The sequence below is a fragment of the Paenibacillus sp. DMB5 genome (assembly GCF_001517085.1).
Taxonomy (GTDB): domain Bacteria; phylum Bacillota; class Bacilli; order Paenibacillales; family Paenibacillaceae; genus Paenibacillus_AQ.
Map to the genome: position 1 here is coordinate 1 of NZ_LRAC01000140.1, position 57671 is coordinate 57671.

The following is a 57671-nucleotide window of genomic DNA, read 5'->3' on the forward strand; positions in this document are numbered from 1 at the left end:
GTCATCCTCCGTCCGGGCGGGATTACTGCCGAGCAGCTGCGGCAGTGGCTGGTGCCGTTGCTGCCCCGCCTTCCGGGGAACCCGGGGGGCAGCGCAGGCCGGCGGAGCTGACGCCGGCGGAGACAGCAGCCCGGCGCCGCGCTCGCCGGGCATGAAATACACGCATTATGCGCCGCAGGGCTCGCTCTCCATTGTGAGCGGCACATCGCCTCAGCGGGCTGCGGACACTGCAGCTGCGCTCCTGCTGGAAGCACGCGGACGCGGCGAGAAGACCGGGCTGCTGCTGTTCGAGGAGCACCGAGTCTTGTATTCTGACGATGCCGCAGACTATATTGTTTCACTCGGCACGTTAGCCGCACTGGAAGAAGGAGCTCGGAGTCTCTACAGCGCCTTGCGTTACTTTGATGAAGTCTCCGCAGACTACATCATTGCCGAAGCTTGTCCCGACTTAGGTCTCGGCTCCGCCATCATGAACCGGCTGCGCAAAGCCGCCGGCGGATCGGTTATCCGCACGGATTAAAGAATCATTTAACCCGGAAATAAAGAGATATTCCATACGCTTGAGAGGGCGTTTTGGGGTATCTTTTTTTTGTTTTCGGATTCACGACAGGCCGACTTACAACCACCTAATCCGCTTAGCGACTGCATAAATATAACACTGTTTGTTAGTTTTATAGAATTTATTAATTGGCCATCAAAAAAGAATTGATTGGTAATTTCATGTCAGGTTTTAGTAAAATTCTTTTAAATTCTTAATAATATCGTGCCGTCCGCAGCAAGCTAACTTTACAAAATACATAAACAGGGAGTGTTGGTTCAAGTGTCTACGATTTCATCAACAGCATCAGCAACAGCTTCAGCTGAAGAATATGTGCAACGCGTATACAGTGAGGTTACCCGCCGTGACCCGCTGGAGCAGGAATTTCATCAGGCGGTCAAAGAGATTCTGGAATGTCTGGTCCCTGTGCTGGCCCGCCATCCGCAATATCAGGCGAATGCCGTTCTGGAGCGGCTTGTCGAGCCGGAACGCACCATCTCCTTCCGGGTGCCCTGGACAGATGATGCCGGAGCGGTCAGGGTCAACCGCGGCTACAGGGTGCAGTTTAACAGTGCTATCGGCCCCTATAAAGGCGGCCTCCGCTTCCACCCTTCCGTCTACTCGGGAATCATCAAATTTCTCGGCTTTGAGCAAATATTCAAAAATGCCCTGACCGGACTGCCAATCGGCGGCGGCAAAGGCGGTTCAGATTTTGACCCCAAGGGTAAATCCGATCGCGAAGTTATGGCGTTTACACAGAGCTTTATGACCGAGCTCTACCGCCATATCGGCCAGGATACCGATATTCCGGCAGGTGATATCGGTGTAGGCGCACGGGAGATCGGCTACATGTTCGGACAGTACAAGCGCATCCATGGCGGCCATGAGGCCGGAGTGCTGACCGGTAAAGGCCTGCTGTACGGCGGAAGCCTGGCACGCAAGGAAGCAACCGGCTACGGCCTCGTCTATTTCGTCCAGGAAATGCTTGCAGCACAGGGACAGGATTTTGAAGGCCAGACCGTCGTTGTTTCCGGCTCGGGAAATGTGTCTATCTATGCCATCGAGAAGCTCCAGCAGCTCGGGGCGCTGGTTGTGGCCTGCAGTGATTCCGGCGGTTATATCTATGATCCGCAGGGCATCAATCTGGATACAGTGAAACGGCTGAAGGAACAGGAGCGCGCACGGATCAGCGAATATGTTACGACACATCCGCATGCTGAATATACGGAAGGCAGCACGGGAATCTGGACAATCCCCTGCCAAATCGCCCTCCCCTGCGCTACGCAGAATGAGCTCGATGAGGATGCAGCGCGTGCCCTTGTGTCCGGCGGTGTAATCGCGGTCGGAGAAGGCGCCAATATGCCTTCCACCCTGCCGGCCATCAATTATTTCCTGCAGCAGGGAATCCTCTTTGCACCGGCTAAGGCTGCCAATGCCGGCGGTGTCGCGGTCTCGGGGCTGGAAATGAGCCAGAACGGGATGCGGCTCTCCTGGTCGTTTGAAGAGGTGGATGAGCGTCTGCGGATGATTATGAAGAACATTTACCGAAGCAGCGTCCGGGCTGCCGAGGAGTACGATATGCCCGGCAATCTTGTTGCAGGCTCGAACATCGCCGGCTTCCTTAAGGTTGCAGATGCCATGCTGGCCCAGGGTGTAGTCTAAAGCCTGACGCCTCATGCTTGTTGAGATCTATGATTTCTGCACGACCGAGAATTGCTGCTGTTCAAGCTAAATGGAAAAACGCCATCTATTTCGATGATCAGCCGCCCGTTTGAGCATGCTAGTTGGAAAAACTCCACTTAATTCCTCTGTTTTTTCCACCAATGGGGTTAACCGGCTAATATAAGTGTTGTTTTTCCATCTAATAATTAGAACTATTGAAATTTCATTAAATTAGATGTGCAAAATCCAACTAAATGTCTTGGACAGCCTGGACTGCTCCTAAACGGAACTTCAACATTAAAAACGCGAAAAACGCGCCGCAGAGTTACTCACGGCGCGTTTTTTTGCTGCTTTTTAATCAGCTATTTATTTATTCCTACAGTATTATTCCCTGTAGTATTTACCCCCTACAGCAGGTCACGGCGCAGCTCTTCCGGCGATTTCGGCGAGAGAAGCCCAAGCGGAATATCAAATACGGTTTTGGCACCGGCAGCTCCTTCCGCGCTGAGCCGGGCAGCTGCTCTGGTGTAGGCGATCAGTACGCTGGCGGTGAATTCCGGATTGCTGTCCAGCTTCAGCCCGAATTCGGCGATCTGTCTGTTGCCGCCTCCGGTCACCCCGCTGCGTATAACGAATCCGCCATGCGGCATTCCGGAATGCTCACTGGCCAGCTCCTCCTCCGTAATAAACGTCACAGTCGTATCATAATCAGCAAAATAATCCGGCATGTTAACAATGGTTTCGCGGATCGCATCCTGATCAGCACCTGCTTCAGCCACGACATAACAGTTGCGGCGGTGCTTTTCACGGGTTGCCAGCTCCGGCGTTTCTCCGGAACGGATGCGCTCAATGACTTCTTCAACCGGAACAGTGTACTGCACTCCCGCTTTCACTCCCGGTACCCGGCGGATTGCATCGGAATGCCCCTGGCTGACTCCCTTACCCCAGAAGGTGTAATCATGCCCCTCCGCGAGCACGGACTGCATCAGCAGGCGGTTCATGGAGAACAGGCCCGGGTCCCACCCTGTAGAAATAACGCTAACCTTGCCGCCTTCCAGCGCAGCTGCATTCACTTTTTCATAAAACTCCGGAATCTTGGCATGTGTATCAAAGCTGTCTACGGTATTGAACAGCTTGGCCAGCTGCGGAGTCTGCTCAGGCAGATCAGTAGCTGAGCCGCCGCACAGAATCATAACATCAATTCTATCTATGTATTCCTTGGCATCAGCCAGACGCTCCACCTTAAGGCCTGTCTCCTTGGCAAGACCTTCCGGATCTCTGCGCGTAAATACAGCAACCAGCTCCATATCCGGATTCTGCCTGATCGCCTGCTCTACACCTTTGCCGAGATTTCCATAGCCTGCAATACCTACTCTAATACGTCTGTTCATGTTGTTCCTCCCTCGCCGGAAGCTTCGGTTATTTTTTATTGTCTTAAATTACAAGTATATATACATTACATGAAATGTAAACATTTTATTTGCCATTTCCTGATTTTTCCTCACCTCTTCAGCATCAGCCAAGGATTATATGAATCAAATAAGGCTATAGCCAAATATACTCATACAGTGAGGTGATTGAGCTGAACAGATACAGGTTCGTCAAGCTGCTGGCCGTGATAGCCGGCGTTGTCATTATTAACATTGCTGTTTTGTCTCTGGGACTTATGGCTGTAGAAATCGGCGGGGCTGACGCCGTAGAAACCGCTGCAGCCGTTACCCTGCTGGTCATCAGTCTGCTCGTTGTGGTGTACTCCAGCTATACGCTACTGCTCAAACCTCCGGCCGTCAAAGAGATACTCCCTTCAGCCATGCCTGACGATTACACAGAACAGCTCGAACAGTATAAAAAGGTAAAAGCGCTGAAAAGTGACGCCGCCCTTGCCATCGACCAGCTGGACCGGATGGATAAGAAAAAAAACGCGCTGACCCGCCTGCTTGCTCAAAGATTTGATCCCGAAGAGCTTAGCTACCGGAAATTCCATACCGTCATAAACGAAGTTGAAAAGCTCCTCTACCTCAATATCAGGGGAATTCTCGGCAAGCTCCGTTTGTTTGAGCCCTCCGAGTTCTCCCTGTTCGCCGGCTCCCGCACCCCCGCCCAGTTCACCGACAAGCTTATCCAAAGGAAAACCGCACTGTATAACGATTTTTTCACCTCTATCAAAGCCTTCCTTGGTGCAAATGAAGAAATTCTGCTCAAGCTGGATCAGCTGCTGCTAGAAATCTCTGAGCTGGACGGCACCATTGACCAGCACGTTGAAGAAATCCCCTGCATGCAGGAGCTGAGCGCACTAATTAATCAGACGAAACTCTATCAATAGAGGAGGATGATTTATGTCCGGTAAAGGCAAAACGTTCATGATCCTGGCGCTGATTGCAGCGGCTGTATTTGCTTTAGTCTATTTCGGAATCACACTTACCTCAAATCTGGGCAAATCTACCGGGGAAATTACGGCGGAGGACGCAGATAAGAAGCTGGGTAAGCTCTACAAGGAGATTAAGGTAAACCTTGCAGACCCGGTTAAAGGCCAGATCGATCTTGATCCGGCGGATGTGGGGGACTCGCTGCCTGACATCTCCAAATTTGCGGTTTCCGTAGAGAATACCACAGATCATTATGTTGAAATCTTCTCCTCTACAGAAAAATCCGGCGCCGGCAATGACGGCTGGCTGAATGAGGTGGCATCGGCTTTTAATGAAGCCAATATAATGGTGGACGGCACAGCTGCATCGGTAAAAATCCGCAATATCGCCTCCGGCACTGCGGCTGATTACATCAGATCGGGCAAGTATATTCCAGATGCTTATACCCCGTCCAATGAGCTGTGGGGTGAAATGGTAAAAGCAGGCGGAATCAGAGCTGAGCTCGTAACCAGACGTCTTGCCGGAAATGTCGCAGGTGTGGTTACCTCCCAAAAGAAATATGACGAGCTGATTGCGAAATATGGCGCTTTGAACGTCAAAACGATCACGGATGCCATCTCGGCGAATGAGCTCGCTATGGGTTACACCGATCCTTTTGCCAGTTCGACCGGGCTTAACTTTCTGGTTACGGCTCTTGGGACTTTTGACAGCTCAGATCTGCTTGGAAACCAGGCGGTACAGGGCTTTGAAAAATTCCAGGCCAACGTGCCTTTTACAGCCTCAACCACGCTGCAGATGCGGGATGCGGCCAAGACCGGCATGCTGGATGCTTTTGTGCTGGAATACCAGACCTTTGTTAATGCTGCCGACCTCAAAAACGGTTACGTCTTCACCCCGTTCGGCGTCAGACATGACAGTCCGCTTTATGCACTCGGCGATCTGCCCGGGCAGAAGCAGGACATACTCCGGGAATTCGCAGCATTCGCCGCACAGGATAAATTTCAGCAATTGGCATTGGCAAAGGGCTTTAACGGCTTAAATGATTATATCTCCGAGCAGCCTCCGGTGGACGGCTCCCTGCTATCTTCTGCCCAGAAGCTGTGGAAGGAAAAGAAAAACGGCAGCACCCCGCTTGCAGCAGTGTTTGTTGCCGACGTCTCGGGCAGCATGGCCGGAGAGCCGCTGAACCGGCTGAAGGAATCGCTTTTGAAGGGCCAGAAGAATCTCGGAAAGGACAACAGCATCGGCTTTGTCTCCTACTCCAGTGACGTTACGATCCATTTGCCCATCGGCAAATACGACACCAATCAGCAGTCCATGTTTGTCGGGGCGGTTAACAGCCTGCAGGCTGCCGGAGGTACGGCTACTTTTGACGGGATGGTGGTCGCGATGAAAATGCTCCAGGATGAGCTGGCCGCAAACCCCGGGGTAAAGCCTATCATTTTCCTGCTCAGCGACGGGGAGACCAACGAAGGCCATTCCCTGGATGAGATCCGCAGCCTAATTGAAACCTACAAAATCCCGGTCTACACCATCGGCTATAACGCCAACATCAAAGCGCTGGACAGTATTTCTGCCATCAACGAGGCTGCTAGCATCAATGCAGATACAGACGATGTGGTCTACAAAATCGGCAATCTGCTGAATGTTCAGATGTAAGACAACTATACTAGGAGGTCTGTCATGTCCTTTACTATGGAAATCCCGAGCACAGAGCAGCTGAAGGCTGTCATTGCCGAGGAAGCCAAACCTGAGCCTGAAGAGCTTAGCCGGCTTAAGGAGCTGGCCAAAAGCAATGTTACCAGCATTTTAGAGCTTGATCTGGAGTCCCTGGAGAAACGCCAAGCGATACTGCAATCCATTGACAGCTTCGGTATGGGCACCATGCGCTCCTCTTCGGATAAAAACGCCCTTCTGCAGGTATCCGTGGGTAATTTGTCCAAAACCGGGGATGAAGGCGGCCAGGTCGCCAAAGGTTTGACGGAGCTGCATCTGCAGCTGAAGGACCTCGACCCGAGTGCTGTTGATTTTGCCAAAAGCGGACTGCTGGGCAGGTTCTTCAATCCGCTGCGCCACTATTTTGCCAAATACCAGAAAGCCGATGCGGTCATCTCCGACATTATCGTGTCGCTGGATAAAGGCAAGACCATTCTGAAAAACGATAATACGACACTGCAAATCGAGCAGCAGGCACTGCGTGAGCTGACCCGGAAGCTGAAGAAGGAAATTGAGCTCGGACTGCTTATGGACCAGGAGATTGAGACGCAGGTTGAAGCGGCCAAGGTGCGCGGGGAAGCCGAGGAGAAAATCCGTTTTATTACAGAGGAGGTGATGTTCCCGCTACGTCAGCGGGTGATGGATTTGCAGCAAATGCTGGTTGTGAACCAGCAGGGAATTATGGCGATCGAGGTGGTCATCCGCAACAACAAGGAGCTGATCCGCGGCGTGGACAGAGCCAGAAACGTTACCGTCTCGGCCCTCAAAATATCGGTTACAGTCGCAAGCGCCCTATACAACCAGAAGATTGTCCTTAAAAAAATTGAGCTGTTGAACCAGACGACCGACAACCTGATCAGCGGCACTTCAAGAATGCTTAAGGAGCAGGGTGCTGCAATTCACAAGCAGGCGCTGGAAACCAGCATCTCCGCTGATACGTTGAAACAGGCGTTCACCGACGTTTTATCTGCCCTTGACTCCATCAGCACTTACAAGCAAGAGGCTCTGCCCAAGATGCGTGAGACGATCAGCCAGTTCCGCGAATTGGCCGACAATGGAGAGAAACAGATTCTCCGGCTGGAAAAAGGCTCGACTCTCGGCTTGTAATGCATTAACTCAGCGATTCCTCCCTGCCCCCCTGAGGTAATAAGCCTTAGGGAGGTGTACATATGCACAAATCAACCCGTAGACGTATCCTGCTAGTTGTCATGTGTCTTTTTTTGCCGCCTGTTCTGGTGCTGGTCTCCTTAACCCCAGAGGCTGCAGCTGCCGGGTTTGCGGCTTCATGGCCGTATAAGGCTGACCGCCTGGAGTCCAGTCAGATGGTTGTCGTAACGGCCTCTTCATCACGCTCCACTACAGGAGTGCTTACTTTACGTGAGAATCGGGGCGGAAGCTGGAAGACGGTGCTATCAGGCATACCTGTAACCCTGGGTGCAGGCGGCATCGGCAAAACAAAAGAAGGCGACAAGCGCACGCCCTCAGGGGTCTTCAGGCTCGGGGAGGCTTTCGGTTCCGCGGCTGGTCCGGAAGGCCTCAAACTCCCGTACAGCATAGTCGGCAGCCGGGACTACTGGATTGATGCCCCCGGCTCTGCCGAATATAATCAGCGGGTAACCTTTACCGGAGATCCCGGGAGCCGCTGGGCATCCTACGAACGTCTCCTGCACCCGCTGTATAAGTATGCGGTCGTAGTAAGATATAATGATGAACCGGTGGTGCCCGGCAAGGGCAGTGCAATCTTTTTGCATATCTGGAGAGGAGCCGGCCAGCCTACAGCCGGCTGCATCGCCATGTCGGAGAGCAATCTGCTGAAGCTGATGAAGCAGCTGGATCCCGAGCTGTCACCCGCGATTGCGATCGGAACGGCAGACTGATCATTCGTGCGGCCGGGAGCACACAAATAAAGCCTGCGCAGTCTGCGCAGGCTTCTTAATGGTTCTGCTATAGTAATTATCCGGGTTAGAGTCTCCACAGTGTAGCACAGCTTGTAATCCCTGCACCGACCGACCACATGAAGAACAAATCACCGGGTATGAGTGTCCCGTCCTTGATGGCATGATGCAGGGTAACGAACGGGCTGCTGGTCCCTGTATACCCGTAAATATCACCTATATAAGGAAATTTGGCCTCATCCTCATTCAGCTTGCCGGCAATCTCTTTGATCACTGAAAGGTTCAGCTGACTGAGAATGTAGTGTTTAACCTCTCTTTTGGCATATCCGTGTTTATGGAGCAGGTTTTCAATATTGGTCACTGCTGTAGGGAATGCTACATTTACATTATACTCAGGATGCAGGTAAATCTTTTTCTCCTCAAGCGTAAGATGCTCGCCGAACATCTGGGTCATACCGGCAGACGGAAACAGCATGTCTTCCGCCTTTTGCGTATTGGTGTAATAAGCGGAATCAATCAGACCGGATTCCCCTTCCTCTACCCGTTCCAGCAGAACTGCACAGGCTGCATCCCCGCAGAGTCCTTTTGAAGCCAGATCCCCTTCTTTATAAAAGCGGGCGATCTGCTCAGAGCCGACAACAAGCGCATACCTTACTCCGGGATTGGTCATCATCGAGCGGGCTGCCTGGTCTGCGGCAACTACCATTCCCACACAGTTCGCATTGCTGTCATATACGATACAGGACTGCTTTCCCCCGATTGCCTGGTGCAGCAGGGCAGCGTCTGTCGGAGCACTATATTCATGCGTGCCCGAGGAGACAACGATCATATCGAGATCCTCTCCGCCAAGCCCGCTGCTCTCAAGCAGCGCTTTAGAGGCTTGAATAGCCATATTCAGCGTGCTTTCTTCATAGGTGGTTGCATAATAACGATCCTTACGGCCAAAATACTCCCAAATACCAATAAGCTTGTCTGCAGCTTCGCCAGCCTGTTCAGCCAATTGTTCATTGCTAACTTTGAATGGCGGATGGTACACTTCAGTACCTGCAATCCTTACGTTAACCATATGGGCCCACCTTTGTTAGTGTTTTTGATGCTTTAAGCTACCCTTTTACAATAGCCCACGCTTCGTCCACAGTATCTACAAAATGGCCGTTAAAGCTGGCTTTTGGCGCTACACGCTGCAACTGTGACTTGGCCACTACCTTAACCGGATTGACAAGAACGGCATGCTTGAAGCTGTTATACATCACGTAGCAGCGTTCCAGCACCGGCAGAATTTCCGGTTTGAAAGGGGCCATGTCCGTGCAGTCAATGATCAGCGACATCTCTTTCAGCGGCAGATTCGGCATCTGGGCTTCAAAAATATCCACCTCTTTAATGGTCTCCTCGAGGTCGGCAAACCCGTGCAGGCTGATAAAAATGGTATTCGTTTCAGGGTGCATTGTTGTTTCTGCTATCATCTAATGACATCTCCAGTTCTGTTTGTTTGATAAGTGGAAGCAAAGATATGAATCTTTCAGAATGTGTTCAACAGTTTTCAATTGTGATCAAAACAGGTCAAAGCGCTCCTGCCGGGCAGGCTGTTTCTGTATTACAGCATGATTGCAACTCTCCCTTGTTGTATTTAGACAACAAAAAAACCAAACTATATGAGCGTCCCCGCTGTCATGCCGCTATTTCTGCGGTTTAGACCGGTGGCTTTGCGTCTTCCGCCTTTCGGCGGAGTTGCCTTTGTTCATCAGCTGGCGCCTCTGAATTACAAACATATTTGGTATTTAGTGTCTAGCTATATTTATAATTCTACACTCAATTTCCCTATTCCTGCTTGTAATAACCGAAAAATTCCCAAAGGAACGGATTGACTCCACCTGCTCCTTGAGTTAATATTATCCACAATATCAGTAACAACGTTGACAAAGGGTAAGTAGCCCTGTATTTAGGACTTCAGAGAGCCGGTGGCCGCTGCGAACCGGTGTCCGGCACAGGTGTGAATGGACTTTGTAGTTGCTTTTCCGAACCGTCTGCAAGGATGAAGTAAGGAAATGCCGGGAATCCCGCCGTTATCACGGGAACGGTATCGAGCTTCACATCTTTTGTGGACTCCGCACCGTATTGACCAGACCGGATACCTGCAGATCAAGCAGCGAAGCGGTTAATTAAGGTGGCATAACGATAACTTCGTCCTTAGCGGACGGAGTTTTTTTATTTGCTAAAGGGGGTGATGGCCATGGAGGATGGCTGGTGGTGGCAACGGATTATTATAAAATATACCAGGAGGAATTTTAATGAACAAAGAACGTATGCTCACAGGAGACCGCGTTACCGGCAAGCTGCACCTTGGCCATTACTCGGGCAGTCTCAAGAACAGGGTAATGCTGCAGGATAAATATGAATCGTTTGTTTTTTTAGCGGATGTGCAGGCGCTGACGACCCATTTTGAGCGGCCCGACCATATCCGCGGCCATATCAAAGAAATTACTCTCGATTATCTGGCCGCAGGAATTGATCCTCAGCAGACTACCCTTTATATCCAGTCGCTGATCCCGGAAATTGCCGAACTGACTATCTATTTTTCCATGTTCGTTACAGTAAATCTGTTGCGGCATAACCCGACTCTGAAGGCGGAGGCGAAAAGCGGGCAATTCGATGAGATGTATTACGGCTTTCTCGGTTATCCCGTCAGCCAGGCAGCGGATATTACATTCTGTAAAGCAACCGTCATTCCGGTCGGAGAGGACCAGCTTCCACATCTGGAGCTTACACGCAAAATCGTCCGCCGTTTCAATGAGCTGTATAAGCCTGTATTTGCCGAACCGCAAGCGTTGCTGAGTGAAACCCCGCGGCTGATCGGTACAGATGGCAACGCTAAAATGAGCAAAAGCCTCGGCAATGCCATTACCCTTGATTCGTCGACTGAAGAAGTCACACGGACGATCAAAAGAGCGTTGACCGATCCGGCCCGTCTACGCAAAAACGATCCCGGCCATCCGGACATCTGCCCGATTTACGCTTATCACCAGGCCTTTAACCCGCGGGAATCGGCGGAGATCCGGGAAGCCTGTGAACGCGGAAGCATCGGTTGTGCGGCTTGCAAGGAGCGGATCACCGCAAGCTTAGAGGAACTGTTCAAGCCAATGCGGGAACGCCGGGCTTATTATGCGGCCAGACCCAAGCTGGTGGATGAGATTCTGATAAGCGGAACACAGCGTACACGAGCCATTGCCAAGGAAACAATGCGTGAAGTACGGGATGCGATGAACCTGAACTATTTTGATAGAACCTTAACTATTTAGTTGGATTTAAATAGCTGGCGTTTTTTCACTTAGATTAACTAGTGCTCCATTTCGTAAAACCCAAAAAATAGTGCCCTTTGAGGGGCACTATTTTTTAAGCATGATAAGCATAGCATTCAGTCGAGCCAACCGATTATTGTCCGATCATCCCGCCGTCAACGGTGTAGAGCGAAGCGGTAACGAACGAAGCTTCTTCGGAGAGCAGGAAGTTCATGACAGCCGCAACCTCCTGCGGTTCACCGTAGCGTCCCATAGGTGTTGCTGCTTCATTAGCTGCTTTAAAGTCATCGGCGCTGCCTGAATTCTTCTCGATCTTGCGCATCATCTGCGTGTTGATGGTTCCCGGCAGTACGGCGTTGACACGGATACCGAACGGAGCCAGCTCATTGGCAGTAACTCTGGTCAGGCCGATCACCGCGTGTTTGGACATAATATAAGGAGACATTCCCGGAGCACCCATGAGACCTGCCAGTGAGGAGGTGTTGAGGATGGCGCCGGATTTTTGCTTTTTCATTACAGGAATGACGTACTGCAGCCCCAGAAATACTCCGCGGACATTGACGTTATACACCAGGTCGAGCGACTTCACACTCAACTCTTCTACCAGCCCGGAGGGGCCTTCAATCCCGGCATTGTTGGCAAAATAGTCAATCGTGAGGCAGTGACCATTATAGATATCGCCGAGCGTGCGGACTATAACCGCGGAACCTTTTATAAGCATTTTGTAAGTAAAGAAGACCTGCTCCGGGATATTCATGACGATTTTTTGCGGGATGTCTCGGAGGCATTGTTATTGCCTTATGAAGGAATGGAGCAGATTGAAGCTACGGGTATTTATCCGTCCACCTTGCAGCTTTTTCAGCATATTGAGCATCAGAAAAGGTATTACCTTGCCTTAAGCTCCGCCCAGCGCGGGAAAACTTCGGTCGAGCTGTATGATACACTGCGGAGATCCATGCGTGAAGATATGCATATTGAAATGGAGGATGGCAGTCCCCCGCTGGATTATGAAATTCTGCTGAGCTATCAGCTGTCAGCCACTGTAGGCGTCATTGATTATTGGGCGGAAACCGGCTTTAAATACTCTGCAGAGTATATGGCCGGGCAACTAACAGCGCTAGTTAACAGCAGAATGGATCATATTGTGTTTAAAAGAAACTGAGTTGCTGCATAAAAAAAGCGGCTCAGGCCGCTTGTACCCAATCCGGATACAAGCTGGCCTGCGCCGCTTATTCTATAGTTACATATAAATATCAATGACTGTTCTCTCTGAATCTGCGCAGCGCTGTACCTCTTCACGGGCAATTCGCAGGCCGCCAAGCCGGTAAGGGTTTGCGAGCCGCTCAGCTTCTACTTCCCGGCCGTTCACAGCAGCTGAGCGCAGAACGCCCTCTTGGCAGTGATACACAAAGGTCACAGGAGAGCCGGCGTATTCAAAATCAAACCGGGTGCCGTCCAGCTCGGCAGGCAGTACCGGGTCCAGAATCAGGTCGCCGCCCGCTTCACGGATACCCAGCACATTCGAGATCAGCTGGTTCATGTAGATTCCCGGACCGCTGGAATAGATTCTCCAGCCGCCCTTGACCGCAACCGTACCGTCACGCAGTTCGTGGAAACGGTCCTGCGCTTCATAGCGATTGTCAAATTTGCCGTCGGAGCTGCTGAAGTAGGCATTGCTCTGGCGCAGCTCGGCATTCGGCACGCTATCACGGATACCGACCGGGTTGATGGTGGCAAGGCCCTTCCAGACCTGATCGGTTGCACCGATCTTGGCCATTGCTTCCACGAAGCGGATGTGGGCATGCACGTACTGCAGGCCGATTTCGCGGCCGAAGTTGGCTGCCTGCTCCGCACGTTTAAAGTGTGTGCTTACCCCGCCGGCATACTGTGCCGGATGGTTCATCAGCCGCACACCGTCCGGGCACAGGAACTGTTCCTGGATCAGCTTGTAGTGCGCCTCCATCTGCTCAGGGGTAAGCAGCTCGCCGATCATGCTGCGGGTCATCGGCAGCAGGCGGTACTGGATCCCTGTTTCATTGTCTTCCGGATGCAGCATCAGCTTGGCCAGCTCCGGATCTTCAAAGTACAGGAAGCCCGGAATAACTTCGGTGCCCAGCATATAACGGTTAAAGTCGGCTTTGATGCCTTCAGCCAGCTGCTTCAGCTCATCCGACCAGCCTGCGTCCGTATCCTGAAGCACCGTGGCCAGGCCCAGAACCGTCTGGTAGGTCAAAGCTACGGTCCAGCTGCTAACCATATACTGCTTGAGCTGTGCGTTCGCCGGCTGAAGTGTATCATCCCAGTCCCCGTCTCCATAAGAGGATAAGAAAGTATCATGCAGGAAATGGGATTTGATATAATCCAGCTCCTTGACGGCATGCTCCCTTAACGTGTAGGCAGTCTCAGTGAAATCGAAGCTGTGTTTGCGGGTATAAGGAATCCGCTCATCCAGCACCGCATAATCACGGGTTGCCCGCAGATAATCGCCCAGCACCTTGAGCGGCCACACGATGATATCGCCATGGCTCTCTTCCTGCTGGATTGACGTGTACTTGTCGAACATGAACCATTGCGGCCAGTTGCCGTCATCCTCATACTGATGGGCAAAAACAGTCAGCAGAATTTCCCGTACCTGTTCATATTTGTGCGTAGCAAGGAAGTATTCTACAGGCCCCTGGCATACATCCCGTGTACCCCAGGCTGCTCCGCCATACTGCTCCAGTCCGTGAGGCACGGAATAGTGGACCAGCATATTGTGGGTATACCACCAGGCCAGGGCATTTACCTTGAACAGCTCTCCCTGCTCCCCGTCCTCTTTTTTCAATTGAAACCCGTTCATGACGCCCGCCAGGAAATCACGGTAACCGCTTCTCTCCGCTTCAAATCCGGCCGCCGCCGGAGCGCGGAATTGTCCGTCCAGCATTCCCTGGAAGGTAAGTGTCCACTCGCTGCTTGCATCCAGTTCAAGCACGGCCAGTGAAGCACTGCCCGGCACAGCTCCGGCTGCCAGCAGGGATTCATCCCCCGCTTTGCAGGCCGCTCCGTCTACAGTGATTTTGTATGCCAGCTCAGGATAGACAGATGCACTCAGGCCACTTTCGGAAGCACGGAAGACCAGTCCGCCGTCCTTATCCTGAGACATATGGTAAGGCAGCTCATATTCAGCCACGTTCATAGTAATCTGATTGCTGACGAGGAAGCGGTAGGCTTTTCCGCTTATTGAACGGACATGCAGTCTGATCTCAGGCGCGTTTACCGCTGTATAGTTTGTAATGATAAAGGTATCTTCAGCCGTCTTGTAGTGCCACCGTGCGTAGTTAAAGCCGATTTCGAACAGCGACGGCATGGTCAGCAGACGGAATTGTCCAGCAAGCTCCACATAGATCCGCTGTCCTGATGTTTTATTGACGTTCAGCGCATTGCGGGCATTGGACAGCATTTTGTTGAAATTGGTATTGCCGACGACGACCTGGGAATTGAAAATCCCGTACATATAGGAAGTCGTCGTTATCACCTCAGCGTTCAGCCGTGCATTGTCTCCGCTCATCAGAATATGCCCGTGCGGGCGTTCAACGAGCAGCTCTTTGCGCTTAAGAACAACATGCTCATAGGTTCCGGTAAAGAAGGCCAGCAGCTTTCCGTCTTCACGTTCCTCCTGGAACCGCTGCGGGAATAGGCTATCCAGCTCTTCTTCGGACAGCTCCTGTGTCTGTACAGGAGTTCCGGTCACGGCAGATGCCGCTTTCCATTCCGCCCGGCCGCTGTCCGGCTTCACAGACGCAAGCTGTTGAACACTGCTCCAGGCAGCCCGCAGCTGATCAGCAAATTCAAGGCCGGTCACAGCTGCAGGATGATCCTCCCGGAACAAGCCATAGAAGGTAAAGGCGGCTTCCCCGTTAAGCTCCGTCTTAGGAGACTGCAGTGCGGTATAAGCAAATTCATATTGATATACTTTATTGGCCAGACACTCTTCGTACAGTGCTTCCGGTCTGTCCGTTTCTTTGTAGGACAAGCCGTAGAACTGGAAGCCGTCGGTGGAATATCCCGCTGCTCCCCCGATCAGCCCCTGCTGCAGATACGGGAACTTTCCGCCCTGCGGCTGGTTCTGGCGGGAACAGACGACATAACCGCCTGCCTGATCAGTGAAAACGGAGTGGTCGATATATTGGGATAAATAGGCCTCATTACTGGTAACGGCGCCAGGTGCTGCAATACCGACATCCTGGGTATAAATAACGTCCAACAGGGCCGAATTGCCTTCAATCCGTACATTCCAGAACCAGGAATCCCCATCCGCCAGAGTAAATGTGACCTGGTACTTCAGCTTAGCCGTACTGCCCTGGTCTTGGGTACCGGCAGGAACCTCTCCCTGCCACACAAGCCGCTCCCCGTCCCGGCTGTAGGTGCTTCCCGATTTGACACCAAGCAGAGGAAATGCCTGAATACCGTCCGGATGGTACAGGCGTAAATACAGATTACCCGCAGCACCGTCTACGCTGTTAGCCAGCAGCTGGTTAATCATCATCTGCCCGCCTGTCGCCTGATAAAGATCTCCGCTTTCCAGAAATGTAAAGGTAAGACCGCCTTTTTGCAGTGTAAGCTTGGAGCCGGTTGCAGTTGTCATTTCTCTTCACTTCCTTATCTGTTACGGCTTAACACCGTTATTATGTCTGTTAGTTTACTTGAGCAAAACGAACCCGGCAGACAGCACATCACGGCTGTTCGCCCCCACATATACATTAAACCTGCCGCTGTCGCTGGTGACACTGAGGTCACTGTGATGATAGCGGAGCTGCTCCTCACCGATGGTAAATGCTACCTCAGTGGTTTCGCCCGGGGCCAGCTCGATCTGCCGGAAGGCTTTCAGCTCCTTGACCGGACGCACTACTTCACCGGAAATATCGCCTACATACAGCTGGACAGTCTCAGTTCCCGTTACGCTACCGGTATTGGTGAGCGTCACCTTTACCTCAAGCGGCTGGCTTGCTGTCATCGTGTCTGAGGAAAGCGTCAGGCCTTCATAAGCAAAGGTTGTATAGCTAAGTCCGAACCCGAACGGCAGCAGCGGTTCGTTCGGAGCATCGATATATTTGGAGATATAACGGTTGCCGTCCTCCACTTCCGGCTTTGGCCTGCCGGTATTGAAATGGTTGTAATAGACCGGTATCTGTCCTGCTGAATCCGGGAATGACATGGTCAGCCGGCCGGAAGGATTCACCCGTCCGTACAGCAGGCCGGCCAGCGCAGCCCCGCCTTCACTGCCCGGGAACCAGGCTTCCAGCACGGCATCCGCCTGGTCGTACACCCCATGCAGGTCAAGCGGACGGCCGTTGAACAGTACCGTTACTAACGGTTTGCCGAGCCCCTTCATCGCCCGGATCAATTCCAGCTGCGCCTCGGGCAGCCTGATGTTGGTACGGCTGCCGCCCTCGCCGCTCATGTCGGAGGCTTCGCCGAGGGCCAGCACAATCACATCGGCCTCCTCAGCTGCGCTCACCGCTGCCGCCTTCTGCTCTGCGGTTATCGTCTCAATGCCTGAGCCTTCGGCTACTGTAATAAGATCAGGATTGCCAATTACTGAACGCATGGCATCACTGAGCTTCACCGCATGTTCCTTGGAGCCGGTCCACGACCACCAGCCCAGAATATCGCCGCTGGACGCAAAAGGACCAATCACGGCTACCCGCTGCTCCGGCCGGAGCGGCAATACACCTTCATTTTTCAGCAGTACAGTCGACTTTTCTGCCAGCTCGCGTGCCGCCTGACGGTGTTCAGCGGAGAATACGATTTCCTTCTCCAGCACCGGGTCAGCTCCGCGCATCGGGCTTGCGAACAAGCCGAGCTTTTCTTTGAGCTGCAGGATACGAAGCACTGCTTCATCAATCAGGGCTTCATCGACAAGCCCTTCATCCACCAGCTGAGGCAGATGATGCAGATAGCTGGTTGTCATCATATCGATATCCACACCGGCCCGGATCGCTTTGAAGGCCGCTTCCTTATCATCCTCTGCCGCACCATGCGCGACCATTTCCTTGATGGATGCCCAGTCGGAAATAATGACTCCGTCAAAGCCCCATTCTGTCCGCAGCAGATCTCGCAGCAGCTTGCGGTTACCGGTTGCCGGTATCCCGTCAACGATGTTGAACGAGGTCATGACCATCTCTGCTCCGGCATCAACTGCTGCTTTGTAAGCAGGCAGGTAATATTCCCGCAGCTGGCGTTCAGACAGGTCCACAGTATTATAGTCCCTGCCGCCCTCGGCAGCGCCATAAGCGGCAAAATGCTTGACGCATGCAGCTACACGTGAGTGATCACCTGCAAGGTCATCACCTTGGAAGCCCTTGACAAACGCTTCCGCGAATACACCGTTCAGGTACGGATCTTCGCCGGTCGATTCCATCACCCGCCCCCAGCGCGGATCACGGGTCAAATCAACCATAGGGGCAAAGGTTACGTGCAGACCGGAGACAGCTGCTTCCCTTGCTGCAATCTCGGCACTCTTCTCCGCAAGCTCCGGATTCCAGGAGCTGCCGATTGCCAGAGGGATCGGGAATATGGTCTTGAAGCCATGGACAATATCGGCCATGAACAGCAGCGGAATGCCAAGCCGGTTATTCTCCAGATGAGCTTTCTGCACCGCCATCATTTTGGCGGCACCGGCTACACCCAGCACTGAACCGGCATTGCGGACCGCCTCACTGCCAATGCCAAGCTCTTCCATCGGACCGGTAATTTCCGATTCGTCACCCGGCTCATCATAGAACGGTGCTGCCAGTTGAAGAAGCTGTGCAACTTTTTCTTCAAGAGTCATATGCTTCACATATTTGTTGTATAAGTGCTCAGTCATGGCTGTATTCCCCCTATCAAAACAATTCTATTCGAATCGTTTTTCTATATTTTCCCCTTTTAAAATAAGGTTTTAATTGAATTCAATTTTCTTAAATTCATAAACGTTTCTATTCGTTTCGACAGAAAGCCTGTTCCTTGGCAAATCCGCAAAGGTGCTATAAAGGAAGCCATTCCAGAATTCTTGTCAGTTGCCGGTCCCAATAGTCCCAATCATGGCCTCCCAGACCTTCGTCATAGGTGATATCGAGGCGGCGGACATCGCCTGATCAAGAAAAGCACGGTTCGCATCATACAGAAAGTCTTCTGTGCCGCAGCACTGGTACAATCTGGGCGGAGCTTCAGCCGCTGCCGCCTTGACGGCAAGCGCGAACAGATCCTCTCCGCTGTCGCGCAGCTCATCCGCTGAGCCGAATATCCGGCCGGCTTCACCAGGCTGAAAGCCGTTTGGTCCGGTTACGCGCCGGACAATATCAAGGCCCCCGGACAGGCTCGCGGCAGCCGCATAACGCTCCGGATGGCGCAAAGCCAGCTTAAAGGCACCGTAACCGCCCATGGAGATTCCGGCCGCAAAGGTATCCTCCCTGCGGCCCGAAATGGCAAAAGCTCGCTGGACAATTCCGGGCAGTTCCTCACTTAAGTAAGTGAAGTAGGCACCGCCCTGCTTCATATCCGTATAATAGCTGCGGTCAGCCCGCGGCAATACGAGTGCCAGGCCTCTGCTCTCGGCGTAACGCTCAATTGCCGAGCTTCGTGTCCACTCCGTATGATCACCGCCAAGCCCGTGCAGCAGATACAGCACCGGGTATTTCCCGTCCCGTCCCGCGGACGGCGGAGCATTAAGCGGAAGCACGACTCCAACTTCTGTTGACATTCCTAGTGTTTCGGAATATAACGACATCTGCATATAAGCCAAAGTGATTCACTCCGATTAACCCTGTATTTTAACCGATTTCCGCTCCATCAGCTCGATCTTAAGCTTGTAAAAATCATTAACCGCATCTCCGTTAAGCATCTGGAAGAGCAAATGGCCGGCAAGCGAGCCTGATTCGTACATCGGCTGGCGGATCGTCGTCAGAGGTGGATGAATATATTCGGCCAGCTGAATATCGTCGAATCCGATGACTGAAATATCGTCCGGAACTGAGATTTCAGCTTCCTCGAAGGCTTTCATGCCCCCGACGGCCATTTCATCGTTAGCAAAGAATACCGCTGTCGGCAGCTCGCCCTGCATCAGCATCATTTTGGTAGCTTTATAACCGCCTTCGCGGATGAAATTGCCGCTGAGCTTCCATTTAGCCTTTTCGGCAAGACCGGCTTCCTGCATCGCACGGAGATACCCCTGATACCGCAGCGCATTGTCATAGGAATCGGCCGGTCCGCTGATATAAGCAATTGAGCTATGTCCGTTCTCGATAAGGTGCCGCGTGGCACTGTAACCGCCCTGCTCTCCGTCAACGACTACATTGATCAGCCCTTCACCGGCAATCAGCCGGTCCATAACGACAATCGGAAAACGCGGTCCGGCTGCCGCATGCAGAATCTCATCTGTAATGTTATGGGCCAGTACAATTGCCCCGTCAACCCGCTTCTCCATCATGTAACGGACAGCTGTCGAGCCTTTTCCGCCCATGGAGCTGCAGGCAATCAGGTCATAAGAGTTCGATAAAGCTACATCCTGAATGCTGCGGATCAATTCCGAATAATAAGGGCCGGACAAATCCCGCAGAATCAGAGCTATTGTATTGGTCCGGCTCCGCTTAAGATCCATAGCAAAACCGTTCTTCTGATAATTAAGCTGCCGTGCCGCTTCCAGCACCTTTTCTCTCGTCTTTGCGCTGACCTTGCTGTCTCCGCTCATCGCATAGGAGGCTGTTGAGAGCGCCACGCCGGCCAGCTTCGCCACGTCCTTGATTGTTGCCATCTGATTCAATCCTTCCTGAGCCTAGCAATTGGTTACTTATACTATTTTATGCCGGAGATCGTATATCCTTCTATGATATGCTTCTGGAAGAAGATAAATATAATAATGATAGGAATAACCATAAAGGCAGCGCCGGCCATCTGCAGCCCGAATTCCGTACCGTATTGCCCCTTCAGCAGTGACAAACCGACAGACAGCGTGTACAGCCGTTCGTCATTGGCAATAATCAGCGGCCACAGGAAGCTGTTCCAGGCACCGATAAAGGTCAGAATTCCCTGAACGGCAAATACCGGTTTGACAATTGGAACAATCAGCTGGAAAAAGATCCGGAGTTCGCCCGCACCGTCAAGTCTTGCCGCCTCCAGCAGATCGATCGGAATCGTCGTCATAAACTGGCGGAACAGGAAAATCGCGAACGCGCCAACCAGCCCCGGCAGCACGATTCCCGCCATGGTATTCACCAGGCCCATCTGATTGATGATCAGATAAGTCGGGATCATGGTCACCTGGCCGGGGATCATCATGGTTGCCAGGATAATATAGAAGAACTTGTTTCTGCCCGGAAAATCAAATTTGGCAAAAGCATATCCGGCCATTGCATTCAGGAACAGCCCGACAAATGAACACAGAACGATAGTCAGCGTGTTTTTCAAATATACAAGAAAGTCCATTTTAACGAACAGATCCCGGTAATTGTTAAACGTGGGATGGTTCGGGAACAGCGTTGGCGGGATAACCGTAAATTCATTTTCAGGCTTAAAGGATGATCCGATCATCCAGATAAACGGTACCATCATCAGAAGTCCTCCGATGATGAGCAGCGTAATCATAATTCCTTTTTCCACTCTCTTCATTCTAAGAGCCATGCCAGTTTCCTCCTTCTTAAGCCTGCGGCGTCAGCCGGAGCTTAATATTCCACTTCTTTCTTTTTGACCGCGAATTGGATCAGTGTCGCAATAATGATAATGATGAACAGCACGAATGAGCCGGAGGCCGCATAACCGAATTTGCTAAGCTGGAACCCGTTATTGTAAATAAAGAGCGCCATCGACATCGTGGCATTCAGCGGTCCGCCCTTGGTCATTACCAGCGGTTCTTCGAAGAATTGAATCCAGCCGATCAAGGTCGTAATGGTCACAAAGAAAGTAGCGAAGCCCAGCAGGGGAACTGTAATGTAGCGGAGCTTTTTCCAGCCGGTCGCACCGTCGATTTCAGCCGCTTCGTAATAGGAACGCGGAATTCCCTGCAATGCTGCCAGGAAGATGATCATATTCAGACCGATTGATTTCCAGAACGCCAGCAGTATCAATGAAAATTTAGCCAGAACAGGGTCCTGAAGCCACTGCTGCGCCGGTAAACCAAACCAGGAAAGTACATAGTTAAATAATCCGTAAGACCCGTTATACAGATACCCCCATACCACTGCTACCGCCACAATGTTCGTGATGGAGGGCATGTAATAGATAACCCGGAAGCTTTTGAACAGCCAGCCGGTACCATAGTTAAGCAGCAGTGCAACAGCCATAGAGGCAATGACAACCATCGGTACTCCAATCACTACATAAATCAAGGTATTATACATCGATTTCAAAAAAATCGGATCTTTAAAAATATCAATATAGTTCCTGAAGCCGATCCCGCTGATATTCGAATAATCCGCAAGGCCGACCAGATCCATATCCGTAAAGCTGATTACAAGTGCAATGATGATCGGAATGATCGAAAACAGCGTCAGCAGGATGACTGCCGGAGCGATAAACAAATATGGAACCTTATGCTTGTTCAGTTGCTTCACAAATGAGCTCACTTGCCTCACACCCTTTCCCTTTCTATCCCCTCTCTCCCGTCAGGAAGAGAAACAAGCTGACTGCCGGAACCTCAGCCTCATGGCGAGATCCCGGCAGTCCGCCTGTTGGCATTAAGCCTGTTTATTTGTTCCCGAGCAGTTCATTAGCCTTGTCGTTCAGCTTATCCAGCTCAGTCTGTGTATCAGCACCGCCGATTGTAATTTGTTCGAAGGCAGCCATTGCCGCCTGGGCAATTTCTTCGTACTCTTTAACGGTAGGGGCGGACGTGAGTTTTCCAGCTGTTTACCGAAAGCGGCAATCATCGGATCACTAAGCGCTTCGTTGGACCAGGCAGCCTTCAGGGCCGGCATGGAGTTTGAAGTTTCATAGTATTTAAGCTGTGCTTCCTGCTCAGCCATGAACGCAATGAACTTGGCGGCTTCGTCAGGGTTTTTGCTGTAGTTGAAAATGGACAGATCCGCACCGCCGATCGAAGAGGTATTCGTTACTTTGGCCGGCAGGGTCGTTACCGCCCACTTCCCGTCAATCTCCGGCGCCTTATCTTTAACAGTCTGAATCATCCAAGGTCCGCTGATGAACATGGCCATTTTGCCGTCTTTAAATGCTGCCACTGTATCAAGGTCTGTACCTTTTGGCGATAGCCCTTCATCATAGAAGCTTTTCAGGAAGTCAACCGTTTCTACATAAGCCGGCTGATTGAACTGCGGCTGGCGGTTTGCGTCAATAATGTCACTGCCGTTCTGCCAGGCAAAAATGACAGGGAAGATAGAGTCTTTACCTTCGATCGGCAGGGCATAATGACCGGCTCCGCCCTTTTCGACCAGCTTTCTGCTGGCATCCTTCAGCTCATCCCAGGTCTTGGGACCCTCTGGATAGCCTACTTCACTGAGCAGATCCGTCCGGTAAAACATAGCACGTGTCTCTACATAGAACGGAATACCTACCGTCTGATCTTCATACTTTGTGGTTTCAACAGCACCCTCAAAGAAGTTTTCCGCTTTCATGCTTGGATATTGTTCGATATAAGGGGTCAAGTCTTTCAGGGCACCGGCAGCTGCAAATTCAGGAACCCAGGTTGTACCCATCTGAACAACGTCAGGGCCGTTTTTGGATGCTACCGCAGTCAGCAGCTTATCGTGTGCCGTATCCCAAGGGATAGCTTGCACCTCTACTGTAATGCCGGGATTCGCAGCTTCGTACATTTCAGCAATCGGTTCGACCGTATCCGCTGTACCCATAAACCATACTTTCAAAGTTTTGCTGTCTCCGGCAGCAGAATTGTTTGAATTGCCGCAGCCTGCTGCAACCAAGGAAAAGCTCATCAGTAGTGCTGCAATCTTAACTCCGGTTTTCTTTTTCATTCTTCTTTCACCCCTGTTGTAGTGTGTGCCAAACTTGAAAATACTATGAAATAAAGCCCTTACATCGAAACGTTTCGATTAATATCGAAAAAAAATTCGAGTTACCGCACATCATTTCTCGCCTGAACAATGCATTCAGGATATTATTAACCCGATTTCCAGTCATTGAAACGAGATTAATAACGCTTTCACTCCCATTTGCCCGTATTAGTCTTCCAGACAGTAGTTGTTCTTTCACCATAAACTCGAATCGTTTCGATAACCATATTATAAAACGATGTGTTAGCGATTTCAAGTACCTTACACAAAAATCTTTTCGGTGGTCAGCTATGTATAGCAGTGCACAAAAAAGCCGGAAGCTGCTTATTTGCGGTTTACGCATTTGAAACAGCCTCCGGCCTTAGTCTATTTAATTCAGCTGGTATAAATAAACGAAACTACCCCGTTGGTGAAGGTCACGTAGTCATAGCCGACGTACTGCCAGGTCTCTACGCGGATGCCGCCTCCTACGGCAGCAGACTTGCTCTCCGGTGTCCCCCAGCTTAACTCGACCTGCTGCTTTGTCATACCAACCCTTACGTATCCTGCCTTAATATCTTCCCACACTTTACTTGACCACTTGTAGGTTTTGTAAGGATCAGCTGTCAGAAACTCCTCTTTATCAGCAAGCGTACTAATCCATGCCTCGCCAGATGTCTCGTAAGTGTACAAAATCTTCCCTGAAGCGAACTTTAAAGCAAGTGCATAATTCCCTTTATAATCAGGGAGAACATCGACGATTGTTACTTTTTGAAACCGGTAATCCGTATCAAAAAAGTTGACCCAATAGCTTTTGCCGATCAGCTTCGCCAGGTTTCCCTGAGCTTTTTTCTTATAGATAAGGGCAGTTTGCTTGGTCTGTACCTGCATTTCAGCCTTGCCGAAGGTTATCGTCATGCTTTGAATAGAAGAATTCCACTCAAGCCCGGCTCCGAATGCTGACTTTAGCAGCGCTGCCGGAAACACCGTTACGCCATCAACAGTCTGTACTTTACCGCTCATTTTAACCTTCTCGCCGTTCACCATTGCCGTATCGCTGCCGAGCTGGAGCTGAACTGGCGTGGAATTCAATTTAATGCTGAAGCTTTTGGTACCTGCATTGTATTGAACCGAAGCACCAAGCTGCTGGAACACCTCCTGAACCGGCAGATACATTGAACCGCTGATCAGTGCTCCGGTTGTAATAATATCGTCTGAACTGATGGATACCTCCAGCGTTTTGGAGAACGTACCCGATTTCACTGTTACTTTGGTAACTCCGACCGCCAGTGCCTTTAAGGTTCCGTCGTTCAGCTTCTGCAAAAGCGCCGGTTTTTCAACCGTCAATTCCGCATCCTTCAGCGGTACTTTTCTTGTAGATCCGCCTGTCCAGGACTCCGAAATTTGCACGGGGACCTTGTCCCCGACCGTAAGGTTGGTCTTATCCATCGTGAAGGATACACCGGTGACACCTGGCAGGATCAGCTTCTCCAGACGGTCCGCCTGTACATCATAACTCGCTACGCTGCCGTCCTGCGTTTTTACATACATACCTTGGCTGTAGACAGAGATTAGACCGGTTACACCGTTAAGACCCGGGAATGATTTCGTGAGCTTATAACGGTCAGCTTCTGAAGAACCCGTTCTTAAGACGGTACCGTCCTTCATTCGTACAACAAGGTTACCTTCGTCATCGAATCTGGCTTCTGATGCATTTTCGGTTATAGTTACGGGAATATATTTAGTGAGATCATTTCTGTCAAAATTAAACCGGTTGTACAGCAGAACTTTTCCGGATTGGAGGACCACTGCCACATCGTCGACCGAACTATAGGAATCAGAATAGCTATCCATTGCTGTTACCTCTGCGCTGCTTCCGAACTGTTCGATTTTCTCGCTGAATCCGCCTGCCTTCAGGACTCCGGACCGGGTTAGCAAGGCCAATCCTCTTCCTGAATCAGCAATTTTTGCGATATCCTTATAAAGCGGGTTACCTTTTCCGCCAAGGGACATTACGTTCCCGGCATTATCCAAATAATAGTCACCGGAAATGTGTACCACCCCGGTCATATTCTTCAGTATTTGGGGAGCTCCCTTCCCCTGCAATTGAACCAGAGTACCTGATGCGGTAATTCCGTAGCCTTCCTCAATCTCAGCCAGATCGAAATTAAGCTGTTTATATCCTCCGTTGTCAACATCCTGCTTCCATACTGTACCGTCACTAAGCAGGTAACTCCCCCTGTCAAAATCAATGATTGCCGGTCCAGCCGCATGCAGCACACCACCGGTTTGACCAAACATGCCGGCGGAGACTATCGCTGCAAGCACCCATTTTAAACCTTTCATCTTCCAAAATCCCCCTTTGTATTTGACGCACTCATTAATGTATCACAAATTCAAAGATATTCCAGAGGAATTTTGATACGCCCAAGCAGCAAAAAAACTGCCTGCAATCCGCTAAAATTACAGGCAGTTCCATTTAAACACTGTAACTATTTTTCGTAAACCTTGCCCTCTTTAACCTTCTGTACCTCATACATATTAACAGCAGTGCTTAGGATATAAGTTGGTTTCTCTTGTCCCCTGCTGTTGCGGTGGCCCTGGATATGTGCGTCGCTTTTCTCCCAGTTTTTCCAGGCGTCCTCGGACTCCCAGCGGATCACGATCAGCACCTCTTCACTGTCCTTGCCCTTCTTGTTGAGCGCGATGCTGATATCAATCAGGCCGGGCATTTCCTCCACTGGCCCCGGTGCGCTGAATCTCTCGATTACCTTGTCACTATGACCTTTTTCTACAACGATGGATCTCGTCTGGATTAACATTAATCATTCCTCCTGTATATTGGGAGCTGCAAAAGTCCGGCAGACTTCCCCGCCTGATATAGTTGAATGCGCAACTAACTACATTCTAATTGATAATCGTTATCATTTCCAGTCCGCTTTTTTGACTGTAGCGTATAATCTTAATCAAACTTTCGCTTGTGCAGCTCAGGATTAAGTAATTAACTTGAACTAAATGTACGGATAACAAATCTCTTTGGAAAGAAGGCAGAATATGAATCTGACCGTCGAGCTAGCCGCACCGCATGAAGCATATATTATCAAAAACATTTATCCGCTGTATCTGCATGATCTTTCGGGTCACTATGGGCTGAATAACGGCCCCGTCCTTAATGAGCATGGAATCTATGAAGAAGAGCCGGAGATCCGGACGTTAGCCCAGCAATACGATGTCCAGAATATCTGGTGGGAGAAGCCGGGCTGCCTGTATCCCTTTTTGTTTAAGGCCGGCTCCCGTCCAGCCGGATTTACGCTAATTGCTACGCCGCCCCACTGTGCACCAGGCGTTGATTTTTTTGTTAATGAGTTTTTTGTGCTTCAGCCCTTCCGCGGAACGGGCCTAGCCCGGCAGGCTGCCGTCTCTGTATTTGAGCGCTTCAAGGGCGTCTGGGAGCTGCACACGAACCCGGCCGCCAAAAACATTATCGGGCAAACCTTCTGGCGCAAGACGGTAGCAGGATATACGAATCATAACTACCATGAGGCGGTGGAAGAGACTTTTGACGGAAACAAGCTGGTATTCCGATTTAGCAACAACGTTTATAATAGGCGGGATTGAACCATGGAACTTGCCGGTGAACGTGAACTATTAAGAGATTTATGTGAAAATGACCGGGAGGACATCCGGGAATGGGAGTTCGGCTGGGCGCTGCGCCCGGAGTACTGAAGAAAAGAATATGCATCCGAAGCAGTCCGGCTCCTGATCGGTTATGCCTTCAAAGAGCTGAACGCGCAGCGGATCGTAGCATACGCTCCGAGCGCCTCATGAAGCTGGCCGGCATGCCCAAAGACGACGTACTTCGCGAGACCAGATACTGCAACCGGGAATGGTGCGATTAGCTGATCTATTCGGTACTTGAGAGGGAATGGCCGAATGGAATGGCCGCAGGTAAGTAAGTGGCAGCACAGGGAAATTTCCCTTTAGCAAGGCTATTTGTCGGGCCGTTGTTCCGATTTAAGGGGAAATTTCCCTTTAATAGGCCGCTGGGAGGGTTATTTTACTGATTTAAAGGGATTTTTCCCTTTAATGGAACCACCAGCAGGCTATCCCCATTTTTAAGCGGCCACGCACAAGCCCCGCTAATAGTTTAGCGGGGCTCTGCCAAGCTCTTCTTTAGCTATTTAGCTATTTTAACAAATCAAACTCTGTTACAGACTGGCTATTCCCTGTCCTCGACGTAAACTCCAGAACAAGCGACTCCGGATCATCCAGCAGAGTGCTTGCGAACACCTCCTCAAAACCATTGTCCGTCCCAACCGCCGACAGCAAAGGCAACTCTACCGTGCTATTGCTGTTCTCAGCCACAATCTTTCCGGAGCCGGCTTCAAAAATCTTCCGCCTAACCTCCCATGTGTTCTCTGCTTCATTCTTTAGGGCAAACCGGGCCCGGATCATTAACGGTGACAGCTCAACCTGGCTCAGTACAACCTCATGACCGGCAAGCCAAAACGCTGCATCCGGATGGATAACTTTTGTCCCGGCTTTCTTGAAGTTCTGATCCAGATCAAAGGTTACTTTAATCCTCGGAGAGTAATGAATATCCGCCATAATGGTTCCTGTCTTGGGGTCATCCATTTTGCCCGGATCGACGGAAGCTATCTGGAAATCTGCCTCCAGCCGCATCGGGAACGGTTTGCTGCGGTCCAGCTCGAAGACGCTTTTGCCATAATATTTATGATAGTTGTCTTCCCCGTTTATTTTGGCATGTGCGCCGATTCCCCCGTTACGGGTTAGCTGGCTTCCGGTCTGAACATCTATCATTCTGCTGCTGCTAAAGCCGTAGATTTCCTGATCCCCCGCTGTCTCCGCAGTGTAGATAAGAATAATCCGGTTCTCATCAGCTGTTACTGCATTCAGTGTAACCATGTATCCTTCTGTTTCCACGCCCCGGTCCAGGAGCTGAACGTAATCATTGCGGACCGCAGAGTCAAAGGTCGCAGAATTGATATCATAGGCATTAAATTCCCTGAACGGCTCAAGCACACCCCAGTTTAACGGCTCGGATTTGGCGGTAGACTGCTGTTTATCATGCAGCACCGGGATGATAAACAGCAGGACAGCAATCATTGCGGCTGCAGCCAGCCCGAAGACCGAACCTTTCATCATCGCAGCCCGCTTCGAGCGGTTCAACCCGCGCTGCAGGCCGCTTTGAACCGCCAGCCCGAGATAGTGGTTGTCCGGTTCAGCCTGAATCTCACGCTGCATCCGTGCAGCATCCTTCATCATTACCTGCTCTTCACTGCTGTTAATCATTCCATTCCCCCCGGTCCTTCAGTATGGTTCTGAGCTGCTTCAGCCCTTTATGCTGCCATGTTTTGATGGTCCCTTCTGGCTTGTCCAGCAGCTCCGCAATATCTGCAAGAGTCATGTCATTATAATATTTAAGCAGCAGCACATGCCTGTATTTTGGCTTGACCTGCTCCAGCGCCCAGCGCATTTCCATCCGTCCCGTGTCCTGCTCCATAACCGGCTCCCGCATACGCTCGTCCGGTGTCGGCACACTCCTTTTTCTTCTGCGCTGCTCGTCAATGCACACATAGATTAAGATCCGGATCATCCAGGCTTTAAAAGCCCGCTGATCCTTCAGAGTCCTCCTTTTGATCCACGCCCGGCAGGTTGCCTCCTGCACAGCCTCCAGCGCATCATTGCGGTTGCCCAGATAACTGTAGGCAATCTGATACAGCCGGTCACTATGCTCCATTACCGCTTCATAGAACCGTGCCTCGTCACTTGAGGCAGCGCCGGTTAATCTTGTCATCTCCACACCAGTCATCGTCATGCAGTCCCCCTCCTCTCTCTATCCTTATATCGTATAAGACGGAGAGCAGCAGCAAACAGTTTTCCTTAGTCATTATTTTTCTTGGTCATTTCATAAATATGTACATTCAAAAGAGCCCCCGGCATGGAGGCTCTTCTAAACATTACCTTAGATTATGCAAAAGTCTGCGTTACAGCACCCAGTTTCCTTTGCGGAATACCGGCTCGATCGTACCGTCAGCCCGTTCGCCGTCGATCTCCAGCTCAGCCGAGCCGATCATAAAGTCGACATGGGTCAGGCTCACATTGGCGCCCCGCTTGATCAGCTCTTCACTGCTGAGGCCGACGCCGCCTTCGATATTAACCGGATAGGCGCTGCCCAGCGCGAAATGGCAGGAGGCATTTTCGTCAATACCCGTGTTGTAAAATACTCTGTTCAGGCGGGAAATCGGCGAATCATGCTGCACAAGAGCCACTTCACCCAGATAAGATGCACCTTCGTCCGTTTCCAAAAGGGAGGTCAAATGCTCACGGCCGGAAGCGGCGTCGTAGTCGGTAACCTTACCATCTGTAAAAGTAAACGTAATCCCGTCCACAAGACGACCGTTCAGGTTCAGCGGAAGGGTACTGGATACCGTGCCGTTTACACCGGTGCGCAGCGGCATTGTATAAATCTCTTCAGTAGGCATATTCGCCACAAAATAAACCCCGCTGCCGTTCTCGCCGCCGCCGCCGCGCCACAGATGGCCTTCCGGCAGCTCAACACGGAGGTCAGTGCCCGGTGCGCGGTAATGAAGACTCTTGTAACGTTTGGCGTTCATCCGGTCCTGGCTCAGCTTCAGCTGGGCAATATGCTCGCGCCAGGCAGCCACCGGGTCCTCAGCGCCTACGCGGTTCATCTGGAATACCGCTTCCCACATGGCATCAATCCGCTGCTCCTCCGGCAGATCCGCAAATACTTTATCAGCCCAGGCGCGTGTCGGAGCCTTGATCAGCGACCAGCTGATTTTGCTGCTGCGGGTATAGTTCTGATATTTCTTGCGGGCGATCGCCGCTGCTTTGACTGCTGTGGACACCTTGGCTGAATCTATGCCGCGCAGCAGCTCCGGATCAGGCACCTTTATATGTAAAATCGCCCCGCCTTCCTCCGCAAACCCCTCCAGCATATCGGCATGCCACTGCGGATAATAGCTGAACGAGTTTTCAGGCGCCTTCTCGTAACGGATACGCGTAACTGCCTCATCATCCCAGTCCACCATTACATATTTGGCACCGGCTTCATAGGCTTTGCCTACGATCAGGCGGGTAAGCTCAGCGGTTTCAAGCGGCGCATGAACCATCAGCACCTGCCCGGGCTGTACATTAACACCGACCTTGACCACCAGATCGGCATATTTCTCCAGCATCAGTTCAAAATCCTTCATGATTGCTCTTCCTCCATATCTGACTATATTCCAGTGAATCTTTGTAATGCTCCAGTTGTTATTTTAACGCAAAACAGATACGTTGGCGATTATTGTTCCCGGAGGCAGACTTGCAGCAGCCCTGCAGCGGAGCCGGAGCACTCTAAAAAGGCAGTTCCCGCGCAGGAACCGCCTCTTTTGAATGCTGTCTATGCCCGCTTATTGTTTTTCCACTTGCAGTAATGTCACTTCTTTTACAGTGTAAGTATCTGTGAGTTTATCCTCCGCAATGACCTTCAGCTTGGCAAGACTGGCTACCTTGGCCGGATCAGCCCTGGACAGCAGCCGCCACACCTGGGGATCAGCCAGGGTATTGTACAGCTTTTCATCATCATATTCCTTGCGGTTCTGTGTAACCAGCTTGACTCTGTAGCTTCCGATTACAGTATCCGTTTCTCCCTGCGCGGCACAGTAAGCCACGATTTCCTGCCTGAGCTCCGCCAGCTCCTTCTCGATCTCCTTATGCTTGGCTTTCAGCTTATAGTAATGCTGTACTTTCTTTTCCATATAGCTCACGCTCCTCTCCAGACCAATGTATGCCAAGCCGGAAAGATTCATTATAACGATTAAATCCATTGAGGACGCTTTCAACAAATTCTATAATGGAAAAGCCTGACTGCAGGGATTCTGCCCGGTTCGATCGTCTAACAGCCAGCGGAGTTTGCCGGGATGTTCCCGGAGCCCTGTACATTCTTTATGCCAGCCAGTATTTCGAAGGTCAGCCGCTGATTCCTTCATCCGCGAGACTGGTAAGTATAAGGTACGATCAAATTTTTACGGCAGGTGAACTATGTTTGAATCCTATCTTTTTCCGATTTCCTATGCGTTTATGTCCTTTCCGGTTGCGGCGCTGCTGTTTACTCTGCCCTTCCTGATTATCCAGTACCGGCGTTACGGTTACATCCATAAGCTCCGGGCACTGATTCTTTATCTGCTGCTGCTCTATCTGTTAAATGTCTTCTATCTGATCATGCTGCCTTTCCCAGCAACCAGGCATAATCTGCCTCCTGCAGGCGGCAGCCTGCAGCTTGCCCCGCTGCAGTTCATCGAGGAAATTCTGCACAACAGCCGTTTCACCGCGGACGACCCTTCTACCTATATATCGCTGCTGAGCGAGCCTCCTTTTTATCAGGCTGTATTTAATGTGCTGCTGACAGTGCCGTTCGGCATGTTCCTGGGTTATTATTTCCGCACCCGATGGGTAGTCTGCATCCTGCTATCCTTCAGCCTGTCCCTGCTGTTCGAGATTACGCAGATCACGGGCATTTACGGCTTCTTCGATCATCCGTACCGGGTATTCGATGTTGATGACCTGATCACCAATACGCTTGGCGGGATTGCCGGGTACAGAATCGCCCTATGGATATCTGCGGCACTTCCGCGGATTGAACGGCTGGATGCCAATGAGGATTTAAGCACCAAACGGGTCACCTATACCCGCCGCGGTATTGCATTTATGCTGGATGCCTGTGTATGGCTACCGGCTGCAGGCTTGTTAAGCCTGACTCCCGCTCCATATCCTGTCTGGATTACGCTAGCCGTTTACTTTCTGCTCCTTCCGCGCTTGACCAAAGGCAGGACTCCGGGCAAATGGGTTGTACGCATCCGGGTGCAGGGTGCCTTCGGAAGGCTGAAGCTCTGGAGGCTGACCGTCAGATACGGCTTGCTGTATGCCGTTTTGCCCGGAATGAATATTATGCTGTTTGATTCGTCATTAGCTGAAGCCATGAACCCTGAGCTTGCCGCTTCCGCCCGCGGTGTGGTGCTGCTGGCAGATCTGCTGTTTCTTGTTCATATCGTCATTAGCATATTCCGGAAGAAGGAGCTTTTCTACGAAAGGTTGAGCGGTACCCGGAATCTGATTACCTGGCCGGAGAAGATACAGCAGGCTGCTGCTGACGAATCACCGCAAATTGCCCAATAACAAGGAGAGTGTATATGCTGGAATCTTCACCTAAACCGGACCTCAATGATGAGCAGCTGCATTGGCAGGAATGGGTCATTGAAGCCGATATCACGGCTATACAGACGGAAATGGCCAGAGGTACATTAACCTCAGTGCAGCTGGTGCAGCTCTATCTGGACAGGATCAGCAGATTTGATATCGTCATTAACTCTGTTCTGGAGCTTAATCCCGATGCGCTAGAAATTGCTGCAGGGCTGGACCGGGAGCGGCTGGTCTCTGGAGCACGCAGCATCCTGCACGGCATTCCGCTGCTTGTCAAAGACAACATTGACACTGCAGATAAGCTGCACACGAGCGCAGGCTCAATTGCATTGGCAGAATCAACCGCGGCAAGCGATGCCGTATTGATCCGGCATTTACGTGACGCAGGTGCCATTATCCTAGGCAAATCGAATATGACGGAATGGGCCAATTTTATGGCTCCCGGCATGTGGGCCGGATACAGCTCGCGCGGCGGGCTCGTTCTGAATCCCTACGGTCCCGGCGAGCTGTTTGTCGGAGGCTCCAGCTCAGGCAGCGCCGCTTCTGTTGCAGCCAATCTTGTGGCCGCGGCAATAGGAACCGAGACCTCCGGTTCCATTATTGGACCGGCCAGCCAAAACAGCGTTGTCGGAATCAAGCCGACGGCCGGTCTGGTCAGCACAGCCGGGATTATCCCCGGCATCGGTACTCAGGATACAGCCGGACCGCTGGCACGGACGGTCTCTGATGCAGCTATTCTGCTAGGCGCAGTGACAGGAGCATACACTCAGGAGCAGCCGGACCAGAAGGCAGCCGGAATACCATCTGCCCCGGACTACACGGCTTATCTGGATCCGCGGGGTCTGCAAGATGTCCGTATAGGCATCCCCAGAGCTGTCTACCACGAGCTGGATAAAAATGTTCTGGCAATTATGGAGGAGGCCATCAGACTTCTCAAAGACAACGGCGCGATAATTGTTGACCCTGTTGAGCTGCCCTGTCTGGGGGCCGAATGGAGCCCGGTTATGCTTCAATATGAGTTTAAAAGAGGGCTTGACCGCTATCTGGCCGACTCTCCGATTCCATACCTGTACATAACCTTAGTGAGCTGATTGACTACAACACTCAGCATAGCGACTTAGCTTTGAAGTACGGCCAGGATACCTTGGAATGGCTGGAGAAGTCCGGAGACGATATATCAGAGGAGGAGTATTTTACTGCTCTTCATAAATCCAGAGAGCTTGCGCGGGATCAGGGAATAGACTACGCCTTGCGTCAATACCGCCTTGATGCGCTGTTGTTTCCCGGATTTCACGGAACTGATCTTGCAGCCAAGGCAGGCTATCCTTTAATTACAGTACCTGCCGGATATGCAGCTGACGGGATCATTACTCCGGGCGGCTATACTACAAAAGGCCCCCACGGCGTTACCTTTTCCGGCACCGCTTTCAGCGAGCCTGTTCTGCTAAAGATTGCTTACGGGTTTGAACAGGCAGCAAGGCGGCGTATTCCGCCCTGCCTGTCTTAAATAATGCACTCTATCCCATTTATCCAGTGAGGAGCGGTAATGATGAACAAGACCAGAATTCCTGTACCACAATTGCCAAGAAGCATGCCAGAGAAGCAAGGGATTCAATCCAGCGCAATTTCTGCATTTTTGAACCGGGTTACGGAGTCTCAGCTAGGACTCCACAGCTTTATGCTGCTTCGGCACGGCCATGTAGTCGCTGAGGGCTGGTGGGCTCCATATAGCCCGGAGCGCAAGCACATGTTATTTTCACTCAGCAAAAGCTTCACGGCCACAGCCATCGGGCTCGCTGAAGCTGAGCAGCTTCTGAAGCTGGAGGACAAGGTAATCTCCTTCTTCCCGGAGGAAGCCCCCGGGGACCCAGACCCCCATCTGGCCGAAATGAATATCCGGCATCTGCTGATGATGGGCACAGGCCACACCTCAGATACCATGCCGGAAATGATGAATGAGGCCGAAGGCAACTGGGTCAGAGCCTTTCTGCAGCTTCCTGTTGACCGGGAGCCCGGCAGCCATTTCCTGTATAATACCGGAGCCACTTATATGCTATCTGCCATTCTCCAGAAAGTAACCGGACAGACGCTGCTGGAATTTCTTCACCCAAGGCTGTTTAGCCCCCTTGGCATTATTAATCCTGTGTGGGACTCCTGTCCCCGCGGCATCAACACCGGCGGTTTCGGGCTCAGCATCACTACTGAAGATATCGCCAGATTCGGACAGCTGTATCTGCAAAAGGGCTTGTGGAACGGCAAGCAGCTGCTTCCGCAGGAATGGGTGGCTGAAGCGAGTGCGCTGCAGATTCAGAACGGGGACGGCAAGCCGGACAGCGGTGACTGGTCCCAGGGCTACGGCTATCAGTTCTGGAGATGCCGGCATGGCCTTTACCGCGGCGACGGGGCTTTCGGGCAATTCTGTATCATTATGCCTGAACAGGATGCAGTCGTAGCGATTACCAGCGGTACTCATCAGATGCAGGAGGTAATGAATGCTGTATGGGAGCTGCTGCCAGCATTAAATGATACACAGCCTGAGCTGGAACAGCAGGCTTCAGCGGCAGAGCAATTAGCCGGCCAGCTCCGCTCGCTGTCGATCATGCCGCCGAATATCAGGTCTTTTTCAGCATTGGAGTCAGCAGTAAACGGCCAGACCTACCGGCTTGAGTCCAACGACCTGCGTATTGATTCACTGGCCATTGCCTTTGGTGACAATGAAGCCCGGCTAACAATACAAGGGCAGCCTGACGGATACCAGGAGATTATCCTGGGCCGCGGACAATGGGCGGCAAGTCAGGTACGGCTGATGCCCGGTCCGGCAGCTGCCGATGCTATTATGTCCAGCTTCACCTGGACGGCTGAAGACGTGCTGCAGCTGACACTCCTGATGGTTGAACAGCCGTTCATAATCACGCTTGAGATTAGGTTCAGTGAACAATCCTTAACACTGACTCAGTCTGCAAACGTAGGCATGGAAGCGCAGGAGCCTGTAACGATCAAAGGCATGAGCCTGGTCTAACCCGGCGGGCGTCCAGTCTAGCCCGCTGCACTAACAAGCGGCCATTACAGCTCCTTCCGGGCTGTATGGCCGCTTGTCTGCATATATTATTCGATTATACTAAAGGCTCGTTTATCTGGAGAATGACCGGACAATGGTCGCTGCCCAGTATATTGCAGTCAATCGCCGCATCCACCAGCTGCGGAGCCAGACGGGAAGAGGCCAGGAAATAATCAATCCGCCAGCCCACGTTCCGCTCCCGGACTTTGGGCATGTAAGACCACCACGTATACGCACCTTCCGTCTCCGGATAAAAGAATCTAAAGGTATCAATGAAGCCGGAATCCAGCAGCGTTGTCATTTTGGCGCGCTCTTCATCGGTGAATCCCGAATTGCCGCGGTTGGATTTGGCATTTTTCAGGTCAATATCGGCATGGGCCACGTTAAGATCGCCGCAGACCAGCACCGGCTTGTGCTCGTCCAGCCCAAGAAGATAGCTGCGGAAACGGTCTTCCCATTCCATTCTGTAGTCCAGCCTTGTCAGATCGCGTTTGGCGTTTGGAGTGTAGACATTTACCAGGTAAAAGCCGTCAAACTCCAGGGTTATCACCCGGCCCTCCGGCTCAGAATCCTCCTCCAGCCCGTATCTTACCGAAAGCGGCTTGATTCTGGTGAAAACAGCCGTTCCGGAGTATCCCTTTTTCTGCGCATAGTTCCAGAACTGGTAGTACTCCTCACCGTGATCCAGCGTAATCTGCCCCTCCTGCAGCTTTGTCTCCTGTACACAAAAGATATCTGCCGCACTCTCCTTGAAATAATCATTAAAGCCTTTGCCCACGCAGGCTCTGAGGCCGTTGACGTTCCATGATACCAGTTTGATCATCTGCATTCTCCTTATATTTTCACTCTATATATTTAAGCTCAATCTATATAGTCTACCATACAATGGACTGTCAGGGAGTAAGACGGCGTGATGTAATAACTGGGCTGGGTGTTGCGGGAATATCGCTTCATGGCATGGTATACAGGCTTGTTTTGTACCTCAATTATAGGAAGATTCGTGAATATCAGGTTCTCTTTTTATATGTGCGAATCTCCTAAGCCATTTGTAACAGCATTAATAGAATCATTGAATATGATAATCTATCAAATGCAAAAGGAGGTTAGGATCATGGCTATCTTGTTACCGCAGCAGTTTTTCAACCTGCCGGCCGGAGTCGGCAAGTCGTATTACGAAAATTTAAAAGGCGGGACTAACGCGTCGGTCACCGTCCAGAATAACTCGGCTAACCCTGTATCTCTGGTGCTGTACGCCGTCAACGCCCCTATAATCACCTATGAAATTCCGGCGTTTGACAGCCTCACCATCGAACTGGCCCGTCTGCTGGTTGCTGCACTGTTAAGCCCCGCAGGTGGAGCTACCTTCGGCTATATCCAGCTTGCAACAACGGATTTCTAATCAGTATGTTTAACATTTGAGACCAGAGTATCCGCCGTACTCGCTCATAAACCCTCCTTCTTCAATAAAAGACCCCTGGACGCTTAACCGGCCAGGGGTTTCGTATGATTATGGAAATCCGATCCGTTATACCGTCTCAGCTTCTGTCTCCGGCATAGGACCTGTATAAACCGACTGCGGACGGAAAATCCGGTTGCTCTCCGCCTGCTCCAGAATATGTGAGGTCCAGCCGACGATTCTGCCAGCCGTAAAGGTCGGTGTAAAAATGTCCGGGTCCAGCTGCAGCGCCTTGAGAATAGCTGCAGCATAAAATTCAACATTTGTGAACAGCCGGCGGCCGGGCTTGTATTCCTCCAGCAGCCGGATGGCCGTGTGCTCCACATGAATCGCAAGATCAAAGGAAGGGTCCTTGCCGATCATAGCTTCCGTGGCAATCATCAGCGCTTCCGCCCGCGGGTCCTTCGTCTTGTAGATCCGGTGGCCGAAGCCCATGATTTTGCCGCGGTTCTCCAGGACCCCGCGGATCCACGGCTCAGCACGGTCCATCGTGCCGATCTCCTCCAGCATGGAGATAACCTCAGATGGCGCACCGCCGTGAAGCGGGCCTTTCATCGCCCCGATCGCACCGCAGACCGCTGCACATATATCTGATTCAGTCGACAGGACAACCCGTGAAGCAAAGGTGGAAGCATTCATGCCATGCTCCATGCACAGGATTTGATAAGCGCTTAGCGCCTGTACATGCGCTTCTTCGGGAATGCTTCCGGTCAGCATATACAGGTAATTCGCGGCATGCCCCAGCTCAGCCAGCGGCTCAACTTCAGGCAGATTGTTTACTTTGCGGTACCTGTAGGCAATGATCGTCGGCAGAACCGATGTCAGCCGGATCGCCTGCTTCAGGGTTGGCGGCCACGTCGCGTTGTCCTTGTCGCCTAAGGCTGCTACCGCACTTTGAAGGACAAGCATCATCGGGATTGTAGGCGGCAGCAGATCAATCATTTGCTTCAAATACTCCGGAATCGTCCGCGCTGCTGCCATCTCCTGCTTGAGCTGTGCCAGCTCCTCCGCTTCCGGCAGACGGCGGTTCCAGAGCAGATAAGCAACCTCCTCATAGCTCTTGCTTACAGCAAGCTCCTTCGCCCAATATCCGCGGTAGACCAGATAGCCCTTCTCGCCATCCACCAGCCCGATATCTGTTTCACCTGCAACTACGCCTTCCAATCCGGTTACCTTCGCCATTGTTACATACTCCTTTTCCGTTCGCAATAAAGTTAACATCTTATAAGAAGTATATGCCGGATTTGAGATATTGCATATTTATTGTTTTTTATGAATACATAAATATTTTTTATCAGCGTAGGAATCAGCCTACTTCATCAGCTGCTGCAGCTTGGATTCTGTACCGGATTCTGCAGCCGGAGTGTAGATGCTGCAGCGTAAATCGGCAGTGCCGTGTACCTGGAGCGAGGTGAGGTGGAAGAGCATTTTTCCTGCTTTGGCATGGCGGAATTCCAGGACTACATCCGGCGCACTGCTGACCCTGCTCTCCTCCCACAGCTCCTGAAAACGGGGATGCCGCCCCTTCATCTCCGCGATAAAATCATCATACCAGCGGTCTTCAACATATTGCCCGTAATAGGCACGGAAAATAGACAGATACCCCCTCACAAACTGCTCCCAGTTCACAGCCAGGCGCTGGAATTCCTTGCGGACGAACAAGAGGGAGATCATATTCCGCCCCTCTGCCGGGAGCTGCGCAAAATCCAGAAATACATGGGCAGCCGCTTCGTTCCAGCCTACGATATTACAGTGACGGTCGGAAATAATGGTCGGACAGGTCGTAAGCTCCTGCAATATTTTTTGCAGGGAGGGGCTGATTACGGTAACCTCCTCCTGCTGATAGGCCGCCGGGCCGGGGCCGTTGTCCAGTGCCAGAGCAAACAGATAATTTCGCTCATCCTTGGTCAGCCTCAGCGCCGCGGCTATGCATTCAAGCACCGAGGGTGACACCTTGATGTCCCTGCCTTGCTCAAGCCATGTATACCATGTACTGCTTACCCCTGCAAGCTGTGCTACCTCTTCTCGTCTCAGGCCGGGAGTCCGTCTGCGCGTCCCTTCCGGCAGCCCGACGGAAGCCGGCGTAAGCGATGCCCTGCGTGATTTGAGAAACCCCGACAAAGCCTGCAATCTAGTCTCATTAGACATTTTGTATACCCGCCTTATCCAGATTCAATATTACACTAGTAGTAATTATACTAGTATAAACCACAACTTGTAATAGGATAAGCAAAGTGAAAAAATAGGGTTTGTACCCTATGGAAGAATAAACAGCCTGATTATAGGAGGATTTATATGGAACGTGTAGTTATCACTGGCATGGGAGTCATTTCACCGCTTGGCAATACTGTAGAGAAATTCTGGAGGCGCCTTAGCGCCGGAGAATCCGGTGTTTCGCCCATTACTTCATTTGATACAGCCCGCTATAAGAGCAAAATCGCCGGACAGGTCAGGGACTTCGATCCGGAAGGCCGGTTCGGCCGCAAGGAAGCCCGCCGGATGGACCGGTTCACCCAGTTTGCGCTGGCTGCCGCCGAGGATGCCTGGGCCGATTCCGGCCTGCAGCTGGAGCAGATTGACCGGGAGCGGCTCGGTGTATATGTCGGTTCAGGCGTCGGCGGCATTCATACCCTAATGGAGCAGGCTGAGCTGCTCAGGGCCCGCGGGCCGGAAAGAGTCAGCCCGACACTCATCCCCATGCTGATTTCCAATATGGCCGCAGCTGCAATCAGTATACGGTTTGGCGCACTTGGCCCTGCACTCTCGCCTGTTACCGCCTGCTCCATCGGCAACACCGCCATCGGTGAGGCTTTCCGGCTGATCCGTTACGGCGGTGCCGACTGTATAATTGCCGGCGGTGCGGAAGCTGCCATTACTGAAATCTCGCTGGCCAGCTTCGGTAACGCCACTTCACTCTCTACCCGTAATGAAGAACCGGAGAAGGCCAGCCGTCCGTTTGACGGCAGCCGGGACGGCTTCGTGATCGGCGAAGGCGGCGCCATCCTCATTTTGGAGTCACTGTCACATGCCCTGCGCCGGAACGCTAATATATATGCCGAAGTTACCGGCTACGGGGCCAGCTCGGATGCTTATCATATGGTTGCAACCCACCCAGAAGGCACAGGTGCTTATCTGGCTATGAAGCTGGCTTTGGGTGAAGCGGGGATTCAGCCTGAAGAAGTGGACCTGATCAGCGCCCATGCCACCAGCACCCTGATAGGCGACCGTTCGGAAACAGCAGCGATCAAGAAGCTGTTCGGGGAAGCGGCATACCGTATTCCGGTCACAGCCAATAAATCAATGACCGGTCACGCACTGGGGGCGGCCGGCGGACTGGAGGCGGTTGCTCTGATCAAGAGTATTGAACAGGGTCTAATACCGCCTACAATCAACCAGGAGTCGCCGGATGAAGTCTGCGATCTGGACTATGTGCCGAATACCGCCCGGAAGGCAGAGCTGGATATCGGCATATCCAATTCGTTCGGCTTCGGCGGGCACAACGCCGTAATCGTGCTCCGGAAGTACCGGTAATTCTTATTCCCCCCACATCCTCAGCATAGCAGCAGCCCGCCTGGCGCATTGAATGCGCCAGGCGGGCTGCTCGTTACCTAATCAGTATTTCGCTATGTTATTTGCTGCTTCCTTCAGATACATGACTTCCCCAAACCGCAGTTCCGTCTCCGGACAACGCGCTAAAGGTCATCACATTCCCGTTCACCGCTTCGTTCCATTCCCGTAAGAACACGCCTTTGTATTCTACGCCTTCTACTGTAATCTTAGCTGTATGCTCGCCTTCCAGGCTCCATGTACCGGTTACCGCCCCGGTTATCTTGCCGTCCGCGGTCAGCTCAATCATCTCAGATTCGACTGTCTCTGCGCTGATATCCCTGCCGTGATTAATATATTTGTACTCTCCGGTAATGTCTTTTGCCTTGTAGCTGCCGATAGTCTCCCCGCCGTAACGGTGCGGTGCGACTACAGGCCAGCCGTCCTCATTCATGAACATCTGATGTACACGCACCTCATGTTCTTCACCGCGGTATGGGAAGCGTGTATGGAATATCAGGAAATACCGGCCGCTTTTCTCATCGTAATAAGCTGAATTATGTCCAGGAGATACATAACCCTCCCCCATGGCTTCCGGCTCGGATGCACTGTTCAGAAATTCGAAATTCCCCATCAGCTTGACGCCGTAAGGTGCATATACGGGATCATCGAACAGCTTGTCAGGGTTTCCGATTGCATCCAGCATCGCTTTGCCTTCAGAGTCCTCAAACGGGCCGTCCGGATTCTTCGAACGGGCAACACGGATATTATATCCCCCGTTCGCATCAAGCCCCCCATAAGAGAGGAACAGATAGTAGTAATCGGTCTCAGGACTGTACAGCATATAAGGGCCTTCAATCCGGGCATGATTGGCTCCCAGCAATTTTTTGCCGTAGCCCTGGTCCGGGAGCGGGAAGCCACTGGCAGGATCAAGCTCCAGGATGAAAATACCGCCCGAGTACGAACCGTAGACCATCCACAATTTTCCATCCTTATCAAAAAAGACATCCGGGTCAACAACATTCGGCTTCTGGGTAGCATCATAAACCTCACCGTCATCGCCGATCCCGGCCATACCGGATTTCAGGATAATTCCCAGGTCCTTATATGGCCCTTCAATCTTATCCGAAACAGCGATCCCCATCGCCGACAGCGGTGAATCCCCGCGGCAGGCATCATAATACATGTAAAACTTGCCGTCAGCGAGCTGAATGACATCCGGCGCCCAGAGCGTGTCCGACTGTGCCCAGCTGAAGGTCTCGCTAAGCTCCTCAGTCACATTGGGAATGAGTACATTCCCGTCCTCAACCACGGAAGAGATCTGTTCCCAGGCCATCAGATCCTTGGATTTGGCTGATGCCAGGTGGGAGCCAAAGACATAATAGGTCCCGTCTGCCTTGATAACGGAAGGGTCATGGACAGAGACATTTTCAAACTTGGGCACGCTGCCGCCGTTTCCGCCGCAGCCTGATAATACGGTTAACATTAACAATGTGGTTACAGCACGTTTTTTCATGACTATACCTCCTATGTATACCCTTACATTTTGCTGCGGAAAGGTAAAATAGTCAATAGTTTTATTTAAATATATAAATACTATTTCATAATTATATAAAGTAAAGTCGATTCAGGGCTGTTTACCGGCAAAAAACTGGACACAAAAAAGCGCCAAGCCGAAAGCGGCCTGACGCTAATCTTACCAGTATGCAGCTCCAGCGCGTAATTAATACACCGTACTATCCTTCAACCAGAACCGGCTGCGGATACGCATTAGGCAATACACGTTGTCTCTTCTTCACAACCGCAGGAGGCTCGACAGCCGGAGCCATCGGATGCATCAGCCAGGACTTCACCAGATGGGAGTCCGAAACCTTGTACATCGGAGGTTCCTTCTCCATATCAATTGCCATAGCATAAGTGCTGCGCAGGGCAAAAGCATCGCCCTTAGGCGGCTTGATCAGATCCGGAGGCGTTCCCGGTATAGCTGTCAGCATAGAACCCTTGCTGTCAAGGCTTGGCATGGAAGCAAGCAGACCCCAGGTATACGGATGTCTAGGATCATAGAAGATTTCTTCCGCTGTTCCCATTTCCACAATCTGTCCGGCATACATAACCGCAACGCGGTCAGCCATTCTGGCTACAACACCGAGGTCATGGGTAATGAAGATAATCGCAGTATCAATCTTCTTCTGCAGATCCTTCATCAGATCCAGAATCTGGGCCTGAATCGTTACGTCAAGCGCTGTTGTCGGCTCATCGGCAATCAGCAGCTTAGGATTGGCCGCAAGTGCCATGGCGATTACAACACGCTGACGCATACCGCCGGAGAACTCATGAGGGTACTGCTGAAAACGGCGTTCCGGGGAAGGAATACCCACCAGGCCCAGCAGCTCGACAGCACGCTTGTAAGCAGCGTCCTTGCTGATCTTTTCGTGCTTGAACAATACCTCGGTAATCTGCTTTCCGACCTTCATCATCGGATTCAGGGAAGTCATCGGGTCCTGGAAGATCATGCCGATTTCTTTACCGCGGATTTTTTGCATCTGCTTTTCGGTCTTGTGAATCAGGTCTTGCCCGTCGAACAAAATCTGCCCGCGTTTGTATTGTCCCTGCGGCTGCGGTACAAGCTTCATAACCGCCTGGGAGGTTACACTCTTACCGGAACCGGATTCGCCGACAATCGCCAGTGTTTCACCTTTATTTACATGAAAGTTAACACCACGGATTGCTTGTACTTCTCCGCCGCGTGTCTTGAATGAAATTGCTAGGTCCTTTACCTCTAAAAGGCGCTCCATCCTGTCACCCTCTCTGCTCTTTTCAAAAGTACGAAATAGTTCTCATTAATAGAATAGGCAATAAGTAATATTTTATCTAGCATTGTGCCTCTTAGTCAAGTGCTTTTCAGAAAATGAATCATACAATACATGTCAGCTTTGCACCACTGATAGTAAATACTCTGTCCCAAACGGGTAAAAACATGCAGCAAAAGCTTTTTGCGGGTCACTGTTGTACAAGCCGACTCTTCAAACCGTATACGCACTATTATACTGCTATCAGTTGTGTCATACTAAGAATTATTTCACATTCCCCCGAAAGGAATGATTCCAAGGTGATCATCAAGCCAAGAACACGGGGCTTTATATGTACAACCGCCCATCCCGCAGGCTGTGCACGGCAGGTTCAGAAGCAGATCGGGTATATTCGTTCCCGTCCAGCAATTAAGGGTCCGCGCAACGTCCTGGTGATTGGAGCTTCAACCGGTTACGGGCTCGCGTCTAGAATTGCCGCCGCCTTTGGTGCGGGAGCTGCAACTGTCGGCGTCTACCGCCCAAGTACAGCCACAGGGACACGAACCGCATCTGCAGGCTGGTATAACTCGGCAGCCTTTGAGCAGGCGGCTCTTGAGGCAGACCTGCGCTCCTACAGCGTATGCGGAGATGCCTTCACCCGGGAGACCAAGGAGCGTACCGCTGACCTGATCAGGCGTGAGCTCGGCCAGGTGGATCTGGTTATTTACAGCGTTGCTACGGGCCGCAGGACAGATCCTGTAACCGGACAGGTTTATAATTCCTTGCTCAAGCCCATCGGCGAGCCCTATACCAATAAAACGGTCAATTTCCACAACGGGGAAGTATCACAGGTTACCGTAGACCCGGCCTCTGAACGAGAAATTGAGGATACTGTTCATGTCATGGGCGGTGAAGACTGGCAGCTGTGGATCGACAGCCTGAGAGCAGCCGGGGTCCTGGCTAACAATGCCGTAACGCTGGCATTCTCCTATATCGGTCCAGAGCTTACACAGGAGATCTACCGCAAGGGCACCATAGGCCGGGCTAAAGACCACCTGGAGGCGACCGCCCGGCAGCTGGACAGCCAGCTTGCCCCCGGCGGCGGACGGGCTTATGTGGCAGTCAGCAAAGGCCTGGTTACGCAGTCCAGCTCAGCCTTGCCCGTAGTCCCGCTCTACATCTCACTCCTGTACAAGATCATGAAGGAACAGGGCACACACGAAGGCTGCATCGAGCAGGCCTACCGGCTGTTCAATGAACGCTTGTATGCTGACGGAGGCATTCCAGTTGATGAAGCGGGGCGTATCCGGATCGACGACTGGGAGCTGGAGCCTTCCGTACAGGCGGAAGTTGACCGGCTCTGGCCGCACCTGACTACGGAGACCATGGATGAGCTGTCCGATCTGCGCGGCTACCGTGAGGAGTTCTTCCAGCTGTTCGGCTTTGAGACAGCCGGAATTGACTATGAGGCAGATTCAGACCCTGTTGTCATTGTTCCGAACCAGTTTTAAGCTGTCAGTCTGGTAGATCTGGTTATCCACACAAGAAGGCCGGGTTCCGCGGATGCGGACCGGCCTTCTTGCGCTTACGTTATCGGACCACTGCCCAATGTGCTAAAGGATTTCCAGCTCTCTGCAAGATTATCCGTAGCCCAGCGGATATGATTCTCGTCTTTGTACTGGCGTGAGTCACATTCAATCCTCAGAATCAGATCCAGATAGAAATCATAAAGCTTGATGCGCAGACACTCTCCCGGACTGCCGAAGGTCTGCCCGTAACCCTCATAGAAAGGGACTGAATGCTCAAAATGCCGGAAATAATATTCCATCAGCACATCGCCCCACAGGGCACGCTCCCAGTCAATGATAGAGACAATTTTCCCGTCCTGTACAAACAGATTGCCGTTCCACAGATCCCAATGGATCAGCCGCGGCTCCGTCACCTCATCCAGAGCTGGCAGATAATGCTCCAGCACCTTCCAGATCACTTCATCCCCTGCCGGTAAAATGACCCCCAGCTCCCTGGCGTCCTCCAGCAGTGTGCTAAGCATTCTGGTGAATGACTCCCGCCATGTCAGTGTATCTTCCTCTGTATCCTGTGTGAACAGCCCGAACCTTGCTCCGGTAATCCCGTTAATCAGGCGCTGATACCGGCCCAATTCCCGCTCGATCTCAGCCTGTTCGGCAGGTGAATAGTTATCTTTTACCTCACTGTACGGCTGGCCATACACCTTTTCCATAAAAAAATAAGGGCAAGGCAGAACTCTGCGGCTGTCATCAAAGCTGTACACCGCGGGAACCGGAATCTGTCCGTCTGCTGCAACAAGGCGGAGCGCTTCCACCTCAGCGGCCATAATATTGTTTTCATATCTGAGTGTTCTGGTTTCTTGAGATGGGGCAACCTTCAGAATTACCTGTTTCCCGTCATCAAGCCCCAGATCATAAGCCGTATTAAAAAATCCGCCGGTCAGCTCTGTACATGAGAGAACAGTACAATCTTCACCAAAAGCGGCTTGCACCGCCGCCCTCAGCTGGCTGTCATTCAGCTTAACCTTAGTAAAGCTCTCCACCGGCGTTTATACCCACCACATCTCGCCAAGCGGCTCCTCAATCAGCACCTGGCGGAGATTATCGACAGCCTTGGAGAAGCCTTCTTCAACCGACATCAGGCCGTCTTCATGCTCAATGCTGACTACGTAATCATAGCCGACCAGTCGCAGCGCGCTGATGATATCCGCCCAGGTCTTCACATCATGCCCGTAGCCCACGGAGCGGAACTGCCAGGCGCGGTCAAGCATATTGGTGTACGGCTGCATGTCGGTAAGACCATGCTTGTTGACGTTCACCGGATCAATAACTGTATCCTTGGCATGGAAGTGATGAATCGCTCCCGCCCTGCCGAGAATGTGAATCGCCTGCACCGGATCAATCCCCTGCCACCACATGTGGCTCGGATCAAGATTGGCACCGATGGCATCCCCGGCAGCTTCACGCAGACGCAGCAGGGTAGCAGGAGTGTGAACGGAGAAACCTCCATGCAGCTCCAGACCGATCTTCACGCCATGCTCCGTAGCGAAATCCGCCATTTCCTTCCAATACGGAATGACCTTGTGCTCCCATTGCCAGGCCAGAATCTCCTGGTAATCGTTCGGCCACGGAGCCACCGGCCAGTTCGGATACTTCGCGCCTTCATGATCTCCCGGACAGCCGGAGAAGGTGTTAACCACCTGAACCCCCAGCTTCTGGGCCAGCTTGACGGAATTGACGAAGGCCTCATGGTCCTTCTGCGCCAGCTCCTTCTGCGGATGGAGCGGATTGCCGTGGCAGCTGAGCGCACTAATGATCAGCCCGCGCGATTCGATTTGCTGCTTGAACTCCTGCAGCGCCGCTTCATCCTCCAGCAGCAGCTTTGCATCGCAGTGACTGTTCCCCGGATAGCCCCCGGTGCCGATCTCTACCGCCTTAAGCCCTTTGGAAACGACATAATCCAGTGCATCCTCCAGCTTGCGTCCGCCGAAAAGCACCATAAATACTCCAAGTTTCATTGACCTGCCGCCTTTCATCCATTGTATAGTGTCAGCTGTTAAACCCAGTAAGTATCAAAATCCTTAACAAGCTCATTTTTCTCCGCCGCTGCAAAAATCGCTTCAATCAGATTCTGCACACGCAGCACTTCCGAATTTTTGACGATAGGCTCAGCAGTTCCCTCGATTACCGCTACAAAATTGCTGTAGAACCCGTCCGGCAGCTCGGCAGCCTGCGGCAGTCCGGCGGTGATCGTAGAGCCTTCCGACGGTGGAGCCATCGTCTTGGTAAGGCCTACTCCGGCACGGATCGGCGTCGGCTCGCGGTGCTCGGATTCATTGTTACGGGTCACGATTCTGCCGCTGAGCGACCAGTCTTCAATGACTGCCGATCCTTCCAGCCCCTTCACATACCAGCGGGGCAGCGTAATGAAGTTCGTTGTGCCTACTTCAACTATTGCCTTAATGCCGTTCTCAAACTGCAGCACTGCCTCAAAGCCGTCGTCCACATCATTGCCTAGGATAAAGCTCAGGGTGCTGGAGACACTGGTAACTCTGCTGTCAATCATGAACAGCAGCTGGTCCAGCAGATGCACGCCCCAGTCCAGCAGCATGCCGCCGCCCTGTGCCTTGACATGCCTCCAGTCGCCCGGAATGCCGTTCGCTCCGTGTACACGGGACTCAATCTGGAACAGGGTTCCGATCGTCTCCGTCTCGTACATTTGCTTGATGATCCGGAAATCCTCATCCCAGCGTCTGTTCTGGTGCACCATCAGCACCCGGCCGGCCTCATCGGCAGCAGCAATCATCTCCTTCAGCTCTGAAGAAGACATTGCCACAGGCTTCTCGCAGACAACATGCTTGCCTGCCTGCAGCGCCCGGACGGCAATCTCTTTATGCACATCATTAGGGGTAGCAATCAGCACTACCTCAACTGCCGGGTCTGTCAACACCTCCTCATAGCTTTCATAGACTTTGTATCCAGCCTCGACAGATGCCTTGCGGCGCGCTTCCAGCAGGTCAAACGTGCCTGCCACTTCAAGATTTGGGTTCTCGCTGATCAACTGGCCATGATAGCTTCCCATGCCGCCGTATCCGACGATAACTACAGTATGTTTATTAGAACTCATGAATTTCCCACTCCTGTTTGTCTAATGTTTCCTTATCACAGCCGAAAACCCTGCACATTTCTTCCAGGGTTTCCGGCTGCTTTTATTCTATTAGTTGTCCGAGCTGCCGTCAAAATATACGGCGCGGCCGGTACGCGCGGATTCGTACACCGCTTCGAGGATCTGAGTAACAACAAGAGCCTGCTCCGGCTTGACTACCGGGTCCTTGTCTTCTCTTACCGCTTCCAGCCACAGGCGGGCTTCACGGTCAGCTTCGGATTCTGCGGAACCGCTATAGAAGGCTACACCCCCGGAGGAGAGATCCACCTTTGTTTCGAAGAGGCGTCCGGCCCGTTCACCGTTGATGCGCAGGCCGTCCTTCATGTCGGCTCCGCCTTCAGTACCGGCCAGCAATGTCTTAGCTTCCCCGAACTCGGAGACATTAAGCGCCCAGCTGGATTCCAGCGAGATGGTTGCGCCATTTTCCATAGTAATGAAACCAAAAGCAGAATCCTCAACCTTGAACTGTTCCGGGTCCCACGGTCCGAAGGCATTAGCAGCATTTTTGCGCTGGCCCAGCTTGTGGAAGGTCGAACCTACCACCATACGCGGCTTGTAGTTGTCCATCAGCCACAGCGTCAGGTCGAGGGCATGCGTACCGATATCGATCAGCGGGCCTCCGCCCTGCTTCTCTTCATCGAGGAATACGCCCCAGGTAGGAACTGCACGGCGGCGCAGAGCAATTGCCTTACCATAATAGATGTCGCCGAGCTCTCCGGCTTCACACATTCCCTTGAGGTATTCACTGTCTGCACGGAAGCGGTTCTGGTAGGCGATCGAAAGCTTTTTGCCGGTCCGGCGTGCAGCCTCCAGCATTTCCTTCGCCTGGGCTGCAGTCTTCGCCATCGGCTTCTCACACATAACATGGTTGCCGGCTTCGAGCGCCGCTACAGTGATTTCGGAATGGCTGTCGTTCGGTGTACATACATGCACGATGTCAAATCCGCCGGCTGCCAGCATCTCGCGGAAGTCGGTATATACTGCAGCGCCTTCAGCACCGTATTTATCAGCAGCTTCCTGTGCGCGTTCTTCAATAATATCGCAGAAGGCTACCATTTCGGCATCCGCCTGACGGGACAAGCTTGGCATATGTTTACCGTTCGCGATACCTCCGCAGCCGATAATAGCAATTTTGTGTTTGATGTTAGACATGAACTTTTCCCCCTTGATTAGCGTAAGCTTTTACCCAGTTTAAACTGTCCTCTACACTTGCCAGCGGTGAACGGCTGCAGAAGTCCTGCTCAACAACAGCCCACTCTACGCCGGCTTCAGCTGCAGCTTCCAGTATAGCGGGAAGATTCACTTCTCCTTCGCCCAGAACAACCGTTTCCGGCGATCCGTCTTCGCGCTTCTTTACATCCTTAAGATGGATGATCGGCAGACGGCCTGCATACTTCTGAATGTAAGCTACCGGATCAAACCCGGCGAAGTGTACCCAGCAGGTATCCATTTCCACCTGGAGCAGGTCCGCCGGCACTTCTTCGAAGATTCCGTCAAAAGCGGTGCTCTCTCCATAGGACTCCGTGAATTCAAAATCATGATTGTGGTAGGACAATACTGCCCCCTGCTCACGGCATTTTTCACCGATAATCCGCAGGTTAGCCGCTACTTCTGCCCAGTTGCGCTGCTCTTCCGACAGATAAGGAATGATCAGATTCCGGTTTCCGATGGCCAGATTAAAACGGATCTCTTCTGCAGTATCATTGAGCATGGCATCATAAGGACGGTGTGCTCCAATCGCAACAAGTCCGGTCTCCTCGAGCAACGCCTGTACTTCCTCTGCACTCCGGCCGAAATAATGGAAAAACTCCACACCCGCATACCCCAGCTCCGCAACCTTGCGTAGCGTCCCTTCAAAATCCTGCTCCAGTTCTTCTCTAAGCGTATACAGCTGAAGACCCAGTTTTAACATTGCTACCACTCCTAATCCGTATCGAGTTAATGTGCTTACCGCTAATGATGTCCTCTATTAGACAAGCTCAGGCCAGCCTTACATACCACCTGAACAAAAGGGCTGCTATTTAATTCCACCCTGTATACTCCGCTTCAGCACTCTCCACTTCCGCTAACTGCTTATGTAGCTCCAAGAGCTGCAGCACAGCCTCCTTTGCATTCTATATATGTTTTTGCATAGCTACATGGTAATATGAAAGCGTATATAATAAAATGAATAATATGATTCAAACATGAACAATCTGGCTCTCATTTCTGTCACTCAGGAGGACTCATGACCTACACCGCACCATGCCACGTTTATACCGCCGGATTTTCCTTTCACCGCAAGCCTTTTCACATGTCCCGGGCGGACGGCGTACAGAATTATCTGCTGCGCCTGCAGACCGAAGGACGGAGCCGGACCCGGATTGACGGCGAGTTGTCTGCTGTTGAAGCAGGCGATTTGATGCTGTTTGCTCCTAATGACCCCTATTATCTGAGCATCGATAAAGAAACATATGCTGCCGGCAAACCGCGGGTAGAAAGCGGGGATTACCATATTTTTTGCGGCGGACCCTGGATTGAGGACTGGTGGGGCCGCAAGCCGCGTCCGGCAGTGCTCCGCTTGCCGCTTACCGAGCACTTTCTTGGCCTGTTCCGCCAGCTCGTTCTGGAGCAGCGCCGGCTGTCCGAGTCCTCACCGGAGATTACTGCCTGTTATCTGCAGATTTTATGTATGGAAATCGACAGGCTGATGACGCAGCAGCGGGCGATTTCACCCAAGGGGTATCTTGCCTACAGGATGAAGCAATATGTAGAGGAGCATGCCGCAATCCCCTTCCGGCTGGAGGATGTGGCAGCCTATGCGGATATTTCTGTTTCGCGGGCAGTTCATCTGTTCAAGGAGGCATTCGGAACCAGCATTGTAAAATATGTCAACGATGTGCGGCTGGAAATGGCCAGGGAACGGATTACCTTCAGTCCGATGCCGCTGGAGCATGTCTCCGAAACCTGCGGGTTTGCCAATTATACGTATTTCCACCGGCTGTTTCGCGGAAGATTCGGAATGTCGCCCAAGCAGTACCGTACATACAGCCGGGAGCAAATGTAACCTGATATTATCCTGATCAGCCGGCTCTCCCTGCATACAAAGCAAAAGGAGCGCCATCCTGAAAGATCCGCTCCTTGTGTTTGACCTTATTCAGTTTCTCATGTTTGCCCGGGGTGACCCGCACATGCTGTGAGATTGCGCCATAATCTGCGGCGGTTCTCCGGTTATTCTCTGCGCACCATGTTCCGGTCCGCTCTGCTCTGCGCAGGGCCTTCTGTGTTTTTGTACGTGCCATTTCAGCAACACTCCTTTATTGTTCGCAACTATAATTCAATTTTAACATATTCCCTCTGCCGTTTCCCGGTACAGTTTTTGTTAACTTTTCTTTACCGTCTATTGTTCTATCAGTTCCATGCACCAGAAAATGGTATGATAGAAGAGAATTTAGCAGAACAAGCGGTTGAACCGGAGGGGGATAACGATGAAATACGATGTACTATATGACGGTGCGTTCGCAATGCTCAAGGTAGAATTGAATCCGGGCGAGAGCGTAAAAGCGGAAATGGGTGCCATGGTTGCCATGTCGCCGGGCATTGAATTAAGAGGGACGGTAGACGGAGGGCTCATGCGGGGCCTGGGCCGGATGCTCAGCGGGGAAAAGTTTTTCTTTCAGGAGCTGACCGCAACGCGCGGGCAATGTGAGGTGCTGCTTGCACCGGGAGCGCTCGGTGACATCCAGTCGATCGAGCTCGACGGCTCCTATAACTTGTATGTGCAAAAAGACGGCTTCCTGGCCGGCACGCAGGGCATTCAGGTCAACACCAAAATGCAGAACCTGGCCAGAGGGTTATTCTCGGGCGAAGGCTTTTTCATTGTGGAGATCAGCGGACGCGGGACCGTCTTCCTCTCCTCGTTCGGTGCCATCCATGCAATCAACCTGGCCCCGGGCGAAGAGATGATTGTCGACAACGGGCATCTGGTGGCATGGCCAAGCTACATGGACTACAAGATTGAAAAGGCCGCCTCAGGCTGGCTGAACAGCTTGACCAGCGGTGAAGCCATCGTCTGCCGGTTCCGCGGCGAGGGCGTAATCCTCGTACAGTCCCGTAATCCCGGCAGCTTCGGCAGCTGGATCCGTTCTTTTGTTCCCAGCAAATCCTGATCTGTTAAAGCTGTTTACAGTCAAAGAAGCAACGCCGCGTTATCGCCGCATTGCTTCTTTTTGTGTTGAAAAAAATTCCGCCGTCAGGAGACAGCCTTGCGATCCTTGTCACCTTTACAGCCGGTCTGCCTGCAGTTGTTATAGGTACCTTTGAAATCAAGCCGGTGATCCGTTACGCTGAAGCCGTATTCCGCCTCCAGCCGCTGTTCCAGCTCCAGCAGCCAGTCATCCTTGATTTCTTCAAGCCGGCCGCAGACGCTGCAGATCAGATGATGATGCATATGATCATGGCCGTCACCCCGCAGGTCATAACGGGCCACACCGTCTCCGAAATTCATTTTTTCAACGATATGCAGCTCGCACAACAGCTCAAGGGTCCGGTACACGGTAGCCAGTCCCAGATGCGGGTAGCTGTTTTTTACTCTCATATAGACTTCTTCTACGCTTAAATGCTCCTCTTCGTTGTCGAGCAGCACCTTCACGATCGCTTCACGCTGAGGGGTCAATTTATAGTTATGCGCGGCAAACTGCTGGCTGATATTTGCAATCGGGTTCATCTGGCTCTCCCACCTTTCCGTATAACAAGTCCGCCTGTCACTAGCTGGTAATCAGTAATTATTACGATATAAGCATAACAAAATGTACTAAAAATGAAAAGCACCTGACATTATTATAACATTATTGCCCGAATTTCCGAATGTCTGATCCAAATTAACAACAAAATTTAAAACAGGAACAATTATATTCCCCCGTATGAGCAGCGGCCCATCCGCAAAGGGCTATTCAACCATATCTTATAGAGACTATATAACTTCTATAAGTGAGGATGGTCCGTATGGCACAGCCTAACCGAAGACAGCAAGCCCAGCCCCTTGTAACCGCCCGCGTCCTGCGCCAGGTAGCTAAGGCCATGCTGCCCTTCTACCGGAAAATCGCCGGGAACCGCACCTTTGCGCAGCAATGGTCCGCAGCCGTTACAGGCGCAGACCTTGGACTTATGGGCTCGTTGCTGGCTCAAATCCCCTCCCTGGCCAGCGTTCAAAATTACGGGACGAACGGAATCGGTTATTTTATTTCTTTCCCATTTCCGCCGCCTGTGGCCTTTTACACCAATGGAACGACTATTCCGCCGGGTACGGTGCAGTTTACCTTTAATACCCGGGTCCACCGTGCGGTAGCACTAGCGGTTATCCCTTTTTACCGGAGACTGGCCGCTTCAGCAGCTTATGCTGACGCACTCGCATCCGCGATCAACCGTAATGAGGCTAAGCGTGTGGATACATTGGTCCGGAGACTGGTCAAGACGAAGGCACTTCAGACCGTAACGATTGAGGATCACGGGGTAGCCCTTCGGTTCAAAACCCGTTACAGCAAGTATCCGTACCGCAATCTGCTTTTCCAGGAAAATATGTAGAAAAAAATCCGCCCACTGCCGGGTTTTCCCGCAACCTTTCCGTCGATTGCTGCGTCACAATAGGTGATAACGGCCAAGCGGCCCAACCTATGTACAGAGGTGAACAACAATGATGAAAAAGCGTGCTTTCGCAGTGATTACAACCGTTTCGCTCCTATCCTTCTCGCTGGGGAGTCCCCTCTTTGCGGCCGGCGGCACCTTTAAGGATATCGATAATGTGACCGGCAAAGACAAGATCAATTCCCTGAAGTCGAAGGGGTTGATCAAGGGGCTGTCGGATACCCAGTTCCTTCCCGGCTCCATTGTTACCAATGCCCAGGCCGTGCAGTTTATTTCCGGCGGCCTGCAGTTAAGCCTTGCGGCCATTGATTTCAACAAGGCTCCGGTAGCCAGTGAGATCTTCAGCAAAGTCAAAGATAACGCTTGGTATGCCGAGGCCTTCATCAATGCCCACTATAACGGCGTGGAGATTCCGGCAAATATTGACCCGTCCAAGCCGGTGACCAAGGAATTGTTCACGAGTCTGCTGATTCAGGGCGTGGAAAAGGCCGGCAATCTCCCGATGATCAACATCGTGCCTGCCAAGATTGCCGATGAGGAACAGATGAATCCGTCCTATCAGGGCAGCATTCAGCGTTCGCTCAAATACAACATTAATGCTCTTGATGCCAAAGGCAATTTTAATCCGAAAAGCGAAATTACCCGCGCTGAAGCCGCCGTTATGCTCTATAACGCATTGGAATATCTTAATGGCCGTCAGGCATCATCCGGTGATTAACCGCGTAACCTGATCATTCCCCAAAACGGGATGCTCAGGTGTAAAAGGCAGTCCGGCTTCTCCCGGACTGCCTTTTATTGTTCATCTCCGCTCAATCTGTTCAGGAACTGGCGGACACGCGTATTCTGCGATTGCTCCAGCACCTGCTGCGGTGTCCCCTGTTCCAGAATGAACCCCTGATCCATCAGTACGATCAGATCGGCAACATCCGCGGCAAATTTCATTTCATGGGTCACAATGACCATCGTCATCCCTTCAGAAGCAAGCTGCCTGATCACCTTCAGCACCTCACCAACCAGCTCCGGATCAAGTGCCGAGGTCGGCTCATCAAAGAGAAGCACCTCCGGCTCCACCGCCATTGCCCGGGCGATAGCCACCCGCTGCTGCTGCCCGCCGGACAGCTGATGGGGATAAGCCTCCGCCTTGTCCGACAATCCCACCTTGCCCAGAAGCTCAAGTCCCCGGCTTCGCGCTTCCTCCCGGGAACGCCTCTGCACTGTAACCTGTCCCTCCATCACATTGCCGAGAGCCGTCATATGCGGAAACAAGTTATAGGACTGAAAGACCATTCCTGTCTTTTGGCGCAGACCCAGAACCGTCTTGCGCGGAATTTTGGCTTTTTCGTTGAACCGGATCTCTGTTCCGGCAACGGTAAGAGTGCCCTGTTCGGGCAGCTCCAGCAGATTGAAGCAGCGCAGCAGGGTTGTTTTGCCGGAACCTGAAGGACCGATGATAACAAGCACTTTACCGTGCTCCAGCCGGAGATTAATGCCTTTAAGCACCTCCAGCGGGCCAAAGCTCTTATGCAGATCCCTGATTTCGATCATACGCGCGGTCCTCCTATCTTGCCGTATAGCGGTCAAAGCGTTTTTCGAGCACATTCTGCAGTCCTGACAGCACGGAGCAGAACAGCAGGTAGAATAGCGCAGCTTCGGAATAGAGCAGCAGCGGTTCATAAGTAGTTGCAGTGATCTGCTGGGCTGTCCGGAACATCTCAACATAGGTGATGCCGGCCGCAAGCGATGTATCTTTTACCAGGCTGATAAAAGAATTGGCAAGCGGCGGAACCGACACCCGCGCCGCCTGGGGCAGGATGATTCTGCGCAGGGCCTGTCCCCGGGTCATCCCCACGGAGTACGCAGCCTCCCATTGCCCTTTAGGAATCGACAAAATGGCCGCCCGGACAATCTCGGAGGAGTAGGCCCCAACACTCAAGGTAAAGCCGATAACGGCAGCAATAAACGGATCAAGCACAATGCCTGCTGACGGCAGCCCGTAAAAGATGATGAACAGCTGCACCAGCAGCGGCGTCCCGCGGATGATCCAGACATAGAATCTGGCAATCAGCTCCGGAATGCGCCACGAAGAAAGCCTCACCAGCGCTGTAGCAACCGCGAGCAGCAGGCCAAGCACGAATGAGACCAGCGCCAGCGGGATCGTATAAGCCACACCGGCCTTGAACAGGGGCAGCAGCGAATCCAGAAAAATTTGCAGCTTACGGTCATCCATCGCTTAGAAGCTCCTCCAGCCTTTATTTGGAGACGTCTGCACCGAAATATTTCTCGGAGATGGCCAGATACGTTCCATCCTGCTTCATGTCTGCCAGAGCCCCGTTCACCGCCTCCACCAGCTCCTCATTCCCCTTCAGGAATACGGCAGCGCTCTGCGAGCCTTCGGCGATCTCGTCCACCTGCTTAATTTGGACATCCGGCTTCTGCTTTTTCAGATCCAGAAAAGAGAGCCCGTCGTTTACCGTCGCGTCAATACGTCCGGAAACCAGCAGATCAATGGCCTGATTGAAGCCTTCCACGGCCACTATCTCAGCGCCGTTCTGACGGGCGATATCGGACAGGTTGCTGGTCAGCGACTGGCCGGATTTTTTGCCTTTCAAATCCGCAAAGCTCTTGATGTCGGTATTCTTTTCGCTGACAATCAGCACGGCTTTGGACATGACATATGGCTCGGAGAAGTCATATTTGACCTTGCGCTCATCCGTAATGGACACCTCGTTAAAAATAGCATCGAAGCGCTTTGCATCCATCCCGGCAAAAATTCCGTCCCACTGGGTCTCAATAAACTCGGCTTCCACCCCGATCCGTTTGGCTATCTCCCGGGCGATGTCCACATCGAAGCCTGTGAGCGTTCCGTCAGCATCATGGTAAGTGAACGGAGAATAGGTTCCTTCGGTGCCGATCCTCAGCTTACCTGAGGCCTTTATTGTCTCCAGACTGTTCTGCTTCTCAGGGGCAGCCGTTACATCGGCGCCTCCTGTTGTTCCTTCAGCTGTATCCGTGTTATCGCTGGTTCCGCAGGCTGCAAGCAGTATTCCCAGCAGAAGCAGCGGGGCCAGAGCCCATTTTTTCATAGTTAGTTCCTCCTCAGGCTGTGTTTGACGGTGATATAGTTTGAAGTTATCATGCCCCAAAAATCCGTTCTTCTCCCTCTCCGGCGTCAGAGGCACAAAAAAATCCCCGCCTACCTATTCAGGTAAGCAGGGATTTCCAGTCAAAGCCTATTTTCGTTAACCGTGCATCATCTCCGCCTGCGGTCTGGATTCACCATCTCCGCCTTTACGCCCTCTGCGCAGCAGCAGTCCGAGAACAGCCCCTCCTAATGCGACAAAAATCATGATGTGGAAGGTATCGGCAAAGCCCTGGGCCATTACCGTCTGTGTGGCCTGCTTCAGCACTTCAGGTGAAGCTTTGGCAGGATCAACTCCGGATGCGGCAGCAGCTGCCTGCATTTCCGCACCGCGGGACGCTGCCCTGGACGTAAGAATGGTAACCAGCGTCGATACCGCAAGCGAGTTGATAACCTGCTGCATCGAGTTGGTCAGTGAAGTCACCCGGTTGACCAGATGAATGGGCGCTTTATTCAGCAGGTGGGTATTCATCGGCATCATCATCATCCCCATTCCTGCTCCGCACATGATCAGCGGTACGATCAGATCCCTGCTCTCTGTAGTCAGATCCACATGGGAATATTGATACAGCGCACCTGAGACAAGGCTGAGGCCGCAGACGACGAGCCAGCGCACCCCAATTTTGTCAAAAAGAATACCCGCTACCGGCATCATTAGGCCCGAGGCAATCGCCTGCGGGAGCAGCGTCAGTCCGGTGTCAAAAGCACCGA

The 57671-nt window shown here is 52.0% G+C and carries 53 protein-coding genes, 1 pseudogene and 1 riboswitch (1 of these 55 running past the window's edge); of the genes and pseudogenes, 21 read left to right on the forward strand and 33 right to left on the reverse strand.

Going from position 1 to position 57671, the window contains the following annotated elements; translation table 11 throughout:
* Both AWJ19_RS22715 and gdhA read left to right on the forward strand, forming a co-directional pair.
* On the forward strand, positions 1-520 hold a 520-nt coding region (locus AWJ19_RS22715; RefSeq protein ID WP_277815836.1), incomplete at its 5' end, for a Sua5 family C-terminal domain-containing protein.
* A 300-nt stretch (positions 521-820) separates the two neighbouring features.
* The gene (gdhA, locus tag AWJ19_RS22720) at positions 821-2200 is read left to right on the forward strand and encodes an NADP-specific glutamate dehydrogenase (protein ID WP_068727298.1); all 1380 of its coding nucleotides are present in this window, start codon (positions 821-823) and stop codon (positions 2198-2200) included.
* A gap of 407 nt (positions 2201-2607) precedes the next feature.
* Here gdhA and AWJ19_RS22725 read toward each other — a convergent pair whose 3' ends face one another.
* Positions 2608-3591 carry a diaminopimelate dehydrogenase gene (locus AWJ19_RS22725; RefSeq protein WP_068727300.1) on the reverse strand — a complete coding sequence of 328 codons (984 nt, stop codon included), beginning with the start codon at positions 3589-3591 and terminating at the stop codon, positions 2608-2610.
* Between the two features lie 182 nt (positions 3592-3773).
* Between AWJ19_RS22725 and AWJ19_RS22730 the strand changes: the two genes are divergently transcribed.
* The 4 genes from AWJ19_RS22730 to AWJ19_RS22745 all read left to right on the forward strand — a co-directional run bounded on the left by AWJ19_RS22730 (position 3774) and on the right by AWJ19_RS22745 (position 8159).
* Entirely contained in the window at positions 3774-4523 is a 750-nt protein-coding gene (locus AWJ19_RS22730) for a hypothetical protein (protein WP_241781853.1), read from the forward strand.
* Between the two features lie 13 nt (positions 4524-4536).
* Positions 4537-6225, forward strand: coding sequence for a VWA domain-containing protein (locus tag AWJ19_RS22735; RefSeq protein WP_068727301.1), 1689 nt, complete (start codon positions 4537-4539; stop codon positions 6223-6225).
* A gap of 24 nt (positions 6226-6249) precedes the next feature.
* Entirely contained in the window at positions 6250-7389 is a 1140-nt protein-coding gene (locus tag AWJ19_RS22740) for a toxic anion resistance protein (RefSeq protein WP_068727303.1), read from the forward strand.
* A 62-nt stretch (positions 7390-7451) separates the two neighbouring features.
* Complete coding sequence (locus tag AWJ19_RS22745; RefSeq protein ID WP_241781854.1) at positions 7452-8159, forward strand: L,D-transpeptidase family protein; 708 nt, start codon at positions 7452-7454, stop codon at positions 8157-8159.
* An 85-nt stretch (positions 8160-8244) separates the two neighbouring features.
* Here AWJ19_RS22745 and AWJ19_RS22750 read toward each other — a convergent pair whose 3' ends face one another.
* Together AWJ19_RS22750 and AWJ19_RS22755 are read right to left on the reverse strand one after the other, a co-directional pair.
* Positions 8245-9243, reverse strand: a complete 999-nt coding sequence (locus tag AWJ19_RS22750; RefSeq protein ID WP_068727305.1) for a ketoacyl-ACP synthase III — start codon at positions 9241-9243, stop codon at positions 8245-8247.
* A gap of 37 nt (positions 9244-9280) precedes the next feature.
* A complete protein-coding gene (locus AWJ19_RS22755) occupies positions 9281-9640 on the reverse strand; it encodes a hypothetical protein (protein WP_082708069.1) in 360 nt (119 codons plus the stop codon).
* A gap of 47 nt (positions 9641-9687) precedes the next feature.
* Here AWJ19_RS22755 and AWJ19_RS35375 point away from each other — a divergent pair, with 47 nt between their 5' ends.
* Positions 9688-9870 (forward strand): hypothetical protein, encoded by a 183-nt coding sequence (locus AWJ19_RS35375; RefSeq protein WP_157890075.1) that lies wholly within the window; start codon positions 9688-9690, stop codon positions 9868-9870.
* Positions 9830-9920, reverse strand: a riboswitch (cyclic di-GMP riboswitch). Its footprint overlaps the gene before it by 41 nt.
* A 545-nt stretch (positions 9921-10465) precedes the next feature.
* Entirely contained in the window at positions 10466-11473 is a 1008-nt protein-coding gene (trpS, locus tag AWJ19_RS22760) for a tryptophan--tRNA ligase (RefSeq protein ID WP_068727306.1), read from the forward strand.
* 133 nt (positions 11474-11606) lie between these two features.
* On the opposite strand, the gene AWJ19_RS22765 is transcribed toward trpS, so the two are convergent.
* The gene (locus tag AWJ19_RS22765) at positions 11607-12230 is read right to left on the reverse strand and encodes an SDR family oxidoreductase (protein ID WP_082708070.1); all 624 of its coding nucleotides are present in this window, start codon (positions 12228-12230) and stop codon (positions 11607-11609) included.
* A 36-nt stretch (positions 12231-12266) separates the two neighbouring features.
* On the opposite strand from AWJ19_RS22765, the gene AWJ19_RS34895 reads away from it, so the two are divergent.
* Entirely contained in the window at positions 12267-12635 is a 369-nt protein-coding gene (locus AWJ19_RS34895) for a TetR-like C-terminal domain-containing protein (RefSeq protein WP_068727308.1), read from the forward strand.
* A 78-nt stretch (positions 12636-12713) separates the two neighbouring features.
* Here the strand turns inward: AWJ19_RS34895 and AWJ19_RS22775 are convergent, their stop codons facing one another.
* The 9 genes and pseudogenes from AWJ19_RS22775 to AWJ19_RS22815 form a co-directional block, all read right to left on the reverse strand.
* Entirely contained in the window at positions 12714-16097 is a 3384-nt protein-coding gene (locus tag AWJ19_RS22775) for a cellobiose phosphorylase (RefSeq protein ID WP_068727310.1), read from the reverse strand.
* Between the two features lie 54 nt (positions 16098-16151).
* Positions 16152-18320 carry a glycoside hydrolase family 3 N-terminal domain-containing protein gene (locus AWJ19_RS22780; protein WP_068727312.1) on the reverse strand — a complete coding sequence of 723 codons (2169 nt, stop codon included), beginning with the start codon at positions 18318-18320 and terminating at the stop codon, positions 16152-16154.
* A gap of 186 nt (positions 18321-18506) precedes the next feature.
* On the reverse strand, positions 18507-19193 hold the full coding sequence (locus tag AWJ19_RS22785) for an alpha/beta hydrolase family protein (protein ID WP_347231139.1): 687 nt from the start codon (positions 19191-19193) through the stop codon (positions 18507-18509).
* A gap of 57 nt (positions 19194-19250) precedes the next feature.
* A complete protein-coding gene (locus AWJ19_RS22790; RefSeq protein ID WP_068727314.1) occupies positions 19251-20243 on the reverse strand; it encodes a LacI family DNA-binding transcriptional regulator in 993 nt (330 codons plus the stop codon).
* A gap of 41 nt (positions 20244-20284) precedes the next feature.
* The gene (locus AWJ19_RS22795; protein WP_068727315.1) at positions 20285-21109 is read right to left on the reverse strand and encodes a carbohydrate ABC transporter permease; all 825 of its coding nucleotides are present in this window, start codon (positions 21107-21109) and stop codon (positions 20285-20287) included.
* A 41-nt stretch (positions 21110-21150) separates the two neighbouring features.
* A complete protein-coding gene (locus AWJ19_RS22800) occupies positions 21151-22050 on the reverse strand; it encodes a sugar ABC transporter permease (RefSeq protein WP_082708071.1) in 900 nt (299 codons plus the stop codon).
* 121 nt (positions 22051-22171) lie between these two features.
* Positions 22172-23412: pseudogene (locus AWJ19_RS22805) on the reverse strand (extracellular solute-binding protein).
* A 414-nt stretch (positions 23413-23826) separates the two neighbouring features.
* Complete coding sequence (locus AWJ19_RS22810) at positions 23827-25776, reverse strand: copper amine oxidase N-terminal domain-containing protein (protein ID WP_068727317.1); 1950 nt, start codon at positions 25774-25776, stop codon at positions 23827-23829.
* Between the two features lie 146 nt (positions 25777-25922).
* Positions 25923-26252: an antibiotic biosynthesis monooxygenase gene (locus tag AWJ19_RS22815; RefSeq protein WP_068727319.1), complete on the reverse strand. Its 330-nt coding sequence runs from the start codon at positions 26250-26252 to the stop codon at positions 25923-25925.
* A gap of 232 nt (positions 26253-26484) precedes the next feature.
* Between AWJ19_RS22815 and AWJ19_RS22820 the strand changes: the two genes are divergently transcribed.
* A complete protein-coding gene (locus AWJ19_RS22820; RefSeq protein WP_068727321.1) occupies positions 26485-27048 on the forward strand; it encodes a hypothetical protein in 564 nt (187 codons plus the stop codon).
* 567 nt (positions 27049-27615) lie between these two features.
* On the opposite strand, the gene AWJ19_RS22825 is transcribed toward AWJ19_RS22820, so the two are convergent.
* The 4 genes from AWJ19_RS22825 to AWJ19_RS22840 form a co-directional block, all read right to left on the reverse strand.
* Positions 27616-28743, reverse strand: a complete 1128-nt coding sequence (locus tag AWJ19_RS22825; RefSeq protein WP_068727322.1) for a DUF4179 domain-containing protein — start codon at positions 28741-28743, stop codon at positions 27616-27618.
* Positions 28736-29269 carry a sigma-70 family RNA polymerase sigma factor gene (locus tag AWJ19_RS22830; RefSeq protein ID WP_068727324.1) on the reverse strand — a complete coding sequence of 178 codons (534 nt, stop codon included), beginning with the start codon at positions 29267-29269 and terminating at the stop codon, positions 28736-28738. Before AWJ19_RS22830 ends, AWJ19_RS22825 begins: the two co-directional genes overlap by 8 nt.
* Before the next feature lie 169 nt (positions 29270-29438).
* Positions 29439-30671: an aminopeptidase gene (locus tag AWJ19_RS22835; RefSeq protein WP_068727326.1), complete on the reverse strand. Its 1233-nt coding sequence runs from the start codon at positions 30669-30671 to the stop codon at positions 29439-29441.
* A 198-nt stretch (positions 30672-30869) separates the two neighbouring features.
* Positions 30870-31217 carry a hypothetical protein gene (locus AWJ19_RS22840; RefSeq protein ID WP_068727327.1) on the reverse strand — a complete coding sequence of 116 codons (348 nt, stop codon included), beginning with the start codon at positions 31215-31217 and terminating at the stop codon, positions 30870-30872.
* 283 nt (positions 31218-31500) lie between these two features.
* Here AWJ19_RS22840 and AWJ19_RS22845 point away from each other — a divergent pair, with 283 nt between their 5' ends.
* From AWJ19_RS22845 to AWJ19_RS22855, 4 genes are read left to right on the forward strand one after another with little or no spacing between them, the layout of a single operon-like run.
* Positions 31501-32634, forward strand: a complete 1134-nt coding sequence (locus tag AWJ19_RS22845) for a VanZ family protein (RefSeq protein ID WP_068727329.1) — start codon at positions 31501-31503, stop codon at positions 32632-32634.
* Positions 32635-32648: 14 nt separating this feature from the next.
* Positions 32649-33749: an amidase family protein gene (locus AWJ19_RS22850; protein ID WP_347231140.1), complete on the forward strand. Its 1101-nt coding sequence runs from the start codon at positions 32649-32651 to the stop codon at positions 33747-33749.
* A 32-nt stretch (positions 33750-33781) separates the two neighbouring features.
* Complete coding sequence (locus AWJ19_RS37665; protein ID WP_347231141.1) at positions 33782-34165, forward strand: hypothetical protein; 384 nt, start codon at positions 33782-33784, stop codon at positions 34163-34165.
* Positions 34166-34207: 42 nt separating this feature from the next.
* A complete protein-coding gene (locus AWJ19_RS22855) occupies positions 34208-35677 on the forward strand; it encodes a serine hydrolase (RefSeq protein ID WP_068727331.1) in 1470 nt (489 codons plus the stop codon).
* Positions 35678-35771: 94 nt separating this feature from the next.
* On the opposite strand, the gene AWJ19_RS22860 is transcribed toward AWJ19_RS22855, so the two are convergent.
* Entirely contained in the window at positions 35772-36536 is a 765-nt protein-coding gene (locus AWJ19_RS22860; RefSeq protein WP_068727608.1) for an exodeoxyribonuclease III, read from the reverse strand.
* 291 nt (positions 36537-36827) lie between these two features.
* On the opposite strand from AWJ19_RS22860, the gene AWJ19_RS22865 reads away from it, so the two are divergent.
* On the forward strand, positions 36828-37115 hold the full coding sequence (locus tag AWJ19_RS22865; protein ID WP_068727332.1) for a hypothetical protein: 288 nt from the start codon (positions 36828-36830) through the stop codon (positions 37113-37115).
* A gap of 126 nt (positions 37116-37241) precedes the next feature.
* On the opposite strand, the gene AWJ19_RS22870 is transcribed toward AWJ19_RS22865, so the two are convergent.
* Entirely contained in the window at positions 37242-38354 is a 1113-nt protein-coding gene (locus AWJ19_RS22870; RefSeq protein WP_068727334.1) for a citrate synthase/methylcitrate synthase, read from the reverse strand.
* 129 nt (positions 38355-38483) lie between these two features.
* Positions 38484-39320 (reverse strand): helix-turn-helix transcriptional regulator, encoded by an 837-nt coding sequence (locus AWJ19_RS22875; RefSeq protein WP_068727336.1) that lies wholly within the window; start codon positions 39318-39320, stop codon positions 38484-38486.
* Positions 39321-39467: 147 nt separating this feature from the next.
* On the opposite strand from AWJ19_RS22875, the gene fabF reads away from it, so the two are divergent.
* The gene (gene fabF, locus AWJ19_RS22880; protein ID WP_068727338.1) at positions 39468-40703 is read left to right on the forward strand and encodes a beta-ketoacyl-ACP synthase II; all 1236 of its coding nucleotides are present in this window, start codon (positions 39468-39470) and stop codon (positions 40701-40703) included.
* Positions 40704-40800: 97 nt separating this feature from the next.
* On the opposite strand, the gene AWJ19_RS22885 is transcribed toward fabF, so the two are convergent.
* Together AWJ19_RS22885 and AWJ19_RS22890 are read right to left on the reverse strand one after the other, a co-directional pair.
* On the reverse strand, positions 40801-42204 hold the full coding sequence (locus AWJ19_RS22885) for a glycoside hydrolase family 43 protein (RefSeq protein WP_241781861.1): 1404 nt from the start codon (positions 42202-42204) through the stop codon (positions 40801-40803).
* A 250-nt stretch (positions 42205-42454) separates the two neighbouring features.
* Complete coding sequence (locus AWJ19_RS22890; RefSeq protein WP_068727342.1) at positions 42455-43513, reverse strand: ABC transporter ATP-binding protein; 1059 nt, start codon at positions 43511-43513, stop codon at positions 42455-42457.
* 314 nt (positions 43514-43827) lie between these two features.
* On the opposite strand from AWJ19_RS22890, the gene fabV reads away from it, so the two are divergent.
* Entirely contained in the window at positions 43828-45018 is a 1191-nt protein-coding gene (gene fabV / locus AWJ19_RS22895; protein ID WP_068727344.1) for an enoyl-ACP reductase FabV, read from the forward strand.
* A gap of 74 nt (positions 45019-45092) precedes the next feature.
* On the opposite strand, the gene AWJ19_RS22900 is transcribed toward fabV, so the two are convergent.
* The 5 genes from AWJ19_RS22900 to AWJ19_RS22920 form a co-directional block, all read right to left on the reverse strand.
* A complete protein-coding gene (locus AWJ19_RS22900) occupies positions 45093-46076 on the reverse strand; it encodes an aminoglycoside phosphotransferase family protein (RefSeq protein ID WP_068727346.1) in 984 nt (327 codons plus the stop codon).
* Between the two features lie 6 nt (positions 46077-46082).
* Positions 46083-47051, reverse strand: coding sequence for a sugar phosphate isomerase/epimerase (locus AWJ19_RS22905; protein WP_068727347.1), 969 nt, complete (start codon positions 47049-47051; stop codon positions 46083-46085).
* 38 nt (positions 47052-47089) lie between these two features.
* Positions 47090-48160, reverse strand: coding sequence for a Gfo/Idh/MocA family oxidoreductase (locus tag AWJ19_RS22910; protein ID WP_068727349.1), 1071 nt, complete (start codon positions 48158-48160; stop codon positions 47090-47092).
* Positions 48161-48250: 90 nt separating this feature from the next.
* The gene (locus tag AWJ19_RS22915) at positions 48251-49351 is read right to left on the reverse strand and encodes a Gfo/Idh/MocA family oxidoreductase (protein WP_068727351.1); all 1101 of its coding nucleotides are present in this window, start codon (positions 49349-49351) and stop codon (positions 48251-48253) included.
* Positions 49344-50111, reverse strand: coding sequence for a sugar phosphate isomerase/epimerase (locus tag AWJ19_RS22920; RefSeq protein ID WP_068727353.1), 768 nt, complete (start codon positions 50109-50111; stop codon positions 49344-49346). The genes AWJ19_RS22915 and AWJ19_RS22920 overlap by 8 nt, the downstream gene beginning before the upstream one ends.
* Positions 50112-50426: 315 nt before the next feature.
* On the opposite strand from AWJ19_RS22920, the gene AWJ19_RS22925 reads away from it, so the two are divergent.
* A complete protein-coding gene (locus tag AWJ19_RS22925) occupies positions 50427-51245 on the forward strand; it encodes an AraC family transcriptional regulator (protein ID WP_068727355.1) in 819 nt (272 codons plus the stop codon).
* Positions 51246-51261: 16 nt separating this feature from the next.
* Here AWJ19_RS22925 and AWJ19_RS22930 read toward each other — a convergent pair whose 3' ends face one another.
* A complete protein-coding gene (locus tag AWJ19_RS22930; protein WP_068727357.1) occupies positions 51262-51480 on the reverse strand; it encodes a hypothetical protein in 219 nt (72 codons plus the stop codon).
* Positions 51481-51666: 186 nt separating this feature from the next.
* Between AWJ19_RS22930 and AWJ19_RS22935 the strand changes: the two genes are divergently transcribed.
* Positions 51667-52347, forward strand: coding sequence for a TIGR00266 family protein (locus AWJ19_RS22935; protein ID WP_068727359.1), 681 nt, complete (start codon positions 51667-51669; stop codon positions 52345-52347).
* Between the two features lie 83 nt (positions 52348-52430).
* Here AWJ19_RS22935 and AWJ19_RS22940 read toward each other — a convergent pair whose 3' ends face one another.
* Positions 52431-52904: a transcriptional repressor gene (locus AWJ19_RS22940; RefSeq protein WP_068727361.1), complete on the reverse strand. Its 474-nt coding sequence runs from the start codon at positions 52902-52904 to the stop codon at positions 52431-52433.
* Between the two features lie 278 nt (positions 52905-53182).
* Between AWJ19_RS22940 and AWJ19_RS22945 the strand changes: the two genes are divergently transcribed.
* Positions 53183-53761 (forward strand): hypothetical protein, encoded by a 579-nt coding sequence (locus AWJ19_RS22945; RefSeq protein WP_068727363.1) that lies wholly within the window; start codon positions 53183-53185, stop codon positions 53759-53761.
* A 109-nt stretch (positions 53762-53870) separates the two neighbouring features.
* Complete coding sequence (locus tag AWJ19_RS22950) at positions 53871-54539, forward strand: S-layer homology domain-containing protein (protein WP_241781855.1); 669 nt, start codon at positions 53871-53873, stop codon at positions 54537-54539.
* A gap of 74 nt (positions 54540-54613) precedes the next feature.
* Here AWJ19_RS22950 and AWJ19_RS22955 read toward each other — a convergent pair whose 3' ends face one another.
* From AWJ19_RS22955 to AWJ19_RS22970, 4 genes are all read right to left on the reverse strand, one after another.
* Complete coding sequence (locus tag AWJ19_RS22955; RefSeq protein WP_068727366.1) at positions 54614-55366, reverse strand: amino acid ABC transporter ATP-binding protein; 753 nt, start codon at positions 55364-55366, stop codon at positions 54614-54616.
* Between the two features lie 13 nt (positions 55367-55379).
* Positions 55380-56048 (reverse strand): amino acid ABC transporter permease, encoded by a 669-nt coding sequence (locus AWJ19_RS22960; protein ID WP_068727368.1) that lies wholly within the window; start codon positions 56046-56048, stop codon positions 55380-55382.
* 22 nt (positions 56049-56070) lie between these two features.
* Positions 56071-56904: an amino acid ABC transporter substrate-binding protein gene (locus tag AWJ19_RS22965; protein ID WP_068727370.1), complete on the reverse strand. Its 834-nt coding sequence runs from the start codon at positions 56902-56904 to the stop codon at positions 56071-56073.
* A 156-nt stretch (positions 56905-57060) separates the two neighbouring features.
* Positions 57061-57671, reverse strand: partial view of an MFS transporter gene (locus AWJ19_RS22970; protein WP_241781862.1) — the 3' portion only. 424 nt of this gene lie beyond the right edge of the window; only the last 611 of its 1035 coding nucleotides appear in the window; the start codon falls outside the window, past its right edge; it ends in the stop codon at positions 57061-57063.

Excerpts from the sequence above, each read along its gene's own strand:
- AWJ19_RS22780 (WP_068727312.1), bottom strand. The coding sequence starts at position 18,320 with ATGACTGAGCACTTATACAACAAATATGTGAAGCATATGACTCTTGAA.
- AWJ19_RS22865 (WP_068727332.1), top strand. The coding sequence starts at position 36,828 with ATGGCTATCTTGTTACCGCAGCAGTTTTTCAACCTGCCGGCCGGAGTC.
- AWJ19_RS22835 (WP_068727326.1), bottom strand. The coding sequence starts at position 30,671 with ATGAAGGATTTTGAACTGATGCTGGAGAAATATGCCGATCTGGTGGTC.
- AWJ19_RS22850 (WP_347231140.1), top strand. The coding sequence starts at position 32,649 with ATGCTGGAATCTTCACCTAAACCGGACCTCAATGATGAGCAGCTGCAT.
- AWJ19_RS22785 (WP_347231139.1), bottom strand. The coding sequence starts at position 19,193 with ATGTCAACAGAAGTTGGAGTCGTGCTTCCGCTTAATGCTCCGCCGTCC.
- AWJ19_RS22820 (WP_068727321.1), top strand. The coding sequence starts at position 26,485 with ATGAATCTGACCGTCGAGCTAGCCGCACCGCATGAAGCATATATTATC.
- AWJ19_RS22825 (WP_068727322.1), bottom strand. The coding sequence starts at position 28,743 with ATGATTAACAGCAGTGAAGAGCAGGTAATGATGAAGGATGCTGCACGG.
- AWJ19_RS22930 (WP_068727357.1), bottom strand. The coding sequence starts at position 51,480 with ATGGCACGTACAAAAACACAGAAGGCCCTGCGCAGAGCAGAGCGGACC.
- AWJ19_RS22745 (WP_241781854.1), top strand. The coding sequence starts at position 7,452 with ATGCACAAATCAACCCGTAGACGTATCCTGCTAGTTGTCATGTGTCTT.
- AWJ19_RS22940 (WP_068727361.1), bottom strand. The coding sequence starts at position 52,904 with ATGAACCCGATTGCAAATATCAGCCAGCAGTTTGCCGCGCATAACTAT.
- AWJ19_RS22935 (WP_068727359.1), top strand. The coding sequence starts at position 51,667 with ATGAAATACGATGTACTATATGACGGTGCGTTCGCAATGCTCAAGGTA.
- AWJ19_RS22755 (WP_082708069.1), bottom strand. The coding sequence starts at position 9,640 with ATGATAGCAGAAACAACAATGCACCCTGAAACGAATACCATTTTTATC.
- AWJ19_RS22870 (WP_068727334.1), bottom strand. The coding sequence starts at position 38,354 with ATGGCGAAGGTAACCGGATTGGAAGGCGTAGTTGCAGGTGAAACAGAT.
- AWJ19_RS22890 (WP_068727342.1), bottom strand. The coding sequence starts at position 43,513 with ATGGAGCGCCTTTTAGAGGTAAAGGACCTAGCAATTTCATTCAAGACA.
- AWJ19_RS22740 (WP_068727303.1), top strand. The coding sequence starts at position 6,250 with ATGTCCTTTACTATGGAAATCCCGAGCACAGAGCAGCTGAAGGCTGTC.
- AWJ19_RS22750 (WP_068727305.1), bottom strand. The coding sequence starts at position 9,243 with ATGGTTAACGTAAGGATTGCAGGTACTGAAGTGTACCATCCGCCATTC.
- AWJ19_RS22830 (WP_068727324.1), bottom strand. The coding sequence starts at position 29,269 with ATGACGATGACTGGTGTGGAGATGACAAGATTAACCGGCGCTGCCTCA.
- AWJ19_RS22765 (WP_082708070.1), bottom strand. The coding sequence starts at position 12,230 with ATGAATATCCCGGAGCAGGTCTTCTTTACTTACAAAATGCTTATAAAA.
- AWJ19_RS22960 (WP_068727368.1), bottom strand. The coding sequence starts at position 56,048 with ATGGATGACCGTAAGCTGCAAATTTTTCTGGATTCGCTGCTGCCCCTG.
- AWJ19_RS22915 (WP_068727351.1), bottom strand. The coding sequence starts at position 49,351 with ATGTCTAACATCAAACACAAAATTGCTATTATCGGCTGCGGAGGTATC.
- AWJ19_RS22810 (WP_068727317.1), bottom strand. The coding sequence starts at position 25,776 with ATGAAAGGTTTAAAATGGGTGCTTGCAGCGATAGTCTCCGCCGGCATG.
- AWJ19_RS22945 (WP_068727363.1), top strand. The coding sequence starts at position 53,183 with ATGGCACAGCCTAACCGAAGACAGCAAGCCCAGCCCCTTGTAACCGCC.
- AWJ19_RS22950 (WP_241781855.1), top strand. The coding sequence starts at position 53,871 with ATGATGAAAAAGCGTGCTTTCGCAGTGATTACAACCGTTTCGCTCCTA.
- AWJ19_RS22775 (WP_068727310.1), bottom strand. The coding sequence starts at position 16,097 with ATGACAACTGCAACCGGCTCCAAGCTTACACTGCAAAAAGGCGGTCTT.
- AWJ19_RS22815 (WP_068727319.1), bottom strand. The coding sequence starts at position 26,252 with ATGTTAATCCAGACGAGATCCATCGTTGTAGAAAAAGGTCATAGTGAC.
- AWJ19_RS22735 (WP_068727301.1), top strand. The coding sequence starts at position 4,537 with ATGTCCGGTAAAGGCAAAACGTTCATGATCCTGGCGCTGATTGCAGCG.
- AWJ19_RS22885 (WP_241781861.1), bottom strand. The coding sequence starts at position 42,204 with ATGTTAACCGTATTATCAGGCTGCGGCGGAAACGGCGGCAGCGTGCCC.
- AWJ19_RS22795 (WP_068727315.1), bottom strand. The coding sequence starts at position 21,109 with ATGGCTCTTAGAATGAAGAGAGTGGAAAAAGGAATTATGATTACGCTG.
- AWJ19_RS22845 (WP_068727329.1), top strand. The coding sequence starts at position 31,501 with ATGTTTGAATCCTATCTTTTTCCGATTTCCTATGCGTTTATGTCCTTT.
- trpS (WP_068727306.1), top strand. The coding sequence starts at position 10,466 with ATGAACAAAGAACGTATGCTCACAGGAGACCGCGTTACCGGCAAGCTG.
- AWJ19_RS22790 (WP_068727314.1), bottom strand. The coding sequence starts at position 20,243 with ATGGCAACAATCAAGGACGTGGCGAAGCTGGCCGGCGTGGCGCTCTCA.
- AWJ19_RS22905 (WP_068727347.1), bottom strand. The coding sequence starts at position 47,051 with ATGAAACTTGGAGTATTTATGGTGCTTTTCGGCGGACGCAAGCTGGAG.
- AWJ19_RS22965 (WP_068727370.1), bottom strand. The coding sequence starts at position 56,904 with ATGAAAAAATGGGCTCTGGCCCCGCTGCTTCTGCTGGGAATACTGCTT.
- AWJ19_RS22955 (WP_068727366.1), bottom strand. The coding sequence starts at position 55,366 with ATGATCGAAATCAGGGATCTGCATAAGAGCTTTGGCCCGCTGGAGGTG.
- AWJ19_RS22855 (WP_068727331.1), top strand. The coding sequence starts at position 34,208 with ATGAACAAGACCAGAATTCCTGTACCACAATTGCCAAGAAGCATGCCA.
- AWJ19_RS22925 (WP_068727355.1), top strand. The coding sequence starts at position 50,427 with ATGACCTACACCGCACCATGCCACGTTTATACCGCCGGATTTTCCTTT.
- AWJ19_RS35375 (WP_157890075.1), top strand. The coding sequence starts at position 9,688 with ATGAATCTTTCAGAATGTGTTCAACAGTTTTCAATTGTGATCAAAACA.
- fabF (WP_068727338.1), top strand. The coding sequence starts at position 39,468 with ATGGAACGTGTAGTTATCACTGGCATGGGAGTCATTTCACCGCTTGGC.
- AWJ19_RS22875 (WP_068727336.1), bottom strand. The coding sequence starts at position 39,320 with ATGTCTAATGAGACTAGATTGCAGGCTTTGTCGGGGTTTCTCAAATCA.
- AWJ19_RS22725 (WP_068727300.1), bottom strand. The coding sequence starts at position 3,591 with ATGAACAGACGTATTAGAGTAGGTATTGCAGGCTATGGAAATCTCGGC.
- AWJ19_RS22840 (WP_068727327.1), bottom strand. The coding sequence starts at position 31,217 with ATGGAAAAGAAAGTACAGCATTACTATAAGCTGAAAGCCAAGCATAAG.
- AWJ19_RS22920 (WP_068727353.1), bottom strand. The coding sequence starts at position 50,111 with ATGTTAAAACTGGGTCTTCAGCTGTATACGCTTAGAGAAGAACTGGAG.
- AWJ19_RS22910 (WP_068727349.1), bottom strand. The coding sequence starts at position 48,160 with ATGAGTTCTAATAAACATACTGTAGTTATCGTCGGATACGGCGGCATG.